Genomic DNA, 57,257 nt, shown 5'->3' on the forward strand with positions numbered 1-57,257 from the left:
GGCCTGGTACTCGCTGCCACTCATCCAGTATTCGCGGGTGGTGGGGGTGAGTACGCGCAGGGCGATGCCGCTGGCGGTCATGCCCACCACGATGCGCCGGCCGTGCAGCAGCGAGGCATCGACCTGGCCATCGAGCACGTCAGCATAGGACACCTGCGGCAGGCGTTCGGGCGGGCCGACGTAGCGCACGCGCACGTAATCATCGCGACGCCACTGGTAGGGCGAATCCAGCTCGGGATCCGGGTCGGGCAGGCCATGCACGCGCTCGGGCGAGACGCCGGCCAGGGCCATGCCCAGCGCCGGCCAGTGCGCCTGGCCGATGCCGGCGCGCAGGTACACGCCGCGCGCCACGCCATCGCCGTCCACTTCCACATCGCTGTGACCGATGGCGGCGGCGCTGGCGGCAATCAGCGGAATCGGCAGCAGTTCTTCGGCCATGCGGTCGCCTGCGGCCGGCGCCGCCAGCACCGGCAGCACCACGCGGCCGTTGCGGCGGATTGCCGCTGCAAGTTCCGCGTCCTGGCGCGCGTCGCGGCGGTCCGGCTCGGACAGCATCAGGTCCAGCGCCACGCGTTCGGCGCCGGCATCGGTCAGCCGGTCCAGCAGGCGCGCGTGCACCGAACGCGGCCACGGCCACTGGCCGATGCGCTGCAGGCTGCCTTCATCGATGGCCACGATCAGCACGCTGGGGTCGGGACGGTAGTCCCAGTCGCCCACCATCAGGTCGTAGGCGGCTTCATCCTGCCGCCACAGCCACTGGCCATGGCTGGCCACGACCGTGCCGATGCCGGCCAGCAGGGCCAGCAGGATCCGTTGCGACCAGGGCAGGGGCGAGCGCCTCACAGCAGCAGCCAGAGCAGCAGGGCGCCACCGCCGGCGCCGTAGCACAGGCGGCAGGGCAGCTTGACCTGCTGGGCCGGCGAGAACGGGCCGGCGTGGCCGTCGTCATCGATGTACTGCACGCGGATGTGCAGGGTGCCGCTCCAGGGCCGCTTGAAGCTCACCTGCGGCTGGTCCAGCGTTTCATCGACCAGTGGAGCGCTGAAATCGCCGCGGCGGTCGACCTGCACGCGGTAACGCTGGCCAGCGCTGCCGGCCTGCCAGCGCAGGGTCAGTTCACCGTCGGCGGCTTCGGGCGGCAGCAGGGCCGGGTCGACCGGTTCGTCGGTCAGCTGCAGCGGCAGTGCTTGGCCATAAGGGCCCTGGTGGCCCTGGCCATCGCGCGAGGCCACGCGCCAGAAGTACTGGCCGGGCGGCAACGGCGTGGCCAGGCGCAGGTCGGTGCCGGTGGCGGCCTGTTCCTGCAGCGGCTGCAGGAACATCGGTTCATCGGCGATCTGCAGCACGCTGCTGCTGGCCCCCGGGGCCTGGCTCCAGCGGAACCGCGGGCGGTCGCTGTTGACCGCCTGGGCGTGCAGGGGCGAGACGGTCAGCGGCGGCGGGGGCTGGTCGCTCAACAGGAAATCGGCGCTGGCATCCAGGCCCTCCACGCCCTGCGCATCGACCGCGCGCAGCAGCAGGCGCAGGGCGCCGGCCGGCAGGTCGCCAATGGTCAGCCGGGTGTCGGCGGTAGTGGCAGCAAACAGCAGGATTTCCGGCGTGGCCGCCTGCACCACTTCAATCCGGTAATGGTCTGCACCGGCGACCGGCTCCCAGGCCAGCATCGACGGCAGCGGTGCCAGCCGGCTGGCATCGGCCAGCAGCCGCGGGGCCGGCAACAGGGTGGACGCCGCTTCGGGCGCTGCATCGGCGGTGCTGCTGCGGCTGGCCTGGCCCGGGCGCACCAGGCGCTGGCCATGCGTGTTGCCAACCTGCACCTTGCCTTCCAGTACTTCGGTGGCGCCGATCTGCGGGCTCCCACCCTGGGTGCTGCCGCCGGCACTTACCCGGAACACCGTGCCGCGCACGCTGCTGGTGGCCGAGGGCGCATCGATGATGTAACGCGAGGCGGGGCCGCGCGCCGGCGTGACACGGTTGCTGGCGCGGCCCTGCTGCAGGCGCATGCGGGTGTCGACCATGCCGGTATGGCCGTATCGGCTCAGCTGGTCCAGGCGCAGGCGCGAGTGCTCGCGCAGCTGCAGGCGCGAGGCATCGGCGAATTCGAGCGTGGCGCTGGCATCACCGGCGGTCTGCACGGTATCGCCGATGTGCAGCTGTTCACCGGCCTGCAGGGCGCGGTTGGCGCTGCCGTCAGCGGCGGCCAGTTCGACCTTGCCGCGTACCGCCAGTACCCGGGCCGGGGCCGGCTCCACCCGCAGCCAGCTGATCGGGAAACGCAGCAGCTGGCCGGGCGGCAGGCGGTAGGGGTTGTCGATGCGGTTGTGCTGCTGCAGCTGCTGCCACGGCACATCGGCTTTCAGGTACACCCCGCCCAGGTCCCACAGGGTGTCGCCGGGGCGGACCCGGTAGTTCCAGTCCTGCGAGGCGGCCACGCCCGGCAGCAGGGCCAGGGCGCACAGCAGTGCTGCGAAGAAGCGTGCGATGAAAGACGGTGAACGGCCTACGGTCACGGAATGCGGTCCCGGCTATGCGGGGGTGCAGCTGCAAGACCCCATGGCCCCGACCTCATCCCCCCGAACGGATCGTGGCGGCCGCACGGCCGCCACCGGGCGCATTATTGCCCGCGTTCAGTGCAGGGTTTCTGAACGAGTGCCGGTCACGTTCAGAACAGCAGCGAGGCCATCCTGCGGCGGTAGCGACCGACCAGGTCCTCGTCGGTGATGACGTTGAAGGCATCGATCAGCACTTTGCGCGGCAGCCCTTCGGCGAAGGTGCGGTCGATCCGCAGCATCTCCAGGAACTGTTCCAGCGCGGCCTCGTCGTGGCCGCCCAGCAGCAGCTGCACGCCGCGCAGGTGGCGGGCCTGCAGGTCTTTGCCATCGGCCGCGATGCGCGCGTCCAGGGCGTCAGCCGAGGGCGCATCCTTCAGCGCGGTGGCGAAGGCCAGGCGGGCGCGGGCGCGCACGGCGCGGTCATCGGTGGCCAGGTTGGCGGGCAGGGCGTCGATCAGCGTGCCGGCCTCGTCCACGCCACCCACCTGCAGCAGGGCCAGGGCCAGGTCCAGCTTCAGCTCGTCCTTGTCCGGCTCGGCGGCAATCTGCGCACGCAGCACGTCCACCTGCGCCTGCGGGTCCAGCGGCGCTTCGTCTTCGGCCACCGTGTCGCCGATGTCGGCCGGCACGATGCCGTGCTGGGCCAGGAACTCACGCAGCTGGCCTTCGGGGATGGCACCGGGGAAACCGTCCACCAGCTGGCCGCCCTTGACCAGGAACACGGTGGGCACCGAGCGGATCTGGAAGGCGGCGGCGATCTGCTGCTCGGCGTCGACATCGACCTTGGCCAGCTCGAAGGCGCCGTTGTACTCGGCCGCCAGCTTTTCCAGCATCGGGCCCAGGGTCTTGCACGGGCCGCACCAGGTTGCCCAGAAATCCACCAGCACCGGGGTCTGCAGCGACTTCTGCAGGACTTCGGCTTCGAAGGTCGCGGTGGTGGCGTCGAATACGTGTGTCGTCGTTTCGGTCATGGGGGAGGTATCGCCTGGAAACTGGAGACCGATTCTATGGTGTCGATCCGTGTCGGTCTCAACCCTGCGCTCACACCCGGCGGCCGTGTGCGCTGCGGGTTGGCGGCCCGCCTGCGGGGCGGCGACAATGCGCAGGTCATTCATTACAGGTGGAACGGCGCGATGTCCGTGCTCTGGCTTGATCGTTGGTTGGGGCTGCTGGCCGCCTTGCTGTTCGTGCTGGCCGTGGCCGGCTTCGGGGCCGGGCTGGACGGCTATGCGCAGGCCCGCCATCCGGTGGCCCTGCTGGGCGCGCAGGGCGTGCCGCATGCGCTGGCCTTCAACCTGCTGGGGCTGGTGCTGCCGGGGCTGCTGGCGGCCATCGTGGCCGAGCGCCTGCGCCGGCACCTGCCGGTGGGCGCGGGCTGGCCGGCACGGGTTGGCAGCCAGATGCTGGTGCTGGCGGGCCTGGCCTTTGCGGCCATGGGCCTGCTGCCGCTGGACGTGGACGACCTGCATGGGCGTGCCAGCCAGCTGCACGCCAGCGCCTGGATGATCTGGGTGCTGGGCTTCGTGGTCGGCACGCTGATGCTGGCGGCCGGCCGTCTGCGCGCGCCGCAGGGGCGGGCGCTGGGTGGGCTGGCCCTGGCCTGTGGCGTGCTGGCCGGCCTGGCCGCGTTCGTCCTGCAGGGCGCGCTGCCCGCGCCGACGGCGCAGCGGCTGGCCTTTGCCTGCTGGGCGGTCTGGCTGGCGGGCGTCCTGCCGCTGTCGCGCGCGCGCTGAGACCGGCGCCCGGCGACCGTCGTACGGGGCTTTGCGGGGCAGGATTGGAGACGTTTGCCGCACTGCGGTACGCTGTACCGCTTTGCCGCCGCATCCGCGTGTTCCATGACCAGCGCTGAACCCATCGCCTACGACCCGCAGCAGGTTGAATCCGCCGCCCAGAGCTTCTGGGACGCCACCCGTGCCTTCGAGGTCGACGAAACCTCGGACAAGCCGAAGTACTACTGCCTGTCGATGCTTCCGTACCCGTCCGGTGCGCTGCACATGGGCCACGTGCGCAACTACACGATCGGCGACGTGATCAGCCGCTACAAGCGCATGACCGGCCACAACGTGCTGCAGCCGATGGGCTGGGACGCGTTCGGGCTGCCGGCGGAAAACGCCGCGATCAAGAACAAGACCGCGCCGGCGGCGTGGACCTACAAGAACATCGACCACATGCGCACCCAGCTGAAGTCGCTGGGCTACGCCATCGACTGGTCGCGCGAGTTCGCCACCTGCCGCCCGGACTACTACGTCCACGAGCAGCGCATGTTCACCCGCTTGATGCGCAAGGGCCTGGCCTACCGCCGCAATGCGGTGGTGAACTGGGACCCGGTCGACCAGACCGTGCTGGCCAACGAGCAGGTGATCGACGGCCGCGGCTGGCGTTCCGGCGCGCTGGTGGAAAAGCGCGAGATCCCGCAGTGGTTCCTGCGCATCACCGATTACGCCCAGGAACTGCTGGACGGCCTGGACGAGCTGGACGGCTGGCCGGAATCGGTCAAGACCATGCAGCGCAACTGGATCGGCCGTTCCGAAGGCCTGGAAATCCAGTTCGACGTGCGTGACGTCGATGGCGGCGCGCTGGATCCGCTGCGCGTGTTCACCACCCGCCCGGACACGGTGATGGGCGTGACCTTCGTATCGATTGCCGCCGAGCACCCGCTGGCGCTGCACGCGGCGAAGAACAACCCGGAACTGGCTGCACTGCTGGCCGACCTGAAGCAGGGCGGCGTGTCCGAAGCCGAACTGGAAACCCAGGAAAAGCGCGGCATGGATACCGGCCTGCGCGCCATCCATCCGGTCACCGGCGAACAGGTGCCGGTGTGGGTCGCCAACTTCGTGCTGATGGGCTACGGCACCGGCGCGGTGATGGCCGTTCCCGGCCACGACCAGCGCGACAACGAGGTGGCCAACAAGTACGGTCTGCCGATCGTGCAGGTCATCGCCCTGAAGGATGCGCGCAACGACGATGAGCGCAGCTGGGACGCCACCCGCTGGCAGGACTGGTACAGCGACAAGAGCCGCCAGACCGAACTGGTCAACTCGGCCGAATTCGATGGCCTGGATTTCCAGGGCGCCTTCGAAGCGCTGGCCGAACGCTTCGAGCGCAAGGCCCAGGGCCAGCGCCGCGTGAACTACCGCCTGCGCGACTGGGGCGTGAGCCGCCAGCGTTACTGGGGCTGCCCGATTCCGGTGATCTACTGCGCCAAGTGCGGCGCGGTGCCGGTGCCGGAAGAACAGCTGCCGGTGGTGCTGCCGGAGGACGTGGCGTTCTCGGGCACCGGTTCGCCGATCAAGACCGACCCGGAATGGCGCAAGACCACCTGCCCGGACTGCGGCGGCGCGGCCGAGCGCGAGACCGACACCTTCGACACCTTCATGGAGTCGAGCTGGTACTACGCCCGCTACACCTCGCCGGGTGCCCGTGATGCCGTCGACAAGCGCGGCAACTACTGGCTGCCGGTGGACCAGTACATCGGTGGCATCGAGCACGCGATCCTGCACCTGATGTATTTCCGCTTCTACCACAAGCTGCTGCGTGACGCGCGGATGGTGGACAGCAACGAACCGGCGCGCAACCTGCTGTGCCAGGGCATGGTGATCGCCGAAACCTACTATCGCCCGAACCCGGATGGCTCGAAGGACTGGATCAACCCGGCCGACGTGGACGTGCAGCGCGACGAGCGCGGCCGCATCACCGGCGCCACGTTGATCGCCGACGGCCAGCCGGTGGTGGTCGGTGGCACCGAGAAGATGTCCAAGTCGAAGAACAACGGCGTGGACCCGCAGGCGATGGTCGGCAAGTACGGCGCCGACACCGTGCGCCTGTTCTCGATGTTCGCCGCGCCGCCGGAACAGTCGCTGGAGTGGAACGAAGCCGGCGTCGAAGGCATGGCCCGGTTCCTGCGCCGCCTGTGGGCACAGGTGCACAAGCACGCCGCTGAAGGTGTGGCCCCGGCGCTGGACGTATCCGCGCTGGACGCCAACCAGAAGGCGCTGCGCCGCAAGACCCACGAGACCATCGGCAAGGTGGGCGACGACTACGGCCGCCGCCACAGCTTCAACACCGCCATTGCCGCGGTGATGGAACTGATGAACGCGCTGGCCAAGTTCGACGATGCCAGCGAGCAGGGTCGTGCGGTGCGCCAGGAAGCGCTGCAGGCCGTGGTGCTGCTGCTCAACCCGATCACCCCGCACGCCAGCCACACCCTGTGGCAGGTGCTGGGCCATGGCCAGACCCTGCTGGAAGACCAGCCGTTCCCGCAGGCCGACAGCGGCGCGCTGGTGCGTGATGCGCTGACCCTGGCCGTGCAGGTCAACGGCAAGCTGCGTGGCACGATCGAGGTGGCTGCCGATGCCCCGCGCGAACAGGTCGAGGCACTGGCCCTGGCCGAGCCGAACACCGCCAAGTTCCTGGAAGGCCTGACGGTGCGCAAGATCATCATCGTCCCCGGCAAGATCGTGAACATCGTCGCTGCCTGATGCACCCGGCACCGGCCGCCGCCCTGGCGGCCGGTGCGTTGTCGCCATGCCACGGCCACGTGCCGATGGCCCTGCGTTCACGCGTCCTCGGGCACGCTGTCTGTTGCCGTGATCGCCCGGCTCCGCCAGACTGTTCCCATGACCCGAATTCTGCTTGCCCTCGTTCTTGTCCTCGGCCTTGCCGGCTGTGGCTTCCACCTGCGCAACAAGTTGATGCTGCCGACCGACACCGCGCCGGTGAAGGTGGTGTCCACCGCGCCCTACAGCGAGCTGGTCAAACTGTTGAACCGCAGCCTGCTGGCGTCCGGTGCGAAGCTGGCCGATGAGGACAGCAAGGACCCGGCAGCACAGCTGCAGGTGCTGTCCGAGCGCTGGGGTGACCTGCCCATCGCCATCGATGCACAGGGCCGTGCGCAGGAATACAGCCTGCGCTATGCGGTCATCTTCATCTTCCGCCGCGAAGACGGCAGCGAGCTGGTGCCGCAGCAGGTGATCGAACTGTCGCGCGACTACGTGTCGCCGCCGACCGACGCCACCGGTACCACCACCGAACGCGAGATCCTGGCCAACGAACTGCGCCGGGAAATGTCCGCCTCGATCATCCGCCGCATCGACAGCGTGGTGCGTGCCGAGCTGGAGCGGGGCGGCAGCCTGTCCGCGCCGAAGCCGGCCCAGCCGGTGGATGGCGAGCCGGCGGCCGTGCCGGCACCGGTCAAGCCCTGAGCTGCCGTAGACGATGGAACTGCGACCGGAGCAGCTGGCCAGCCAGAGCGGTGACACCGCGCTGGCGCCGGTATACCTGATCGCCGGCCCGGAAACCCTGCGCGTGCTGGAGGCCGCCGATGCGGTGCGCGCCCGCGCCCGCGCCGCCGGCATCGACGAACGCGAGGTTTTCGACGCCGACGGCCGTGATTTCGACTGGAACCAGCTCGACGCCAGCTTCAACGCGCCCAGCCTGTTCAGTGCGCGGCGCCTGGTGGAAGTGCGCCTGCCCAACGGCAAGCCAGGCAAGGAAGGGGCCGAGGTGATCAGCCAGTTCTGCGCCAATCCGGCGCCGGACGTGATCCTGATGATCACCGCCAACGAATGGAGCAAGGCACACCAGGGCAAGTGGGCCGAGGCGGTGAACCGCGTCGGCGTGCTGTCGGTGGCCTGGGCGATCAAGCCGCACGAACTGCCGGACTGGATCGAGCGCCGCCTGCGCAGCAAGGGCCTGCGTGCCGATGGCGCAGCGGTGCAGCGCCTGGCCGAACGCGTGGAAGGCAACCTGCTGGCCGCGGCCCAGGAGATCGACAAGCTGGCGCTGCTGGCCGATGGCCAGGCGCTGGATGTGGAGCGCATGGAGTCGCTGGTGGCGGACGCCGCGCGCTACGACGTGTTCCGTCTGGTCGAGGCGACCTTCTCCGGCCAGCCCCAGGCCGTGCTGCGCATGCTGGCCGGCCTGCGCGGCGAAGGCGAGGCCGTGGCCGCGCTGATGCCGATCGTGATCCGCGAGCTGCTGGCCGGTGCCGCCTTGGCGCGGGTACAGGCCCGGGGGGGCAATCTGGCCGCCGAGATGAAATCGCGCGGCATCTGGGAATCGCGGCAGGCGCCTTACAAGCGCGCGCTGCAGCGGCACCCGGAAGGCAAGCGCTGGGAACGTTTCGTGGCCGAGGCCGGTCTGGTCGACCGCATCGCCAAGGGGCGCGCCGACGGTGACGCCTGGCTGGCCCTGGAACGCCTGCTGGTGGCCGTGGCTGAAGCCCGTGCCGTGCGCCTGCTCGCGCGGGCCTGAGTGATGAGCCTGCGGATCTACTACGGGGGCACCTTCGATCCGGTGCACCTGGGCCATCTGGCCATCGCGCGTGCCGCACGCGACGAACTGCAGGTGGCCGTGCGCATGCTGCCGGCGGCCGATCCGCCGCATCGTGCTGCCCCCGGCGCCACTGCCGAGCAGCGCTGCCGCATGCTGTCGCTGGCCATTGGTGACGAGCCGGGCCTGCTGCTGGACCGGCGCGAGCTGGATCGCGCCGCCCGCCATCCCGGCCGCCCGTCCTACACCGTCGATACCCTGCGCGAACTGCGTGGCGAACTGGGGCCGAGCCGGCCGCTGGCCTGGCTGGTCGGCGCCGACAGCCTGCTGGCCCTGTCCAGCTGGCATGAATGGCAGGCGCTGTTCGGGCTGGCCCACTTCATCGTGGCCGAGCGCCCCGGCAGCCCCCTGCGGGCGGCGGTCGCGGGCGAGCTGGGCCAGGCCCTGGAAGGGCGCTGGGCCGACAGCGAGCAGGCCCTGTTCGCCGCGCCCGCAGGACGTGTCCTGCGCCTGCACCACCCGCTGCGCGAGGAATCGGCCAGTGCCGTGCGCAGCCAGATTGCCGCCGCCGGGCCATGGCGGGCCATGCTGCCACCGGCCGTGGCCGACTACGTGGCCGGGCAGGGCCTGTACCGCCCCGGTACACCGTGAATGGCGCAAGCGCGCCCAGCCCGTATAATCGCCCCTACGTTTATCGAGTCGATCCACTTTGAGCAACCAGACCCAGCCCCAGACCATCAAGGTCGATCTGCCCAGCCCGCCGCCCTCCGTGCCGCAGCTGCTGGCCAGCGTCCGCCAAGCCACCGAAGACCTGAAGGCCAAGGACCTGGTCGAGATCGACGTGCGCGGCCGGTCCAGCGTTGCCGACTACATGATCGTCGTTTCGGGCACCTCGACCCGCCACGTCAAGTCGATCGCCGATGAAGTCGTGCGCTTCGCCAAGAACATCGACGTGATGCCGCTGGGCGTGGAAGGCGAGCGCGAAGCCGAGTGGGTGCTGGTCGACCTGGGCGACATCATCGTCCACGTCATGCTGCCGCGCGTGCGCGAGTTCTACGCCCTCGAGCGCCTGTGGACGGTCGGCGACCAGCCGCCGCCCAGCGACGACGAAGTGGCCTGAGCCACGCGTTGATGCACCCCTTCGACGGCGCCGATGGCGCCGTCGACGTTTTGGAGAACCGTTGATGAAAGCCCGCCTGATCGCCACCGGTGAACGCGCACCCAGCTGGGTCGCGCAGGGCTTCGCCGAATACCAGAAGCGGCTGTCGCATTGGCTGCCGTTCGAACTGGTGGAAATCGAACCTGGCCTGCGCGGCAAGGGCCGCGATGCGCGCCGTGCCACCGAGGACGAAGGCAAGCGGGTGATCGCTGCGCTGCCGAAGAATGCCTATGTCGTCGCGCTGGATGTGCCGGGCCGCCAGCTCAGCTCCGAACAGCTGGCCCAGCGCCTGGAACACTGGCGCGGGCAGGGCAGGGACCTGGCATTCCTGATCGGCGGCCCGGAAGGGCATTCGCCGGAAGTGTCCGCGCTGGCGGACGAGAAGTGGTCGATCGGCCCGTTGACCCTGCCGCACATGCTGGTGCGGTTGGTGGTGGCCGAGCAGCTGTATCGCGCTGCGGCAATGATTGCCAATCACCCCTACCATCGCGCGTGAAGAGTGGTTATACTGGTCGTCTGCCCGAATAGCTCAGCCGGTTAGAGCACTTGACTGTTAATCAGGGGGTCGTTGGTTCGAGTCCAACTTCGGGCGCCACCTTGAAAAACCTGCATCGCGAGATGCAGGTTTTTTTTTGCGTTGCGTGCGGCGATGATCATGGCCTGGCCCACGGCATGGAATGCCCGATGCAAAGCCTTCGTGTGTTGTTGATGGCGTGGGTTGCCTGTGCAGCCTTGTCTGGCTGTGAGCAAGTCACGTCTTCGCCGTCCTGCCGCGCCGCGCGTGGCCACAGCGATGGAGACGGCGGCACTGCTGCAGGGGGTGATCGCACAGGGCAGGCTGGCCACGCGCGGCACAGGGGGCGGCAGGCCGGCGCCGGTGGTCCTGCTGGACCGTACCGCCTGCAACGCGGCCAGCACCTGTGATTACCGCATCGATACGGATGTGGGAGCCGCGGCGTTCGATGCGTTCGCACCCGCATCGCTGCGGCGCGCATTGCATGACCACAACGCGGTCGCCGCTGAGCTGGAACTGCCTGCGCTTGCGGGTGTGGTGCCGGTATCCAGCGCGACCCTCGCCCAGGTGTCCGACTGGCCGGACTGGGCAGGCTTCCATCGCACCTACCCGCACAGTGCTGGCCTGATGTGGATCGCGCAGCCGGTGGTATCGGTCGATGGCCGCCAGGCACTGATGTTCGTCGCCTTCGCGCAAGGCGCGCGTCACGGCAGGCACAGCCTGTACCTTCTGCTGCGCACGCGGTCTGGATGGCAGGTGACCGGCGAGCGGGTGCTGGTCGAAAGCTGAGGGTGCATGCAGCCGGGCAGGCCCGGCTCTACACTCCACGTCCATCAATACGGAGGTTGGACATGCGTGCGTTTGCCGTGGCGGTTCCGATGGTGCTTGCGTTGCTTCCCTTCGCTGCAATGGCGGCACCGGCCACGTGGCAGCCGCCGCAGGGCACCACGGAAATGCCACTGTGGCCGGATGGCAAGGTGATGGCACCGCCGAAACTGAAAGGCCCCGAACAGGTCCGCGACGCAACGTCCAAAGGCAGCGGCGAACGCTGGGCGATGCTGCAGAACGTGGCACTGCCGACGTTGACCGTGTTTCCCGCGAAGGACGGCGGCAACGGTGCCGCGGTGATGGTCGTGCCCGGCGGAGGCTACCGTGTGTTGGCGATGGACCTGGAGGGCAGCGAGATCTGTGACTGGTTGACCGCGCAGGGCATTACCTGCGCGCTGCTGAAGTACCGCGTACCGGCATCCGGACCCAACTGGGACCCGGACTGCAACTGCCGCGATATTCCTGCCGTGCCGATGGCGCTGCAGGATGCTCAGCGCGCGATGGGCCTGCTGCGTTCGCAGGCCGGGCGCTGGGGCATCAATCCGAAGCGGGTGGGGGTGATCGGTTTTTCGGCCGGCGGCCATGTGGTCGCCGGACTGAGCACGCACGCACAGCGCAGCTACAGTCCGGTCGATGCTGCGGATGCGCAGCCGAGCCGCCCGGATTTCGCGATGGTGATGTATTCCGGGCATCTGTGGGCGGGGCATGCACACGGCCTGTCCCTGGTCGATGACATTGCCGTGGATGACGCAGTGCCGCCGACGTTCATCGTGCAGGCTACCGATGACGCCACCGATGACGTGCGCGAATCACTGGCCTACTACCGCGCGCTGATCGACGCGCGGGTACCGGTGGAGATGCACCTGTTCGCGCGTGGTGGCCATGCCTTCGGCCTGCGGGTGAAGGACGCGCCGGTGGCGGAATGGCCACACCTGGCCGAACGGTGGATGCGCGATATCGGCATGTTGCCCGCGCCTTTGTAGGGCCGAACCCATGTTCGGCGGCGGTGGACGACCCGCCGCGCGCAGGCTCGACTCTACCGTTCCAGCAAAAGCAAAGGCCCGGGCGGATGCCCGGGCCTTTGCAGGTGCAGAACCTTCGTGGATCAGTTGAAGGTGTACTTGGCGCCGACGGTGAAGTAACGGCCGATCGCGCCGCTGAAGTGCAGCGGGTTGTAGTTGACCGCGCCGTAGGTGCTCGGGTCGAGCGGGGCGATGCGGTCGAACACGTTCTGCACCGATGCGTTCAGTTCGAAGGCGTCGGTGATGTTCCAGCGGCCGGACAGGTCGAAGGTGGTGAAGGAGGAGATCTTCTTCACCGGCGTACCGTCTTCGTAGAAGGCCAGGTAGTCGCCACCGCGGCGATCCTTGTTCTCCATGCTGTCGATGTAGTTGACCACGCCGCTGACGCTCCACGGCCCCTGCTTCCAGGTGGTGCCGAAGTTGATCTTGTCCTGCGGGGTGCCGATGCAGTTGGTCACATCGCAGTTGCCGTGGGTACCGACGTAGTCGACGGTGGTGTCACCCTCGGTACGCTCGAACTTCAGGATGTGGCTCCACTGCAGGTCCATCTCCAGCTGGCCCGGACCCAGGTCGAAGGTCTGGCGCACGTCGGTGTCGATACCGCGGACACGCGAGGAGTTGGCGTTCACGTACGCGGTGTTGACCGCCAGGATGGTGCCGCTGTTGGCCACGCCGCCGATGTTGTTGGCATCACGCAGCACGTTGCCGGCGGCGATCGCGTCAGCGGTGCTGCCCTGGGCGATTTCGTTGGTGCGCTTGATTTCCCAGGCGTCAACGGTCAGCGAGGTGGTGGAGGTCGGCTGCAGCACGATACCCACCGAGTAGCTCTTGGACTCTTCCGGCTTCAGGTCCTTGTTCGGGCGGGTGATGATCGCCACCGAGCGCGCGGTGCACTCGTTGGCCGGATCGATGGCGCAGCGCACCGGATCGCGGGCGTTGGAGAAGGCAGCCAGGCCACCGTCACCGTTTTCGGCCGGGTTCGGCGCGCGGAAGCCTTCGGCGTAACTGGCGCGCAGGGCGATCCAGTCGGCCGGGGTCCACTTCACGCCCAGCTTCGGCGTGGCCTTGCCTTCACCGCTTTCGTACTTGTCGTAACGCACGGCGCCGGACAGTTCCAACGATTCCAGCACCGGCGCGGACAGTTCGGCGTAGCCGGCGTACACGTTCTGGGTGCCGTCATAGGCCGAGTAGCCCAGACCGATGATCTGGCCGACGTCGGTGAAGGTCTGCGGGGTCAGGCTGTTGCTGGTCTTGCGCCACTCGGTACCGAACGCCAGGCCCAGCGGGCCGCCCTTCAGGTCCATCAGGCTGCGCGAGATGGTGAAGTCGAACATGTCCAGGCTGGACTTGGCGCGGGCGCTGATGGTCGGGCTGATCGCGTCGTACACCGACTGCGGCGTCTGCGACGCGTTGTCGCCGATGCGCCAGGTGCCGTACGGGCAGGCCGGGTTGCCCAGCACGCAGCGCACGGCGTCGTAGTTCAGGAAGCCGGTACGCTTGTTGACCAGGTCGGTGCCCGAATGCAGGTAGGCGGTGTCGTAGCTCCACTCACCCCAGTTGCCCTTCACGCCCACCAGGAAGCGGTTGAACTCGTTGGTGTTGTTGGTCACGCGCGGGCCCACGTCCCAGGCGCTGTAGCGCAGGCGCGCAGCGTAGGGCAGCGGGTTGTCCGGGTGGCCGGCATACAGCTGGGTGGCACCCGGGCCGCTGTTGGCGTTGACCGGGCCGCCGGGGTAGCCCCAGCCGCCGGACACGCCGGACGGGGTGTTGCTGAAGATGGTTTCCTTCTTCGAGTAGCCGATCTCGGTGTAGACCTCGCCGCCTTCACCGAAGGCGAAGCTGGCACGGCCGAACACGTTGACGTACTTCTCTTCCGGGCTCAGGTCGCGGTACTGCTGCGCCGGATCCCACAGGCAACCCTGCGCCTGCGCGGTGGCATCGGTCTGCCCCGGAATGGTACTCACGCCGGCACAGCCCGGCAGGGCGACCAGGTGGCCGGTGTTGTCGAACACCGAACCGTTCGGGCCGGTGCCGCCGGCGGTGCCGCCGGACAGGTAGGCGCCGCCCAGGAACTGCGCATCCGCAGCGTCGTAGCCCCAGCGACGGATATCGCCGGTGCCGATCCACTTGCGGTTCTTGCGGTCGCTGATCTTGATGGCGTCGGACTTGCCGACGTCCAGGCTGAAGAACGCGTTCCAGCCATCGCTGGCCAGGTCGCCGGTACCGGCGGTCAGCGTGGCCTTCTTGGCATCGCCATCACCATCACCGGACACGCCGTAGGAACCACGCAGGATCGCGCCCTGGAAGTCGCTGCGCAGGATGATGTTGACCACGCCGGCGATGGCGTCGGAGCCGTAGATGGCCGAGGCGCCGTCCTTCAGCACTTCCACGCGTTCGACGGCGTCGAGCGGAATGGTGCTGAGGTCGGTGAACACCTTCTGGCCGTCATCGGCCAGGCCGTAGGTCGCCATGCGGCGGCCGTTCAACAGCACCAGGGTCGAACCGGCACCGAGGCCGCGCAGCGAAATGCCCGCGCCGCCACCGGCGAAGCCGTTGCCGAAGGTCTTGGGAATGGAGCCGGCGCCGTCGGCGGTCAGCGTCTGCAGGTATTCGGCCACCGTGGTCTTGCCGGTGCGATCGATTTCCTGGCGGGTCACCACCTGCACCGGCGACGGCGTTTCGGTGTTGGTGCGCGGAATGTTCGAACCGGTAACGGTGATCCGGTCAAGGTTGGTGGCCTGTTCCTGTGCGAACGCAGAGGAGGAAGCCACGGCGCCGACCAGCAGCATGGCGCTGCCGGCGAGGATATGGGTGATGGACGTTGCCAGGTGGTTTTGGCGGCGGCTGGCGGGCCGTTGGATCGGGTGTTTCACAGCTTCTCTCCTGACTGGAAAACTCGAGCATTGAGGGCGGTCACCGGTGTGTCCCGGGACGCGTCAATCTAGGTTTCTGGCAGGTGACGGAGGCGTGAAGATTTACTTAATTCGTAACGAAATTTGGACTGGGGCGAAAGGTTTTGGCGTGAACGGCCTTGACCTGACCCCTCCAGCAGGGGCCGGCCCGGCATGGCACCGGGCCGGCGGGGGGCTCAATCGGGCAGGGAGAACTGCACCGGCACCATGCCGATGGCCGGCACGGCGGTGCCGTCACGCTCGGCCGGGACGAAGCGCCAGTGCCGCAGGACCTGCTGGCGGGCGGCTTGGTCCAGGCTGCGCGAGCCGCTGCTGCGCTCGATGCTGACGTTCACCGGCTGGCCGCTGGGGTCGACCTCCACCCGCAGCAGGACGGTGCCCTGCTCGTGGTTGCGCAGGGCCGGTACCGGGTAGGCCGGCGGCGGGGCGCTGCGGTACTGCAGCTGCGCGCCGGTGACCGGCGTGCCGGGCTCCAGGGCCGGGGTGGCCTGCACCGCGGTGGGTTCGGCCGCCGGCAGGATGATGCCCTGGGCCTCTTCCAGCGTAGCGGTGGGGGTGGGCAGCGGCGGGACGACCATCGGCGTGGTCTTCGGCTTGGGGTCGACCTTCACCTGGACCAGCTCCGGCGGCACCGGGGTCGGCTCCGGCGGTTTCGGTTCCTCCTTGGGGATCAGCCTTACTTCGGTGTTGTCGCGGGGCAGTGCGGTAACGGCCTGGTAGGTTGCCGGGATCAGCAGCAACAGGAAGGCCAGCAGGTGCAGGGCGATGGCCGCGCTCCAGGCGGCAACGCGGGCGGGATCGAACTGCAGCGGTACAACGGGATACGTACGAACCATGGTCCACCTCCATGCCAGTGACGAAGTCCTCAACGCACCAGGGCCGCCATCGGGGTTGCCGCACGCGGCTGGCAGTCAATCATTAGCGCCGGGCCCCGGCCACTGCCTAGAGGCAGGGGCCATGCCGTTGGGCTGGGCTTCATCTGCACGGCCCAGCCGGCTGCCCGCAAATGAAAACGGCGCCCCAGGGGGCGCCGCGTTCAGGGGCGGGCAGCGCCCGCGGTCAGTGGCCCAGTTCGAACACCACGTCCAGGTTGACCGAGACGGTCGATTCACCCGGGGCGACCGGGGTGGCCTTGTCCATCGCCGCGCCGGCGGCCATGGCCCGCATCATCGGCATCGGGCGGAAGCCGCCGTTGCTGTTCTCGGAAATGCTGACGATGCGGCGCACCTGCAGCCCCAGCGACTTCGCATAGGTCTGGGCACGGGCCTGGGCCTTCTTCAGGGCGGCCAGGCGGGCTTCGTCATAGACCGGTTCGGGCTGGTCGATCTCGAACTGTGGGCCGTTGATCTGGTTGGCGCCCTGCGCGGCCAGCGCATCGAGCACCTTGCCGAGCTTGGCGATGTCGCGCACCTTCAGGCTGACCGTGTTGCTGGCCTGGTAGCCGGTGATCTTCGGCGCTTCGTTGTCGGCGTAGCGGTATTGCGGGTTGAGGCTGACCCCGCTGGTCTGCACGTCGCGCTCGGCAATGCCGGCGGCCTTGATCGCGGCCAGCACCTTGTCCATCTGCTGGGCGTTCTGGCGCATGGCGCTGTTGCCATCGGCGGCCTGGGTGACCACGCCGGCCGACAGGGTGGCCACGTCCGGCACGCGGGTGGCTTCGGCATTGGCCGAGATGTTCAGCAGGGTGCCTTCGGCCGGGGCGGCGATCGACGGCGACGACGGGGCGGCGTGGGCGGTCATCGAGGCTCCAAGAGCGAGGGACAGGGCAAGCAGCAGCGGGGGGGCGGTGCGGCGCATGGGATCTCCTTGTTGTGCCGTGAGGGTGGTGTCGTAGCGATGAACGCGCTGTGAGTCCATTCGGGGTTGCAGACCTTCGGGAACGGGTTGCCGACGATTCAGGCAGCGGCCTCAGGTTATGCTGTGCCGATGCTCTATCTCGCTTCCCGCTCCCCCCGACGCAACCAGCTGCTGGCCCGACTCGGACGCCCCTTCCAGGCCCTCGACCTGGAGGTGCCCGAGCAGCGTGCGGCCGCCGAAAGCGCCGAACAGTATGTCCGCCGGGTCGCTGCCGACAAGGCGCGCGCCGGGCTGTCCCGGGTCCTGGCCGACGACCCGCAGGCGCGGGTACTGGGCTCGGATACCGAGGTCGTGCTCGATGGCGAAGTGTTCGGCAAGCCGGCCGACGCGGCCGACGCGCGGGCCATGCTCGCCCGCCTGGCCGGGCGCACCCACCAGGTGATGACCGCCGTGGTGGTGGTGGGCGCTGAGGGGCTGGACAGCGAGCTGGTCGTTTCCGAGGTCACCTTTGCCGCGATCAGCGCGGCCGACATCGCCGCCTACGTGGCCAGCGGCGAGCCGCTGGACAAGGCCGGGGCGTACGCCATCCAGGGCGGGGCCGAGCGCTGGATCGAACACCTTTCCGGCAGCTACTCCGGCGTGATGGGGTTGCCGCTGCTTCACACCGATCGTCTGCTGGCGCGCTGCGGCGTGCCGGCCCCCATTGCCGATGCCGCCAGGGAGGCTGCCGATGTCTGAGGAAATCCTGGTCAATGTGACCCCGCGCGAGACCCGGGTCGCGGTGATCGAGAACGGCATGCTGCAGGAACTGCACATCGAGCGCGGCTGGCGCCGCGGTGTGGTCGGCAACATCTACAAGGGCAAGGTGCAGCGGGTCATGCCCGGCATGCAGGCGGCCTTCGTCGAGGTCGGCCTGGAACGCGCCGCGTTCCTGCATGCCAACGACGTGGTGCGGCCGGCCCCGGTGGCCAGCGCCGATACCGAGAACACCACCCTGCCGCCGCCGTCCAGCGTGCCCATCGTCGAGCTGCTGCGGGATGGCCAGGACATCGTGGTGCAGGTGGTGAAGGACCCGATCGGGACCAAGGGCGCGCGCCTGACCACCCAGATCAGCATTCCCTCGCGTTACATGGTGCTGCTGCCGCAGTCCAAGGTGGTGGGCGTGTCGGCCCGCATCGAGGATGAGGGCGAGCGTGCCCGGCTGAAGGCGCTGGTGACCGAGCTGTCGGCCCAGCATGGCGGCTACGGCTACATCGTGCGCACCAATGCCGAAGGGCAGCCGGCCGAGGCCATCGCCGAGGACGTGGCCTACCTGTCGCGGGTCTGGAACGTGGTCGAGCGCCGCGGCCGCGAGGCACCCTCGTGCAGCAACATCTATGAAGACCTGAGCCTGCCGCTGCGCTCGGTGCGCGACCTGATCCGCAAGGACGTGGACAAGGTGAAGGTCGATTCGAAGGAAACCTTTGCCCAGCTGCAGGCTTTCGTGGCCAAGTACATGCCGGTGCTGGCCGAGAAGCTGGAGCTGTATTCGGGCGACCGCCCCATCTTCGACATGTTCGGGGTGGAGGACGAGATCGGCCGTGCGCTGGACAAGCAGGTGCCGCTGAAGTCCGGTGGCTACCTGGTCATCGACCAGACCGAGGCGATGACCACCATCGATGTGAACACCGGTTCGTTCCTCGGCCAGCGCAATCTGGAAGAGACCGTGTTCCGCACCAACCTGGAGGCCGCGCAGGCGGTGGCCCGGCAGCTGCGCCTGCGCAACCTGGGCGGCATCATCATCATCGACTTCATCGACATGGATGATGCCGAGCACCGCCGCCAGGTACTGCGCACGCTGGAAAAGGCGTTGGCCCGCGACCATGCCAAGACCACGGTGTACGACTTCTCGCCGCTGGGCCTGGTGGAAATGACCCGCAAGCGCACCGTCGAAAGCCTGGAACGGCAGCTGTCGGAAACCTGCCCGCAGTGCAGCGGGCGTGGTTCGATCAAGACCACCGAAACGGTGACCTACGAGATCTTCCGCGAGATCACCCGCGCGGTGCGCCAGTTCGAAGCGGCGCGCCTGCTGGTGATCGCCTCGACCAAGGTCGTGGCGCGCATCACCGACGAGGAATCGGCGGCGGTGGCCGAGCTGGAAGAGTTCCTAGGCAAGAGCATCCGCTTCCAGGCCGATGAGCAGTACCTGCAGGAACAGTTCGATGTCGTTCTGCTCTGATCCACGCCGGCAGTACGCCGGCCGAGGCCGATGAGCGCGCCGCCGCGCCTGCGACTGCGAAGGATCCGCCGTCATTTCATCGCCGTGTGCGCGGTCGGGCTGGTTGTACTGGCCGTGCTGGTGGGCACGCTCAGCCAGCTGCTGCCGCTGGCCGAACGCCACCCCGAGGCCATCGCGGCGTGGCTGAGCGAACGCGCCGGCCAGCCGGTGCGCTTTGATCGCCTGGATACCGCCTGGACCCGGCGTGGCCCGCTGCTGCAGCTCAAGGGCCTGCGCATCGGCGCCGGCCAGGGCCTGGCCATCGGCGAGGCTGAAGTACTGGTGTCGATGTACAGCGGGCTGCTGCCCGGCCGGTCGTTGACCGAACTGCGCCTGCGCGGCCTGGCGCTGGACCTGGAACAGGGCCCTGATGGCCGCTGGACGGTGCGTGGGCTGCCGCAGTCCAGCAGCGGCGGTGATCCGCTGGATGCGCTGCGCCGGCTGGGCGAACTGCAGGTGATCGGTGGCCGCCTGAGCGTGCGTGCACCAGCCCTGGGCGTGGACGCCACGCTGCCACGCATCGACCTGCGCCTGCGCGTGGATGGCGACCGCCTGCGGGTGGGCGTGCGTGCCTGGGCAAAAACCGATGCACTGCCGCTGACCGCGGTGCTGGACCTGGACCGCCGGCGCGGCAACGGCCAGGCCTGGCTGGGCGCCGATCCGGTCGATTTCCAGGCCTGGTCGCCGCTGCTGGCGGCCGGTGGCATGCGCCTGCGCGAGGGCAAGGGCGAGCTCAATCTGTGGCTGACCCTGCGTGATTTCGCGCCGGTGGCCCTGACCACCGATTCGGATCTTCGGCAGGTGCGCATCGAGGGGGCGCCGATGCCGGGTGTGGCCACGCCGAATCTGCAGCTGCAGCGCCTGCAGGCGCGCCTGCGCTGGCAGCGGCAGGGCGACGGCTGGGCCTTGCAGGTGCCGCGGCTGCGGCTGCAGGGCGAGGCCGGCGAGCAGCAGATGGATGGCCTGCAGGTGCAGGTCGGCAAACAGCTGAGGATCAGCAGTGGCACGGTCCAGGCCGGCACCGCGCTGCGCGCGCTGGCGTTGAGCGATCGCCTGGATGCAGGCCTGCGCCGCTGGCTGTACCTGTCCAAGCCGCAGCTGGACGTGCAGGCGCTACAGGTGCGCGGCGAGCGCGATGGCCCGCTGTGGGCGCAGGGCGAACTGCAGTCGCTGGGCTTTGCCAGCGTGGGCGATGCGCCGGGCATGCGCGGCCTGGCCGGCCGTTTCGAAGGCGATGCCAATGGCTTCAGTCTGCAGTTGCAGGCGCAGCGCGAGCTGCAGTTCGACTGGCCGACCGGCTTCGGCGTGCGTCACGACCTGCACCTGGCCGGGCAGGTGGTGGGCTGGCGCGACGAAGGTGGCGGCTGGCGCATCGGCACCCCGGCCATGCGCGTGGAAGGTACCGATTACGCGGCCGACGTGCGCGGCACGGCCTGGTTCCAGGGCGATGGCACCCGGCCCTGGCTGCAGCTGGCGGCCAAGCTGGACGATGTGCCGATGACCGCCGCCAAGCGCTTCTGGATCCATTCCAAGATGAGCAAGGGCGCCACCGACTGGCTGGACATGGCCTTGGCCGGCGGCGAGGTGCGTGGCGGCATCGGCCTGGTCAGCGGCGACCTGGACGACTGGCCCTTCGACAACAACGATGGCCGCTTCGAGGCCACCGGCCACATCAGCAATGGCGATATCCGCTTCCAGCACGACTGGCCGCTGATGAGTCAGGTGGATGCCGATGTCGCCTTCATCGGCCCCGGTTTCCACATGCAGGGCCGGGGTGACCTGGCCGGCGTGGCGGTGCAGAAGTTCGAGGCCGGCATTCCCGATTTCGGCCAGCAGCCGCTGTACGTGCGCGCCGACAGCCAGAGCGAGGCGGGGCGCCTGCTGGCGATGCTGCGGCAGAGCAGCCTGCACAAGGAATACGGCGAAACCCTGGACAACCTGGTGGCCAGTGGGCCGGCCAACGTGCATTTCGACCTGCTGCAACCGCTGCACCACGACGAAGGGGGCGGCCACCTGCAGGGCACGGTGGACCTGGCCGGGGTGAAGCTGGTGGAAAAGCGCTTCCAGCTGGAATTCGATGCCATGCGCGGGCAGGCGCGCTACAGCAACGGCGGCTTCGCGGCCGAAGATCTGGCCGTGCGCCACCTGGGCCAGGACGGCCGGCTGAGCCTGCGCGCCGGCGGCGATGTACGTGACCCCAAGCTGGCCTTCGAATCGGAGCTGGCCGCCAGCCTGGATGCCGGCGTGCTGCTGGACCGCGCTCCGGAAATGGCCTGGCTCAAACCCTATATCCACGGCACGTCGGCCTGGACCATCGCGGTGAACCTGCCCAAGGTGGCGCCCGGCGCACCGGCCCCGCCCAGCGAGCTGCGCCTGCGTTCGGATCTGGTCGGTACCCGCCTGGACCTGCCGGCGCCGCTGGACAAGCCGGCCAGCGATCCGCTGGCGACCACGGTGGCCGCGCAGCTGCCGATGGGCGATGGGCGCATCGATGTGGCGTTCGGCCAGCGGCTGGCGCTGGCCGCGCGCAGCCACAACAACCAGACCGGCGTGCAGGTGACCCTGGGCAGTGATCGCGTCGACCGCGAGCCACCGCCCAATGGCCTGGCCGTCAACGGCCGCAGCCCGACCCTGGACGCGCTGGAATGGATCGGCCTGGCCCGTGGCGCGGGCGGCGATGGCGACCCGATGCCGCTGCGCACGGTGGATGTGCAGGTCGACAGGCTGATGCTGATCGGTGGCATCTTCGAAAAGACCCGGTTGCAGCTGCACCCGGGGCCGCAGGCCTTGGACGTGCGCATGGACGGCCCGTCGCTGGCCGGCCGCCTGAGCGTGCCCAACGCCGATGGCGGCACCATCAGTGGCCAGCTCGACCGCGTGCACTGGCAATCGTCAGCGCCGGCCGCGGGCACGGCGGCCGCACCTGCAGCCGCCCGGCCGCAGACCGGGGCCAATGACATGGACCCGGCCAAGCTGCCGCCGTTCGCACTGGACATCGCCGACCTGAAGTTCGGCAAGGTGGTGCTGGGCCAGGCCGTGCTGCGCACGCGACCGCTGGGCAACGGCCTGAACGTGGACGAGCTGCGGTTCCGTGCGCCGGACCAGGAGATCGACATCACCGGCCGCTGGCTGGGCAAGGGCGCGGGCGCACGCACCGAACTGACCGCGCAGGTGCGCAGCGAAGACCTGGGCGGGCTGATGCAGAACCTGGATTACGCCGGCCAGCTGCGCGGCGGCTCCGGCCAGGCGCAGCTGCAGGCGGCCTGGGCCGGCGGACCGTCGGATTTCCAGCTGGGCAACCTGCAGGGCACGCTGGACATCGATGCGCGCAACGGCCAGCTGTTGGAACTGGATCCCGGCGCGGGTCGCGTGCTCGGCCTGCTCAGCGTGGCCCAGCTGCCGCGACGGCTGATGTTCGATTTCCGCGATTTCTTCTCCAAGGGCTTCGCCTTCAACCATATCGAAGGCGGCATGCAGTTCGCCGATGGCATGGCGCGCACCGACAAGGTGCTGATCGAAGGCCCGGCGGCGAACATCACCATCCGCGGCCAGACCGACCTGCGTCAGCAGCAGTTCGACCAGACCATCGACGTGAACCCGCGCGCGGGCAACCTGCTGACGGTGGTCGGTGCGGTGGCCGGTGGCCCGGTGGGCGCTGCCCTGGGCGCGGCCACCAATGCGGTATTGTCCAAGCCGCTGGGCGAGATCGGCGCGCGTACCTACCGGGTGACCGGCCCGTGGAAAGAGCCCAAGGTGGAAGTGATCGAGCGCAGCCGCGACCGTGCCCCGGCGCCGCCGCGCGCGCCGGCCCCGGCCCCGGGCGTGCCGCCCACCGTCACCGACCTGCCGCGCCCGCGTTGAGCGTCGCGGCCCCTGTTCATCAGGCGGCCTTGCCTGGCCGCCTCCAGACCCCCAGATCAAGACCATGACTGATAACGCACTGACGCTTGCCCAGGACCGCCTGCTGCGCCCCGGTGGCCTGGACACCGCCGGCCTGGAGCGCACCTTCGGCCAGCTGCTTGGCCCCGGCGTGGACTTCGGCGACCTGTACTTCCAGCATGCCCGGCGCGAAAGCTGGAGCGTGGAGGACGGCATCGTCAAGGACGGCGCCCATTCCATCGAACAAGGCGTGGGCGTGCGCGCGATCGCCGGCGAGAAGACCGGCTTCGCCTATTCCGATGACATCCATGCCGACGCGCTGCTGACCGCCGCGCAGTCGGCCCGCGCCATCTCGCGCGAGGGCGGCGCCCAGGCCGGGCGCTCGCTGCTGCGTGGCAACGCGCGCGCGCTGTACCCGACCCTGGACCCGATCGACAGCCTGGGCAACGAGGCCAAGGTCGAAGTACTCAAGCGCCTGGACGGCTACCTGCGTGCGGCCGACCCGCGCGTGAAGCAGGTGATGGTCAGCCTGTCCGGCGGCGTGGACACCGTGCTGGTGGCCCGCACCGACGGCGTGCTGGGTGCCGATGTGCGCCCGCTGGTGCGCTTGAACGTGCAGGTGATCGTCGAGCAGAACGGCCGCCGTGAATCGGGCTATGCCGGCGGCGGTGGCCGCTATGGCTATGCCGAACTGTTCGCCGATGGCCGCCCTGAAGCCTTCGCCCGCGAGGCGCTGCGCCAGGCACTGGTGAACCTGGACGCCGTACCGGCGCCGGCCGGCGTGATGCCGGTGGTGCTCGGCCCGGGCTGGCCCGGCGTGCTGCTGCATGAAGCGGTGGGCCACGGCCTGGAAGGCGACTTCAACCGCAAGGGCACCAGCGTGTATGCCGGCCGCATCGGCGAGCGCGTGGCCGCCCCCGGCGTGACCATCGTCGATGACGGCACCCTGGACGGCCGCCGTGGCTCGCTCAACATCGATGACGAGGGCCACCCGAGCCAGTGCACCACGCTGATCGAGGACGGCATCCTGGTCGGCTACATGCAGGATTCGCTCAACGCGCGGCTGATGGGCGTGGCGCCGACCGGCAATGGCCGCCGCGAATCGTTCGCGCACATGACCATGCCGCGCATGACCAACACCTACATGCGTGCCGGCCAGCACGACCCGCAGGAAATGATCCGTTCGGTGAAGAAGGGCCTGTACGCGGTCAACTTCGGCGGCGGCCAGGTCGACATCACCAGTGGCAAGTATGTGTTCTCGGCCACCGAGGCCTACCTGATCGAGGATGGCCGGATCACCGCGCCGGTGAAGGGCGCGACCCTGATCGGCAATGGCCCGGAAACCATGCAGAAGGTACGCATGGTCGGCAACGACCTGGCCCTGGACGAGGGCGTGGGCATCTGCGGCAAGGATGGCCAGAGCGTTCCGGTGGGCGTGGGCCAGCCGTCGCTGCTGATCGAGGGCATCACCGTCGGCGGTACCCAGGCCTGAGCCGGGCGATGGCCAGCGCCACCGCCCGGGCCGGCGGGGACTCAGTCCTCGTCGGCTTCGTCGGTCTGGACGTCGTCGGCCTCATCGGCCGCGGCCTTCAGGCCCAGCGCGGCCGGCAGCATCAGCGTGCGCAGCACCTGGAAGATCTCGCGGTAGGCGCGCGGCGGCTTGTTCTTCGCCTTCTCGGCCTGCGCGTTGCGCACCAGGGTGCGCAGCTGCTGGCGGTCGGCCTGCGGGTAGTCATCCAGCAGGGCAGCCAGCGCCTTGTCACCGTCGGTCAGCAGGCGCTCGCGCCAGTCTTCGGCGCGGTGCATCATCGCCACCTCGCGGCGGCCGGTTTCACTGTTGGCGTCCAGCGCATCGCGGATCGCGTCCAGCGTGGCGTCTTCCTCGCGGCGCATGTGCTTGGCCAGGAACGCCAGCTGCCGCTTGTGGGCGATGTGGGCGGTGATCCGCTTGCACTCGGCGATATGCGGCAGCAGGTCTTCCGGGACAGGCAGGCGCGCCAGCTGGGCCGGGGTCAGCGACACCAGCTTTTCGCCCAGGGCCAGCACGTCGAGCGCGTCGCGCCGGTTCTGGCTGCGGCTCTTGTCGTGGAATTCACCGGTTTCTTCGTCGCGTCCGCGCATCGTCCCTACCTGATTTCAAAAAAAGTCGCCCGGCGTGATGCCGGGCCCAACCCGCACAGGATAAAGCATTGAACGTGATCGCCCCTGAAGTGGCTTCCGGCGACGACAGCCCGGCCCGCCTGGAACGCCTGGCCGACCTTTCCCAGCAGCTGCTGGAGCGCGCCCGCGCGCTGGGTGCCAGCCAGGCCGAAGTCAGCTGCAGCGAGGACCGTGGCCTGGAGGTCAATGTCCGCCTCGGCGAAGTGGAGACCGTACAGTCCACCCGCGACCGCGGCATTGCGGTGACCGTGTACTTCGGCCAGCGCAAGGGCAGTGCCAGTACCGCCGACCTGAACGAGGCGAGCTTGGCGGCCACCGTCGAGCAGGCCTGCGCGATCGCCCGCCATACCGAGGATGACCCGGCCGCCGGCCTGGCCGAGGCCGCGCTGATGGCCCGTGACTTCCCGGACCTGGACAGCTGGCACCCCTGGGCGCTGCAGGCCGACGAGGCGGTGGACCTGGCCCTGGCCTGCGAGGCTGCGGGCCGGCAAGCCGATGCACAGATTCGCAATTCCGACGGCGCCTCCGTGTCGAGCATGCAGAGCGTGTCGGTGTATGCCAACTCGCATGGTTTCATCGGCCGTGAGCGCGGTACCCATCATTCGATCGGCTGCGCTCTGATCGCCGGCAGCGGCGACGGCATGCAGCGCGACGGCTGGTACACCAGCGCCCTGGCCAGGCAGGACCTGGAAGCAGCCGACAGCGTCGGCCGCCGCGCGGCCGAGCGCACCGTGGCCCGCCTGCAGCCGCGTTCGCTGCCCACTTCCAGCATGCCGGTGCTGTTCGCCCCGGAAGTGGCACGCAGCCTGGTCGGTCACCTGCTGTCGGCGGTGTCCGGCGGCGCCCTGTACCGCCAGGCCAGTTTCCTGCTGGACAGCGTTGGCCAGCGCCTATTCCCGGATTGGATGCAGATCGAGGAGCTGCCGCACCTGCGCCGTGGCCTGCGTTCGGCGGCCTTCGATGGCGACGGCGTGGCGACCCGCGCCTCGGCGCTGGTCCGTGACGGCGTGCTGCAGCGCTACGTGCTGGGCAGCTATTCGGCACGCAGGCTGGGCCTGCAGACCACCGCCAATGCCGGTGGCGTGCACAACCTGCAGCTGGCCGCCAACGCGGGCTCCCTGCAGGAGATCGCGGGGCAGATGGGCGATGGCCTGCTGGTGACCGAGCTGATGGGGCAGGGCGTGAACGGGGTGACCGGCGACTATTCGCGCGGGGCCGGCGGCTTCCGGGTGGAGAACGGGGAAATCCAGTACCCGGTGGACGGCATCACCATCGCCGGCAACCTGCGGGAGATGTTCAGCGCCATCGAAGCGGTGGGCAACGACGTCGACCCCCGCTCGCATATCCGCACCGGTTCGATCCTGGTGGGGCGGATGACCATCGCCGGTAATGATTGATGCCATTGATGGCGTAAGCTATGCGCGCCTGACGCGGCCGGCCCGGAGCCGGTCGGTCCAGACCACCCAAAAAAAAGGAGTTTTGTCGTGAGCGATTTCGAAAACGTGCCGGCAGCGGCCAACGTGCCGTCCGACCAGCGCACCATGGCGCTGGCTGCGCACCTGCTGGGCATCTTCACCGGTTTCATCGGTGCACTGATCATCTGGCTGATCAACAAGGACGACGCAGGCAAGGCCTTCGTCACCGACCAGGCCAAGGAAGCCCTGAACTTCCAGATCACCATCAGCATCGCCATGCTGATCTGCATCATCCTGACCATCGTGGTGATCGGTGCGATCCTGGCCCCGGTTGTCGGCCTGGTCAGCCTGGTCTTCAGCATCATCGCTGCAGTGAAGGCCAACAACGGCGAAGCCTACCGCTACCCGTTCGCCCTGCGCCTGATCAAGTAAGCGGCAACGATCAACGACGCAGAAAGAAACGCCCGGCATTGCCGGGCGTTTCCATTTGCGGCGTACGGAAGCGCCGGGCATTGCCCGGCAGGCGCGATCAGTGATCGCGCTCCACCGCCAGCGTCGCCAGCGCGCGCAGCGCGTCGGCCTCTTCGCCATACCCGGCCAGCGCCGCCTGCATGCGCGCCGCCAGTTCCCCGAGGTGGGCCTTGGCGCCGTCCATGCCCAGCAGGGCGGGGAAGGTGCTCTTGTCCTGGGCCTGGTCCTTGCCGGCGGTCTTGCCCAGCTGTTCGGAGCTGGCTTCCACATCGAGGATGTCATCGCGCACCTGGAAGGCCAGGCCGAGTGCATCGGCGAAGGCGTCCAGCTGGGCCAGCTGCGGTTCGTGGGCCTGGCCGCACAGCGCGCCCATGCGCACCGCCGCGCGGATCAGCGCGCCGGTCTTCATGGCATGCATGCGGCTCAGCGCTGCCAGCGACTGCTGCTGGCCGGTGGCATCGATGTCCAGGGCCTGGCCGCCACACATGCCGGCGGCACCGGAGGCGTGGGCCAGGGTCTGCAGGCAGGCCACGCGCAGGCCGGCCGGCAGCGGTGCATCGGCCAGCAGGCCGAAGGCACGGGTCTGCAGGGCATCGCCGGCGAGGATCGCGGTGGCTTCGTCGAAGGCGATATGGGTGGTGGGCTTGCCACGACGCAGGGCGTCGTCGTCCATCGCCGGCAGGTCGTCATGCACCAGCGAGTAGGCATGGATCATTTCCACGGCCATCGCCGCGGCATCGAGCTGGTCCAGCGGCGCGCCGAACACCTGGCCGCTGGCATAGACCAGCAGCGGGCGCATGCGCTTGCCGCCCCCCAGCACCGAATAGCGCATCGCCTGGTGCAGGCGCTGCGGTGCGTCCGCCGGCGAGGGCAGGGCGGCGTCGAGCTGGCTTTCGATACGGTCGCGCCAGCGCGCGAACTGCGACTCAGCCGTCATGGCTGGGCGGATCGAAGGGTTCGGCGGTGTCGGGCTGGGCGGGATCGCTGAGCAGTCGCACGCGCAGTTCGGCCTGCTCCAGCGCCTGCTGGCACTGGCGGTACAGACCGACGCCACGTTCGTAAGCACTGAGCGAGGCTTCCAGGCTCAGCTCGCCGGTTTCCATCTGCTCCACCAGCTGTTCCAGCGATTCGAGCGAATGTTCGAACTGGGCAACGGGGGAGGCGTTTTCGGGGGACTTCTTGGCCATGCGACAAGTGTGGACGGCAGGCGCGCGGGGGTCAATTCACCAGCCGCCCGGGCGCCACTGCAACTGCGCATGGTGGGCCTGCAGCCAGGCCTGCAGCGGCGCGGACAGCACCACGTCGGCGGCGGCCATCAGCTGCCCGTCCTGGAACAGCAGCGGTAACTGCGCACGCCGCCACGGCGCCAGATGTTCGCGCTGCAGGCAGTCCTTCAACGCATGTGAATGGTTGCGGCCCGGCAGCAGGATGCGTTCCCCCCCCTGCCGCGCACGCACCTGCAGCGGCGGGGTGAAACCTGCCCCGCCCAGCAGCCGCAGCTGGCCACCGTCGGGCAGCGCCAGCGGTGCACGTCCATCCCAGTCCACCTGCCAATTGCCTGGCAGCGCGGGCAGTACGGCGGGCAGCAGGTAGGCATGGTCGCGCCACTGCTGGATGGCGTGGTCGTGCCAGCGCACCCGCGCCTGGCGGTCGCTGGCCGCGCCCAGCAGTTCCTGCTGCAGCTGCTGCAGCACAGTGGCCGGCAGCGGTGCGGCGCCGTGCGCGCGCACCCAGGCACGCAGCACACGCGCAGCGCGCGCCGGCGACACCTGGCGCAGCAGTTCCAGCGACAGCACGCGCGGGGCGACTTCCAGATGCGCGATCAGTTCAGCATCCTCCTCGTCCAGCAGCGCCCGGGTCTGCGCGCAGTGCCCGGCACTGCCGGCCAGCGCCGCCGCCGCGTGCGGCCAGCGCTGGCGCAGCAGCGGCAGGACGTGCAGGCGCAGGAAATTGCGGTCGGCATCGTCGCTGTGGTTGCTGGGGTCTTCGATCCAGCGCAGCGCTTGCGCACGCGCGTAGTCGTGCAGCGCACCGCGTGCGGTGTGCAGCAGCGGCCGCCACAGGCGATGGCCGTGCAGCGCGCTGTCATCGCTCATTGCCGCCAGGCCATCAATGCCCGACGCACGCAGCGCGCGCAGCAGGAAGGTTTCGGCCTGGTCGTCCTGATGCTGGGCCAGGGCCAGGGTTTCGCCCTCGCGCAGTTCAGCGCTGAACGCCGCCCGCCGCGCCTGTCGCGCCGCGGCTTCCAGGCCCAGGCCCGCGCCGGTATCGACCTGCACGCGATGCACGGCCAGTTCGATGCCCAGCGCATCGCACTGCTGCTGGCAGTGCTGCACCCAGGCATCGGCGCTGGCCTGCAGGCCGTGGTGCACATGCACCGCGCGCAGCGGCGTGCCGGTGGCCTGCGTGCAGCGCCACAGCCAGTGCAGCAGCACGGTTGAATCCAAGCCGCCGCTGTAGGCGACCAGCAGCGGGGTTTGCAGCGCGACCAGAGAGGGGAAGGTACTCACGGCGGGAAGTATAGGGTTGCCCGGCAGGGCTGCGCCCTGCACCCGCGGTAGTGCCGGCCGCTGGCCGGCAACGTCAACGTCAACGTCAAAAGCTGGCATTCCGTGGGATGGCGGGGTGGGTCCGGTTGAGGGGGACGCTGCAAGTACGTCCCTGTAAGCTCGGTCGCCGCATCCATGCGGCTCACGCCCCCTCAACCGGACCCACTCCGCCTTCGACAGATTGCCGCGATCTGTCGGAAGGGCGTTCTGCCTTGGTGGGTGTCGACCTTGGTCGACACAGTAGAGCCACGCCATGCGTGGATGAATTCATTCGAAATCTGACAGATTTCATCCACGCATGGCGTGGATCTACTGGCCACCGGGAATCTGTCGGGGGTGGGGCGGTGTGGGTGGGCAGGACCGCAGGCGCCATGGATGGCGCCTACGAGCCCCCAGGGATGGGTTTACGGCGTGTCCTGCCCACCCACACCGCCCCGCCCAACACACAGAAAACCAGAGCCGCTTTTGATTGTGCTCCGGCTTCTGCAGGTGCAGGGCGCAGCCCTGCCGAAAAAACCTACTTCACCCGACGACCCGAGCGGTCGATCCGGAACCACTCTCCGCCTTCCATCGGCGTATGCCCATCGTCATCGGGCGTGCCACGCCGGCAGCCATTGCAGACTTCCGCCACACCCTCCTGGAACGGCCACGCGAAATCGAACGTCGCCGCAATCACCCGCCGGAACTTCAGGTCGAAATAACCCACCCGATCACCCACCCGGCCACGCAGCAGGCCTTCCTGCGGCGTCTCCGGACCGTTGTCCCACGTCAGCACCGGCAGGCTGCGGCCCCTGCGGTCCACGTAATGGAAACCCTGGTCGGCATACACCACGGCCAGCCCGTGGTCGTCGTAGTTCAGGTCCCTCAGCGTGTCGGCGCTGATCTGCGGCCGGTGGTCGACCACCTCGCAGCCGGGCAGGGGCCACAGCCCGTGTTCGTCGGTCAGCAGCTTGCAGGCCGGTGCCTGCGCCAGCGCAGGACCACCGGCCAGCAGGCCGCACAACACCAGCGACCGCGCAAGGCGGCCGCTGGCCGAACGCAGGCCTGCGGACCGTGCGGTCACTTGGCCTGGACCTGGCGTTCGAACGCAGTCGGCGCCGGCAGCTGCACCGGCACGCCCTTGTCGTCGCAGGTGCCGGCCTGGCACAGGCGCTCGCGCAGGGCCGGGGTGGCCTGCACGATCATGTGGTAGATCGCGTTCTGTTCCAGCGTGCCGCGGATCGCCTTGCTGCCCGGGCCGCGTGCCCAGATGCCCACGTCCTCGCCACCGTGCGATTCGGACTTCATCGGCACCAGCGCTTCCTGCATGTAATCGGGGTGCTCGGTGTCCACGTCGTGCAGGTTCGGGCGGCCGTTGGCCGGCTCGAAGCTGCTCGGGTTGTGCGGGTAGCGCTTGGGGCCGGCCGGCTGCTGGTTGCTGGTGCCGGTGTGGCCCGGGCCGTTGGCGTAGCTCAGGGTGGTGTAGGGCTGGCCGTTGCCGTCCAGTGCGTAATCCAGCTTGCCGGCGCCGTCTTCGCCGCCCTTGTCCTTCACCTTGCCCAGGATCGGGTTGCCGCGTGCCGGGTAGCCGACGAAGTTCAGCGTATGCGAATGGTCGGCGGTGACGATGATCAGGGTGTCGTCGGCCGAGGTCAGTTCATTGGCCACGCGCACCGCGTCGGACAGGGCGACGGTTTCGGTCAGGGCACGGTAGGCGTTGCCGCTGTGGTTGGCGTGGTCGATGCGCGCGCCTTCGATCATCAGCACGTAGCCTTCCTGGTGCTGGGACAGGTTCTTGATCGCGGCAGCGGTCAGCTCGGCCAGGCTCGGCTCGCCGGCCGGGTCCTGCGGGCGCTCGTATTCGTAACGCATGTGGTCCGGCTCGAACAGGCCAAGAATGGCCGGTGCGCTGGCGGCCGCGGCCAGCTGCTTGCTGTTCCACACATAGGCACCCTGCGGGTGCGCCTGCTGCCATTCCTGCACCAGGCTGCGCCCGTCCAGGCGCTGGCCGACCTTGTCGTCGTACTCGGGGTCGCGCTCTTCCACGGTGGTGAATTCACCGCGGCCGCCGCCAAGGGCGACCAGCGGGCCACGGCCGTAGCGCGAGGTCGACAGCAGCTGCTGGGCGATGTCCTTGCAGCCGGCGGCCTTGGCCGCGTCGGTCAGGTCGGTGTCGTTTTCCCAATTGCGCTCGGGCGAATGCGCGTAGGTGGCGGCCGGGGTGGCGTGGGTCAGGCGCGCGGTGGACACGATGCCGGTGGCCAGGCCGGCGCTGTCGGCCAGCTGCAGCCAGGTCAGCAGGCCCTTGGACAGGCTGTCGGCGCAGTCGGTACGGGTACCTGCGCTGACGCCGATCGCACCCATGTGGGTCTTCACGCCGGTGGTGATGGCGGTCATGGTGCCGGCCGAATCCGGGGTCTGCGAATCGGTGTTGTAGGTCTTGCTGAACGCCGTGGCCGGGAAGCGTTCCCAGGACAGCAGGTTCTCTTCGCCCGAATCGCCCTTCTGCTGGCCTTCGTAGATGCGCGAGGCGGCCACGGTGGTCAGGCTCATGCCGTCGCCGAGGAACAGGATGACGTTTTTCGCCTTGCCGGCCATCGCGCCGTTGGCGGCCGCCTGGGCGGCGCCGCTGCGGTACCACCACTGCGGGGTCTCGCCGGCCGGGTGGGCGACGGGATCAACGGCAACCTTCAGGCCGGCCGGGGCGGAAGTGGGAGCAGTGCTGGCGCAGGCGCCCAGCAGCAGGGTGGTGGCGCAGGCGGCCAACAGGGAGACGGAACGACGCATGGACGCTGGGATCTCACAAAGTGTAACGGGGCGTTCATTATGCCCAACCCTGCAATGCACGCCGATGACACACAGTTTGCCGGTGGGGCGGTCGTACCGCCGGTCCGCTTGGGCTATCGTGCCAGCATCCCTTCCTTCCCCCTCTGGATTGCCTATGAAACTGGTCTCTGCCTGGCTGCGGATTCCATTCTGGCAGCGCGTGGTCGGTGGCTTCGTGCTCGGCGCGCTGGCCGGCTGGGCGCTTGGCCCGGCCGCTGAAACCTGGTTCGGCCCGCTCGGTGAGCTGTACGTCACCCTCATCAAGATGATCGCCGTACCGCTGGTGTTCTTCGCGGTCATCAACGCGATCTCCTCGCTGCACGGCCAGAAGTCGGTGGCCGCCCTCAGCGGCCGTACCTTCCTGTGGTTCGTGATCACCGCTGCGCTGGCGGTATGCGTGGGCCTGGGCGTGGGTACCGTGCTGCAGCCCGGCGCCGGTGGCCTGCAGCTGTCGATGGCCAACAACTACGTGCCGCGCGAAGTGCCCAGCGTGGTGCAGGTGCTGCTGGACGTGGTGCCCTCCAACGTGTTCTACGCGTTGTCGGGCATCGGCACCAAGGTCAATGCGGCCGGCGAGACCGTGCTGGCGGCGGGCCGTGGCTCCATCCTGCCGGTCATCTTCTTCGCCGGCCTGGTGGGCTTTGCCATCGTCAAGCTGGGCGAAAAGGTGACCGAGGCGCGCAAGCTGGTCGGCCAGATGAGCGACATCATGATTCAGGTGACCCGCTTCGTGCTGGAAGTCACCCCGATCGGTACGTTCGGCCTGATCGCCGGCCTGGTTGGCAGCTACGGCTTCGAAAAGCTGCTGCCGCTGGGCCACTTCGTGCTGGCCCTGTACGTGGCCTGCGCGCTGCACATCGTGGTGGTCTACAGTGCGCTGCTGCTGTCGCATGGCCTGAACCCGCTGAAGTTCTTCCGCGGCGCCGCACCGGGCATGCAGGTGGCGTTCGTCAGCTCGTCCAGCTTCGCCGCGATGCCGGTCGCGCTGCGCTCGATCACCCACAACCTGGGCGTGAACAAGGACTACGGTTCGTTTGCGGTGCCGCTGGGCGCCAGCATCAAGATGGACGGCTGTGGTGCGATCTATCCGGCGCTGTGCGCGGTGTTCATCGCCCAGTACAGCGGCGTGCCGCTCACCCCGGAACAGTACGTGGTGGTGCTGATCGCCTCGGTGCTGGGCAGCTTCGGTACCGCGGGCGTGCCGGGCACCGCGGTGATCATGGCCACGGTGGTGCTGAGCGCGGCCAACCTGCCGCTGGAAACCATCGGTTACCTGTACGCGATCGACCGCATCCTGGACATGATGCGCACGATGACGAACGTGACCGGGCAGATGCTGGTGCCGGTGCTGGTGGCCAAGGAGACCGGCCTGCTCGACCAGGCGGTGTATGACAACCCGTCCACCAACGTGGGCCTGGACGATCCCGATCCGACCCCGCCGCGTAGCTGAAGCGGCACTGCAACGGGCTGTATCAGCACCTGTAACACTGCTGATACAGCGCCCGCGCGGCGTTGTGCCACGTTGTTTTCTGCACGTTAAGGCAAACGGAATCCGCACGCGGCTGTAACACCCCGGCAGCAGCCGGGCACACTGAATCGCCCGCAAACGCTTGTTGCGCCGTCTTCCGGAAGTTGGCACGGAAGCTGCTCTGTCCCTGCGCATACGCAACGGGAGAGCGGCATGGACAGCAGCACCACCCATCTCGGTTCGTCGGTCCGGCAGCTGGCGCTGCTGCTGGCCCTGGGTTGCCCCATGCTCGCCGCCGCGTCCGGCGCGCGGCAGGGGGTGAAGCCGCAGCCGGGCGAAATCGTCCTGCTGCGTGATGTGGCCGCGCGCCCGGCCTATCGCATGGCGCCGCCCGGCATGGCGTTGATCGCCGATCCGAAACCGCAGCGCGAGATCGCCACTGCCCTCGGCAGCGGTGGCGGCTCCAGTGGCATGGACGAACTGAGCGATGACGACTATGCCGGGCTTGGCGCGGGGCAGACCGCACATGTGGCCGGGCCCGGTGGCACCACCGTTGAACGGGTCACCCAGCAGGCGCTGGGTGGCACCCTGGGCCGCTCCAGCGATGGGGCGATCGGCGGCAACGGCCTGGGTGGCGCGATGAGTGGCCCGCTGGGCGCGGTCGGCAACACCACCCGTGGCATCGGCGATACGGTACGCGGCGCGCTGGCGCAGTTCCCGCTGGGCGCGCCGGCGCAGGCAGGTGGCAAGTGAAGCGCGCACTGCGTGGCCCGTTGTTGCTGGTGGTGCTGGCTGCGGCGCCGGCACTGGCCTGGGCCGACGACTACAGCGGCATGCTTGCCTACCTGGATGTGGCCCGCATCGGCGACCGCGCGCTGTCCGGCGCCAGCGGTGCCATCGCCATCAACCAGGCGGCTGGCGACCTGAACATCCAGGCCAACCTGCAGGGCATGGCCACCGGCGACCAGGCCAACGTGGCCATCGCTGCACGCCAGCAGCGCCGCGGCGATGTGGTGCTGTCCGGGCCACTGCAGGCCAGCGCGCATATCGAAGGCCAGGCGCTGTCCGGCGCCAGTGGCATCGCATCGATCAACCAGACCAGCGGCATCGCCAACACGACGCTCAACGTCGTCAGCGCGACGCTGGCCCGGCAAGGCATACGCGAGTCGGACGACGCGGCATTGGCGTCGTCGGACATCGCGTCAGCAGGGGGGCAGGGCGACGCCGGCGACGGTGTTGCGGCGGGTATTCGCAGTGTCGGCGTTTCCGCCACGGCACTGCGGGGCTTCGACGGTGTCCTGCAACTCAATCAGATCGCGGGAGCCCGCAACGACACGGCCAATGTGCTGGGCCTGGTCGTACAGGGCAACCCGTGAGTACCACCCACCACCCGATGTATCACTGATGAGAGAGAGGGCACCATGAAAGCGACCGTGAAAAAGACCTTGCTCGCCATGGCAATCGCCACTGCCTCGACCGCTGCCGCGGCCAATGGCTGGGACAACCAGAATGCCAACGCGAACATCAACCACAACCATGTCGTGACCGAGACCCGCAACGACACCCACAACAACACCGTGAACGACGCGCGCAACTGGACCCGCACGCACACCACGGTACGCAACAACACCGACAGCTCCAACGTGACCCGCACCCGCACGGTCAACGTCAACGAGCAGGTACAGAAGAACAGCAACATCCAGGCCGACGAGCGCAAGGAAAAGAACAACCACGGCGTCGACGTGAACCTGGAAAAGGACCTGCGCCTGAGCAGTGACGTGAACTTCTCCGGCGATCCGACCATCACCGGCAACATCGACCTGGATTCGGCGGCCATCGCGGTCATCGACAACCGCCAGTCGATCAGTCACAACACCGCCGCCAACAGCCTGGTCACCAACAGCGCCTCGATCGCCGACGACGTCGGTTCCGGTGCCTCCGGCAACCTCGGCTTCAACGTCGTGGCCGGCGACAACAACGCGCAGGACAACGCGGCATCGCTGTCCGCCGCCGACGCCTCCTTCAGCTTCGGCATGGCCGACGCCGAGGTGTTCGTCAACCAGTCCGGCATGGGCAACACCACCATGAACTCGGGCGTGACCAACGCCGCCGGCCTGGGTGGCAATGCCTTCAGCGGCGCATCGGGCAACATCGGCGTGAACATCGCCTCGGGCAACAACAACGAGCAGAAGAACGCGCTCGCTGCATCGGTGGCCACCAGCGCGATGGCCCAGTCCAGCATCAGCTCCAACCAGGTGTCCAGCGGCAACACCGTCGCCAACGCCGGCTACGTGAAGTCCTACACCGACACGGTGCAGGTCGGAATGAGCGGCGAAGTCAGCGGCCTGACCCTGGCGGCCGGTGCTGGCACCTACCGTGGCAGTGGCAACGCCTACCAGATGGCCAACTACTATCTCGATACCTGGGATGGTGACCTGCCGCACCCGGATGGCAACAGCACCGGCCACATCGATCTGGACAACCAGATCCAGAACGCAACGATGAACCCGAACCGCCCGGGAGTGGGTGGCCTTGGCTTCGATACACGTGAAAGCGGCACCAGCCAGTTCGTCGAGCTGGGCATTGCCGACCTGTACGCCAGCCTGAGCGGCACGGTCACCACCACCCGCTGGGTGAACGTGGATGCGACCAACACCTCGGCGCTGTCGGGCAGTGCGTTCTCCGGCGCCTCGGGCAACATCGGCGTGAACGTGGCCTCCGGCACCGGCAACCTGCAGGCCAACAGCCTGGCCTTGGCCGTGGCACAGCCGAGCACCGGTGGCGGTGGCGGCACCGGCGGCGGCGAGTAACTCCTGGCGTGACCGCTTTCGCAGCGATGCTGCGTTGAGTGCAACAAGCCCGGCCATCCGCCAATGGCCGGGTTCCCCCGGGAGCCCCTGCTCCTCCTCCCCCTTGGGGCAGGGGCTCCTTCCTTCCGCTGGAGGGCACCATGGCCGCACACCGCTGCTGGATCCGCCTGCTGTCCTGCCTGCTGTTGCTGGGCAGTGCCCACGCATGGGCGGGCGACGTCGCCTTCACTGGCGTGCTGCCCAACGGCGCGCTGATGCAGCAGAAGGTGGAAAGCATGCAGGAGCGGCGCTACCGCAACCTGGTGCGGCAACACACCGATTACAGCTGCGGCGCGGCCGCACTGGCCACGATCCTGCGTTACGCCTACCACCTGGACACCAACGAAGCGACGGTGATCGAGGGAATGATGGGCGTATCCGACCCGCAACTGGTGAAGGAACGCGGCTTCTCGCTGCTGGACATCAAGCGCTATGTCGAATCACTGGGCATGCGCGGGCGCGGCTACCGCATCGATGAAACCCGGCTTCGCACGTTGCGCGTGCCCGGGCTGGTGCTGATGGACGTGCGTGGCTTCCGTCATTTCGTGGTGCTCAAGCAGGTCCGTGGCGGCATCGTCGAAGTGGCCGACCCCATCCTCGGCAACCGCAGCCTGTCGCTGGCCGAGTTCACCGAAGCGTGGCCGTCCCGTGCTGTTTTCGTCGTGATCGGCACCGACTTCGATCGCAACACCGTACTTCTGCAACCCAGCGAACGGCCCAGTGCGCGCGCCCTGTATGCGCGGCAGGGCCCGATCACCGATGCCGAACTGGTCGACTTCGGCTTCAGCCATGCCGACCTGTTCTGAAGGAGGTTCGATCATGCTGTACCGACGCTTGTTGATCGCCACGCTGCTGCTGTTGCCGGTGCTGCCCGCCTGGGCGGCCGAGGGCGCGCCGGGGCGTGGACTGAAGGAAATACCCGATCCCGAACTGAACCAGATGCGTGGCCGCTACACCGTGGGCGGCAACAACGTGGCGTGGTTCGGGGTGACCATGATCTCGCAGTGGCAGGGCGCCAACGGCAGCGCCGTGCAGGGCGCACTCACCCTGGGCATGGACTTCCGCCAGGGGGGCTCGCCACGGCTCACCTTCCAGCCGCACGTGCAGGTCACCACGGCCGATGCACCGTTGCCCACCACCAGCGGGCGCAGCATCGACAGCAGCGGCCTGGCCAATGCCACCGGCCTGGTGCAGGCGGTGCAGGTGGCCGGTGATGGCAACACCGCACGCAACGTGACCACGCTGACCGTGCGTGATGGCGCGGTGCCCACCGCCACCGACGATGGCAACCGCATCGCCCAGATGCAGCAGGGCGGCGCCAGCGCCAGCGTGGTGCTCGATGGCAACCAGGCACGCCTGCTGCTGCAGGTCGATGGGCAGGGCATGGTCCAGCAATGGATCCGCAATGGCAGCGTCGGCCAGGGCATCGCCCTGTCCGGTGATGGCCAGATCGCCAGCAACCGGCTGCAGCTGGAACTGGTACGCAGCACCGTGGCGAGCAACGCCCCCCTGAGCCAGAACGTGGCCCAGGCGATCGCGCTGAACCGCGGCATGGGCCCGGGCCAGTAACACGGCCCGGTCAAGGGGGATGGAACGACAACGCAGGCCAATGACATGCACACCTATTTGCGGCTGACCCCGCTGGCGCTGGCGGCGCTGGCGGCCAACGCCTTCGCCCAGGAACCGGCAGCGCAGGCCAAGGACGGTGCCGACGTCCAGGCACTGATCACCCAGCTCGAACAGCTGAAGGCCAACTACGCACAGGAAGTACGCCGCCTGCGCGAGCTCGACATGCAGGTGCAGGCCATGCAGGCGCGGCTGAGCGGACGCGCCGGCGGCAGTACCGCGCCGGCGGCACCGCTGGCACCGGCTGCTGCGGCGGCCGTGCCACCCAGTAGTGAGGGGTATGCCAGCACGGCCGCCGAAGCCCAGCAGGCCAAGCAGGAAGCGCGGCGCAGCGTGGACGATGTGAAGCAGCAGCAGGCCGCGCTGTTCTCGCGCAGGTTCACCCTGGAAAACAGCCTCACCTACGCCCGCTACGACCGCAAGCAGCTCACCCTCAACGGCTTCCTGGCGCTGGACGCGATCTTCCTTGGCAACATCGCCATCGAGAACGTCGAATCCGATTCACTTACCTACAACCTGGCCGCGCGCTGGGGTGTCAGCCCGAACCTGACGCTGAACATGGACGTGCCTTACCTGGCACGGCGCACGGTCTACCAGAAGGGCGGCGCCGGCGGTGCTGCGGCGGCCATCGCCCAGGAAGAGACCAACGGCAACGGTCTGGGCGATGTCAGCCTGAGCGCCAATTACCGCCTCTTCGGCGAACGCGGCTGGCGCCCGGAAACGGTGCTGACCGGCGGCGTCACCGCACCCACCGGCCGCGCGCCCTATGGCCTGGACTGGAAGGTGATCGAGCGCGATGACGACGACTACATCCGCTTCGCCGTGCCGCGCGAACAGCCCACCGGCAACGGCGTGTGGCAGGCCAACCTGGGCGTGTCGATGGTCAAGACCGCCGACCCGGCGATCCTGTTCGCCAATGCCGGTTACATCCATTCCTTCCCGCGTGGCTTCGACGATATCGACAGCAATCCGGACACGGTCAACCCGGGTGACGTGAAGCTGGGAGGGTCGGTGTACTTCGGCGCGGGCGTGGCGTTCGCATTCAACGAGCGCACCAGCCTGAGCATTTCCTTCAGCGACAAGATCAGCGCCCGCGCATCCACCCGCTTCCAGGGCGGGCAATGGGTGAAGGTGATCGGCAGTGATGCCAACGCGGCGTCGTTGAACCTGGGTGTGACGTATGCGTTGAACCAGCACGCGACGATGGTGACGCTGCTGGGGATCGGGCTGACCCCGGACGCGCCGGACTTCACGCTGTCGTTCAAGGTGCCATACATGTTGTAGCCGATTGCGATGATCATGCATCGGTGGCGCCGGGTCATGCCCGGCGTTCTTTTTTGCGGTGGTGCTCCGGCAGGGGAGTGCCGGGCGCTGCCCGGCGGCCGTTTTCCGCGACCGCGGAGGGGTGTCACTTTCTTTGCGCGCAAAGAAAGTAACCAAAGAAACGCTCCGCCATCCGCGAGCCGGCGCTGCGCGCCGGTACCCTGCGCTCCTGGGTACGTCGAGGGACGGCGCGGAACTCGCTGCGCTCAGACACCCGCGCCTCTTTGCCCTCGCCGGACCTCCGGTGCTCGGCTCGCTACAAGGCGGAAAGATCAAATGCCACAGCCGCCAGTGCCTGCATCGCAGTGATGACAAACAAAGCGCCTGCCGTTGACTTTGACCTGGGTCCGCCTTGAAGCGAGCCGAGCACCGCAGGGGAACCAGGGACGAAGAGGCGCGGGTGTCTGAGCGCAGCGAGCTCCGCGCCGTCCCCTGGTTCACCGAGGAGCGCAGGGCACCGGCGTGCGCAGCACGGCGGCTCGCAGACGGCGGAGTGTTTCTTCAGAACGCGTGCAAAGCAGCGGCAAATCGCGATGACAAACGAAGCACGCGCCTTTGCCGTTGATTTGGGTCCGCCTTGAAGCGAGCCGAGCACCGCAGGGGAGCCGGGGGCGGAGAGGCGCGGGTGTCTGAGCGCAGCGAGTTCCGCGCCGTCCCCCGGTTCGCCGAGCAGCGCAGGGCACCGGCGTGCGCAGCACGGCGGCTCGCAGACGGCGGCGTGTTTCTTTGGTTACTTTCTTTGCACGAGCAAAGAAAGCGACACCCCTCCGCGGTCGCGGAAAACGGCTGCCGGGCAGCGCCCGGCACTACCCGACGTGGGCGCACGTGACCGGCTGCCGGGCAGCGCCCGGCACTACCGCTCCGGTGGCAGCTCCAGATGATGCTTGCGGCACAACCGATACACCGTCACCCGCGACACCTGCATGTGCCGCGCGCACGCCGACACGTTGTAGCCGTTCTGCTTCAACGCCTGCAGCAGCACATCCCGCTCGACCTGGCCGCGTGCATCCTGCAGCAGGGCGCGGGGGGAGGGAAGCGCTGCTTCGGCCAGATCCAGGTCGGTGGCGCTGATCAGCTCGGCTTCGCCAACGATCGCCGCGCGCTGCACCCGGTTCAGCAGCTCGCGCACGTTGCCCGGCCAGTCGAAGCGACGCATGGCCTGGCGGGCGGCGGGATCGAAACCACGGGCGCGGCCGGGATGACGCTGGCGGAAGCTGCGCAGGAAGTGGTCGGCCAGCAGCAGCACATCACTGCCGCGCTCCCGCAACGGGGGCATCGGCAGGCGCAGCACGTTGAGGCGGTAATACAGGTCACGGCGGAAGCGCCCCTGGGCGACGGCCTGTTCCAGGTCGACATGGGTGGCGGCCAGGACGCGCACATCCACCCGCAACGGTTGGTTGCTGCCCACCCGTTCCAGGGTGCCTTCCTGCAGCACGCGCAGCAGGCTGGTCTGGGCGTCGGCGGGCAGGTCGCCCACTTCGTCCAGGAACACCGTACCGCCATGGGCGGCTTCGAACAGGCCCACACGGCGCTGCGCTGCGCCGGTGAAGGCGCCGCGCTCGTGGCCGAACAGTTCGGACTGCACCAGGTTGGCTGGAATGGCGCCGCAGTTGACCGCAAGGAAGGGCCGTCCGGCGCGCCCGGACAGCGCATGCAGCGCCTGCGCGGCCAGTTCCTTGCCGGTGCCGGTTTCGCCGGTGACCAGTACCGGCAGCTCGACCGGGGCGAACTTGTGCAGGGCGGCGCGTACGGTCAGCAGTGCGGGGCTGTCACCGATCAGGGAGGGCAGGCCACCACCATCGCGCACGGCGGCCGGCAACGCCGGTTCGTCGTCGCACTGGCGGTGCATGGCCGTCAGCAGGTCCTGCAGCTCCAACGGCAGGGTGAACTGGTCATGGCAGGCATGCAGCAGTGATGCCCAGCTGGGTGGTGGAGCGCCCAGGCCGACCGGCAGCACCGCCAGCCACGGCAGGTGGTGGTGCTGCTCGATCCACGGCAGCAGCAGGTGCAGGGCGTCCGCGTCCAGATGGCGAAGATCCACCACCGCCACCAGATGGTCGCGGCCGCGCAGGCCGATGGCCATGGCCGGGCAGGGGCTGACGGCGCGCAGCTGCCAGCCAGCGGCGGCCAGCGCATTGCGCTCGGCTGCCAGGGGCTGGCCGAACCAGATCACGCAGCGTGATGGAACCTGCAGGCTCGCCGCCATGCCTTCCCCCAAGCATCCGGGCAACGCGGGCGGAATCAGGTCGGGCATCGCCCGCGTGCCGCCCCACGCCGGGATGCCATGGCCGCACGCAGCGGCCGGTCGCGGCCGGATCGCACCGTGACATCAAACACCAACGCAGTGGGCGACCGGCAGCGGCCACGCCCAACGACGCACAACAAAAAAGCCGCTGCAGGGCAGCGGCTTTCCAGTGCGGTCGCGGGGGGCTGGAATCAGAGCTCGACCCGGCGCGCCTGCATGAACTTGTTGCCCCAGTAACCGGTCAGCAGGGTATCCACGCGGACATCCTTGCCGGTGCTCGGCGCATGCAGGAAGCGGCCTTCACCCACGTAGATGCCAACGTGGTCGACGCGGCCCTTGCGGCCGAAGAAGACCAGATCGCCCGCGGCCAGCGCCGCGCGGTCGTTGATCAGTTCGGCGTTGTCATCGTGGGCCATTTCGCGCGAGACGCGTGGCAGCTCGATGCCCAGGGCCGAACGGAACACGTAGCCGACCAGGCCGCTGCAGTCGAAACCGCTGTCCGGGTTGCTGCCACCCCACCGGTAGGGGGTGCCCAGCAGGGTCATCGCGCGGCGCAGCAGGGACTGCACCTTGCCGTTGTCGGCGGCATTGCCGACGGCGCTGCCGTTGGCGACGCTGCTGGTGTCGTAGTTGGCAAGCAGGCGGCTGAGATCGCCGGCGACCATGGCCGAGCGGTCCATCAGCGGAATGGTGTCGTTGGCGGCCAGATGCGGCAGCAGGGCGGCCAGGGTGGCGCTGGCGGCGGCATCGGCGCGGCTGCGCTGCGGAGCGGCAGCTTCGGCCTTGGCGGCCGGCTTGACGGCGGTCTCGGCCACCGGGGCCGGGGGTGCGTCGGATCGGGCGGGAGCACTCTGCGACCAGGCCGGCAGGCTGGTGAGGCACAGCGCCAGGCCGAGCAGCAGCGGGCGGACACTACGTGAAGAAGCGGCGGTCTGGCCTTGGCCTTGCAGGTCGTCAGTCGTCACGCGTCGGTCACAGGAAAAAAACGATGGGGCATCATGCCCTGTAAAAGCGTCAATAAGTTAAAAATTCCGTTAATAATCCGTTATTTCAGCAGTGACGCCAATCACAGTTTTGAACATATCGCCTGTTCATCTTAGCGAAGAACACGTTTCGCTCCTGTGTAGTGGTCTTTCCAGTACGGCCCGCTGAGCGAATCCAGGCGCACGGTGCCACCGGTGCTCGGCGCATGAACAAAACGCCCTTCGCCGACATAGATGCCGACATGGGTGACGCTGCCGCGGCTGCCGAAGAACACCAGATCGCCGGTGGCCAGACGCTGCGGATCGATCTTCGGGCCCTGCACCGCTGCCAGGTCGCGCGAGGTGCGCGGCAGCTTCAGGTCCAGCATTTCGCGGTAGACGTAGGCGACCAGGCCGCTGCAGTCGAAGCCGGAATCGGGCGTGTTGCCGCCGTAGCGGTACGGGGTGCCGACCAGGCTGATGGCGCGCATCAGCACCGAATTGGCGGCTTCGGGGTTGTCCGGCACCGTGCTGGGCCAGCTCGCCGTCGGCGGCGGGGGCGCAGGCCGGGTGGCCTTGCCGCCCCCACAGGCGGTCAGCAGCAGGGGCAGGGCCAGCAGCAGGGCGGGCGCGAGGAACCGGCGCAGGCCGGACGAAACTGGCGTGATGTGCATGATCTCCGGATAATGCGCCACCTTGGATAGGCCGTCATGATGGCGGCGTCCCCGCCGGGCGACAACCCGCCCCAACCCGCCTGCCTCCGGCAGATCCAGACAGAGTTGCGCATGAAGATCGAAAAAGACCGCGTTGTCCGCTTCCACTACACCGTCTCCGAGGTCGGCCAGGAGCCGATCGAATCGTCCAAGGACCGCGGCGAGCCGCTGGCGATCCTGATCGGCCACGGCAACATCATTCCGGGTCTGGAAAACGCCATGATGGACAAGGAAGCCGGCGCGACCTTCAGCGTCGACGTCTCGGCGGCCGATGCCTACGGCGAGCGTCGCGAGGGCCTGTCCCAGCGCGTGCCGAAGAAGCACTTCGGCAACACCAAGCTGGTCCCGGGCCAGCAGGTCGTGCTGCAGACCAACTTCGGCCCGCGCGCGGTCACCGTGCAGAAGGTCGGCATGAGCGTGGTCGACGTTGACCTGAACCACCCGATGGCCGGCAAGGACCTGCACTTCGACGTGGAAATCGTCGACGTGCGTGAAGCCGGCCAGGAAGAGATCGATCACGGCCACGTCCACGGCGACGGTGGTCACCACCACTGATCGCAACGCGATCGTGATGGCAGCAACGGCCCGCTTCGGTGGGCCGTTGCGTTTGTGGAACACGGCGCGGCCGCGCATGGCGTCTGGCCCGGCGGCATAATGACGGACCTGCCTGCCGGATGCCCCGTGAACGCCGCTTCTCCTTCCCTGCAGCCGGTGGCTTCCGGCGAACGCATCGCCGTGCTGGACGTGCTGCGCGGGTTCGCCCTGCTGGGCATCCTGCTGATGAACATCGAAGCGCTGAGCGGGCCGCTGGACCTGGCTTTCACTGGCATCGACGTGCGCTGGCAGGGGCTGGACTACTGGGCCGACGCCTTCGTCTATGTCTTCGTGCAGGGCAAGTTCTTCACCCTGTTCTCGCTGCTGTTCGGCGCCGGCTTCGCGGTGATGGCGCAGCGCGCCGAGGCGGCCCGGCGTGACTTCACCCCGTTCTACCTGCGCCGCAGTGCCGGCCTGGCGCTGATCGGCCTGTGCCATGCGCTGCTGGTCTGGTCCGGCGACATCCTGGTGATGTACGCGCTGGTGTCGCTGCTCCTGCTGGCCTGCCGGGATGCCCCCCGCAGCTGGCTGCCGTGGATGGGCGGCAGCGTCTACGTGACCGGCGTGATGATGATGCTGCTGATCGGCGCGATGGTGTCCCTGGCCGCGCCAGCGGACCTGCAGCAGATGCTGGCCGATGCACAGCAGGCCATTGCCCAGCAGCGCCAGGTGTACGGGCAGGGCACCTGGACGCAGGGCAACCTCCAGCGCCTGCACGAATTCGGCTCATCGCTGGGCGCGGTGGTGATCACCGGCCCTGAAGTGCTGGGCATGTTCCTGATCGGCAGCTGGTTCGCCGGCAGCGGTGCGTTGGCCACGCCCGAGCGCTTCCCGCGCCTGTACGCGAGCCTGCGCTGGGTCGCGCTGCCGCTGGGCCTGCTGGTCACCCTGGCCGGCGTGGTCTGGAAGCCCTATCTGGTGCCGGGCATCTACACCCTGCCGACCACTGCAGCGATGGCCCTGGTAACGCTGGGCGCGGTGCCGATGTGCCTGGGCTACCTGGCCTGGGTGGTGCATTGGCGCGCGCGGCTGGGATGGCTGGCACCGGCGGGCCGCATGGCGTTGACCCACTATCTTGCGCAGTCGCTGGTCTGCACGTGGCTGTTCTATCACTACGGGCTGGGCTGGTTCGATGTGCTGCCGCGTGCGTGGCAGCTGCTGCTGGCCCTGCTGCTGTTCACCCTGCAGGTGTGGGTCTCGCATCTGTGGCTGCGGCGTTTCCGCTTTGGCCCGATGGAGTGGCTGTGGCGGGCGATGACCTACCGGCAATGGCCGCCCATGCGCCGCGAGGCGGGGCAGGGCTGAATCCTGCCCCCGCCGCTCACGTTGCGCTGCCTGGCCCCCATGGCATGCTCGCTTGCGGCAGCGGCGCCATCCATGCATGGCGCGGATCTACGTTTCTCCCTTCATTCGAGCGATTCCGATGAGCACTGCATCCTTTGACTACGACCTGATCGTCCTTGGCGGCGGTTCCGCCGGCCTGGCCGGTGCGATCCGCGCTGCGCAGCATGGCAAGCGCGTGGCCCTGCTGGAGCCGGGGGAACTGGGCGGCACCTGCGTCAATGTCGGTTGTGTGCCGAAGAAGGCGATGTGGCTGGCGGCCGATCTGCACGAGCGCATCGGCCTGGCCAGCGCGATGGGGTTCGATGTTCCGGCGCGCCCGGCGCTGTCATGGAAGGAACTGGTGATCCACCGCCAGGCCTACATCAGCAACATCCACACCAGCTACACCAAGCGCCTGGATGAAACCGGCGTGGTGCGCATTCCTGCGCGCGGCCATCTGCTCGATGCCCATACCGTGGCCTGCAGCGATGGCGTGCGTTACAGCGCCGAGCACATCCTCATCGCCACCGGTGCGCACCCGCAGCGCCCGGACATTCCCGGCGCCGAGCTGGGCCTGGTCTCCGATGATTTCTTCGACCTGCGCGCGGCCCCGGCCGAAGTGGCGATCATCGGCGGCGGCTACATCGCCGTGGAACTGGCCGGCCTGCTGCAGTCGCTGGGCAGCAAGGTGCGCCTGCTGGTGCGCGGCAAGCGCCTGCTGGACCGCTTCGATTACGAGTTGACCGGGCAGTTGGCCGAAAACCTGCGCCAGCAGGGCGTACGCATCCATTTCGACTACCGCCTGCGCGAACTGCAGCGCGATGGCGGACACGTGCGCGCCTTCGGCCACGATGGCCCGCTGGACAGCGTGTTCGACGCGGTGTTCTTCGCCACCGGCCGCCGTGGCAACAGCCGCGACCTGGGCCTGGAGGCGCTGGGTATCGGCATTGGCGAACACCAACAGGTGCAGGTGGATGAGTGGCAGACCACGGCGGTGCCCAGCGTGCACGCGGTGGGAGACATCGCCGGCAAAGTGGGCCTGACGCCGGTGGCCGTGGCGGCAGCGCGGCGCCTGATGGACCGGCTGTTTGGTGGCCGGCCGGACGCGAAGATGGATTACAGCAACGTGGCCAGCGTGGTGTTCTCGCACCCGCCGCTGGGCGCCGTGGGCATGAGCGAAGAGGATGCCCGCGCCTGCTTCGACCAGGTGACGGTCTACCACAGCCGTTTCCGCCCGATGCTGCAGGCGTTGGCCAACGGTACCCAGCGCAGCCTGTTCAAGATGGTGTGCGCGGGAGCGGAAGAGCGCGTGGTGGGCATCCACCTGCTCGGCGAGGCGGCCGATGAGATCCTGCAGGGGTTCGCGGTGGTGGTGAAGATGGGCGCGACCAAGGCCCAGTTCGATGACACCGTGGCCATCCACCCGACCTCGGCCGAGGAAGTGGTGCTGATGCGCTGACCTGCGCTTTTTGTAGAGTCGAGCCATGCTCGACTGCGTCTGTCTGTAGAGCCGAGCCCATGCTCGGCTGTCTCCGCCCCGGCACCGCGAAGCCGAGCGTCGGCTCGGCTCTACAGGGGCCGGCCGCCCCCGCATGCGACAATGGGCGTCCCCACATACCCCGTGGCCGCCATGCGCGGCCCGCCGTCGTCATGATGTCCAGCCCCTCCCACCGCATCGCCACTGCTTCCCCTCGCATCGCCCTGGGGGGTATCGGCCTGGCTGCCGTCGGCGCCATCGCGGCGTCCGGCAAGGCCATCATCGTCAAGCTGGGCCTGCGCCATGGCGTGGATGCCACCACGCTGCTGGCCCTGCGCATGGTGATGGCGCTGCCGCTGTTCGTACTGATGGCGATATGGGCCGCGCGGCGTGCCGAACCGCTGTCCTGGGCCGACCGCGCCCGCGTGCTGTGGCTGGGCTTCACCGGTTACTACCTGTCCAGCCTGCTCGATTTCCAGGGCCTGCAGTACATCAGCGTGACCCTGGAACGGCTGATCCTGTATTTGAACCCGACCCTGGTGCTGCTGATCAACGTGCTGCTGGCGCGGCAGCGGCCGGGCCGCTGGCAGATCGGCGCGCTGGTGCTGAGCTACCTGGGCGTGCTGCTGGCCTTCGGCCATGACCTGCAGCGCGAAGGCGGGCAGATCATCATCGGCAGCCTGCTGGTACTGGGCAGCGCGCTCAGCTACGCGCTGTACCTGTTCGGCAGTGGCCAGGTGGTGGCCCGCATCGGCGCGGTGCGGCTCACCGCCTACGCCAGTTGCGTGGCCAGCGTGCTGGTGCTGCTGCATTTCAGCGTCACCCATCCGCTGCCGCTGCTGTGGCAGGCGCCGGCACCGGTGCAATGGCTGTCGCTGGTCAACGCCACCGTGTGCACCGTGCTGCCGGTGCTGGCGATCATGCTGGCGGTGCAGCGTGTCGGCTCGTCGCTGGCCGCGCAGGTGGGTATGCTGGGTCCGGTTTCCACCATCGTGATGAGTCTATGGTTGCTCGACGAGCCGATGGGGCCGGCGCAGGTCGCCGGCACCGTGCTGGTGCTGATCGGCGTACTGCTGGTGACCCGCCTGCGGCGCTGACGCCGGAACAGGCGCGGTCGCGCATCCTGGCGGTGATCCGCGCCATCCCACCGGGGCAGGTCCTGGGTTATGGCCAGGTGGCCATGCGCGCCGGCCTGCCCGGGCGTGCGCGGCTGACCGCGCGCATCCTGGGCCAGAACGACGATCCTGACCTGCCCTGGCACCGCGTGCTGCGTTCGGACGGGCGCATCGCCATGGCCGAGGGCTCTGCCGGCTGGCGCGAGCAGTCGCAGCGGCTGCGCGCCGAAGGGGTGGTAGTGGAAAACGGCCGGGTGCGCATGCCCGCCATCGATCCGGCCGCTGCCTTGGATGCGGCGGTCTGGGGCCCGGGCTGATCACTGCCAGCGACTGAACGGGCGGGGCCCGGTGGTCGCTTCCCTGTCGCGGTGCTGCGGCTATGATGGAGGCCGTTCCATGCCGGTATTCCCATGTTCCCGCGACTGCCAACCGTCACCAAGGCCCTGCTGATCGCCAACGCGGTCCTGTTCCTGCTGCAGCAGCCTTTCCTGCTGGGCATGCAGACCTTCGAACCGTTCATGCTGCAGCCGTGGCAGCCGGGCTTCGATGCGTTCTCGCCCGGTGGCAACTTCCAGCCGTGGCAGCTGCTCACCTACGGCTTCCTGCATGGCAGCTTCGGCCACCTGTTCTTCAACATGCTGGCCGTCTTCATGTTCGGCGCGCCGCTGGAGCAGACCTGGGGCGAGAAGCGTTTCCTGTTGTACTACCTGGTGTGCGTGGCCGGTGCCGGTGTCTGCCAGTTGCTGGTGGGCACGCTGCTGGAAAACCCGGCCACGGTGCTGGGCGCGTCCGGTGGTGTGTTCGGCCTGCTGCTGGCCTACGGCATGCTGTTCCCGAACCAGCGGGTGATGCTGCTGTTCCCGCCCATTCCGATGAAGGCGCGTACGTTCGTGATCCTGTTCGGCGTGGGTGAACTGGTGCTGGGCATGACCGGCTGGCAGCCGGGCGTGGCCCACTTCGCACATCTGGGCGGCATGCTGTTCGGCTGGCTGCTGATCCGCTACTGGCGCGGGCAGTCGCCGTTCAATAAGCGCCGCCCGCCCGGCCCGCCGAAGCGCCCGAACCACCTGCGCAGCGTGAAGTGAGGCGCGCTGCGCGCATCCACGCACAGCGTGGATCTACAGATCCTGCAGCACCACCTGCGCTGCATTGTGTCCCGGTGCACCGGTCACGCCACCGCCGGGATGGGTCCCCGAACCACACAGGTACAGCCCCGGCAGCGCACCCCGATAACCGGCCTGGCCCATCATCGGCCGGGCCGAGAACAACTGGTTGGCACTGAGCGCGCCGTGGAAGATGTCGCCGCCGATGAGGCCGAAGGTGCGCTCCAGGTCCAGCGGTGACAGCACCTGGCGGCCGAGCACGCTGGCGCTGAAGCCCGGCGCATGCCGCTCGACCGTGGCGATCATCAGGTCGGCCACTGTCTCCCGATGATCATCCCAGTGGCGGCCCTCGGGCAGCACCGGGGCCACGTGCTGGCAGAACAGGCTGGCCACGTGTTGTCCGGGCGGCGCCAGTGAATCGTCCAGCGTGCTGGGAATCAGCATTTCCACGATCGGTTCGCGCGACCAGCCATCGCGTCGCGCATCCAGCCAGGCGCGATCCATGTAGTCCAGGCTGGGCGCCATGATGATGCCGGCACTGAGGTGATCGCCGGGGCCGGGCAGGGCGCGGAACGCCGGCAGCCGCGACAGCGCCACGTTCATCCGGAAGGTACCCGAGCCGCAGCGCCACTGCGCCATGCGTTCGCGCGTGGGGGCGGGCACCTGCGCCGGTTCCAGCAGCTGCTCGTACAGCAGCTTCGGATTGACGTTGGCGATCACCGCACGCGCGCGCAGGGTCTGCCCATCGCCCAGCACCACGCCCACCGCGCGTCCGTCTTCGATCTGCAGCCGTTGCACCGGCGCATCTACACGCAGTTCTGCACCGGCCTGGCGTGCGGCCGAGGCGATGGCCTGGCTGATCGCACCCATGCCACCGATCGCATGGCCCCAGGCGCCCTTCACCCCGTTGCACTGGCCGAACACGTGGTGCAGCAGTACGTAGGCACTGCCCGGTGTATAGGGACTGGCGTAGTTGCCGACAATGCCGTCGAAACCGAACAGCGCCTTGATCGGTGCGCTCTCGAACCAGCGGTCCAGGTATTCGGCGGCCGACAGGGTGAACAGGTCCAGCAGCTCCTGCCGCAGCGAAGCATCCAGCGTGGCCAGTTCGCGGCCGAGCTTCCCCATCTGCCACAGCGCAGGCAGGGCACGCCAACCACAGGCCACGCCCAGGTCCGGCGGTGCGCGCAACGCCCATGCGCGCAGCACGTCAGCGAAGATCTCCAGGCGCGCTTCGTATTCGGGCAGCCGCTGCGCATCACGCGCGGAAAACTTCGCAACCTCGGCCTGGGTGCGACCCGGTGCGGACAGCAGGTAGCGACCATCGTCCAGCGGCAGGAAGTTGTTGGCCGGGCGGTTGACGATGCGCAGCCCGTGCGCGTGCAGCTGCAGGTCCTCGATCACCTTCGGCTGCAGCAGGGACACGGTGTAGGAGGCGACCGAGTTGCGGAAGCCGGGATGGAATTCCTCGGTGACCGCCGCGCCGCCCAGCACGCCGCGCCGTTCCAGCACCAGCACCCTGCGGCCGGCCCGGGCCAGGTACGCGGCGCAGACCAGGCCGTTGTGGCCGCCGCCCACGATGATCGCGTCCCAGTCGCTCATGCGCGGGCGATCGCCGCTTCGATGGTGGCGATGTCGATCTTCTTCATCGGCATCATCGCCTTGAAGGCGCGGCTGGCCAGTGCCTTGTCCTTGCTGGTCACCGCTTCGATCAACATGCGTGGGCTGATCTGCCAGGACACGCCCCAACGGTCCTTGCACCAGCCGCAGTCGCTTTCCTGCCCGCCGTTGCCGACGATGGCATTCCACAGGCGGTCGGTCTCGGCCTGGTCTTCGGTCTGGATCTGGAAGGAAAACGCTTCGTTGTGCTTGAACGCCGGCCCGCCGTTGAGGCCGACGCAGGCAACGCCGCAGACGGTGAACTCGACGGTCAGCACGGCGCCTTCCTTGCCCGCCGGGTAATCGCCAGGGGCATGGTGGACAGCGGTCACCGCGCTGTCGGGAAAGGTGTTGGCGTAGAAGGTGGCAGCCTCCAGTGCATCCTTGTCGTACCACACGCAGATGGTGTTCTTGTGGGCCATGGCCAGGCTCCGCAGCGGACGAAGGCGCAGCGATAGCACGGGCGGTGTTAATGCGGCATCGTGCTGCAGCGCAGGGGCGCGCTACGATGGCAGGTACAGGGGGAAAGCAGTTCCCGACAACGGCAGCACGACAAGGACGAAGCGTGAAGATCCTGATCCTGGGTGGATATGGGGTGTTTGGTGGGCGGCTGATCCGCCTGTTGGCGGACCTGCCGGAGCTGGAGCTGCTGGTGGCCGGGCGTACCCTGGCATCGGCGCAGGCGTTCTGTAACGGCTACCGTGGCCAGTCCACGCTGCGGCCGTTGCAGCTGGACCGGCAGCAGCTGGCGCCGGCGCTGCAGGCCGAGCGGCCCGACCTGGTGGTCGATGCGTCCGGACCGTTCCAGGAATACGGCGCGGACGGCTATGCCGCGATCGAAGCCTGCATCGCGGCCGGCATTGATTACCTGGATTTCGCCGATGGTGCTGACTTCGTGTTCGGCGTATCGCAGTACGACGCGCAGGCCAAGGCGGCCGGCATCTATGTGCTGTCCGGGGTCAGCAGCTTCCCGGTGCTCACCGGCGCGGTCCTGCGGGCCATGGCGGCACGCATGGACATCGTCACGATTGAAGGCGGCATCGCGCCGTCGCCCTTCGCGGGCATTGGCTTGAACGTGATGCGGGCAGTGGTCGGCTATGCCGGGGCGCCGGTCAGGCTGCGCCGCGGTGGGCGCGATGGCCATGGCATCGGCCTGGCCGAAAGCCGGCGCTTCACCGTGGCCGTGCCAGGCCGTATTCCGCTGCGCAACCTGCATTTTTCGCTGGTGGATGTGCCCGACCTGCGGGTGCTGCCGCGCGAACACCCGACCCTGACCGATATCTGGATGGGGGCCGGCCCGGTGCCGGAGCTCCTGCACCGCATCCTCAACCTGCTGGCCAAGGCGCGCCAGCACCTGCGCCTGCCATCGCTGGAGCCGCTCTCGCGCCTGTTCTACACCGTGCTGAACCTGATGAAGTTCGGTGAACACCGTGGGGGCATGATCGTGCGTGCCACCGGCCTGCGCGATGGCGTGCCGATGCAGCAGAGCTGGCATCTGCTGGCCGAGGCCGATGATGGCCCGTACATTCCGTCGATGGCGATCGAGGGCCTGATCCGCAAGCAGCTGGCCGGTGAACGCCCGGCACCCGGTGCGCGGCCGGCCACGCATGCGCTGGAGCTGAGCGACTACGACCGCCTGTTCGAAGGCCGCACCATCCACACCGGTTTCCGCCGTGACATGCCCGGCGCCAGTCTGTACCAGCGCGTGCTGGGGGATGCCTATGCGCAGCTGCCCGCCAGCCTGCAGGCCCTGCATGCACCGGGGGCGGCACGGCGTTGGCAGGGGCGCGCGCGGGTGGAGCGGGGCACCGGCCTGCTGTCGCGGCTGTTGGGCAGGCTGTTCGGCTTCCCGGCGGCGGCCGATGATGTGCCGGTCAGCGTGGAGTTCAGCGCCGAGGCCGGCGGTGAACGCTGGACGCGCAGCTTCGGTGGCCACCGCTTTTCATCACTGCAGACCGAGGGCCGTGGTCGTGATGAGGCGCTGCTGGTCGAGCGGTTTGGCGCGGTCTCGGTCGGCCTTGCGCTGGTGGTGGGCGGCGGGCGCCTGCAGTTGATGCCACGGCGCTGGTCGGTGCTGGGCATTCCGCTGCCACGCGCGCTGCTGCCTGGCGACAACAGCTTTGAGTACGACGTGGACGGGCAGTTCGTGTTCGATGTGGAAATCGGCGCGCCGCTGGTCGGGCGCATCGTGCATTACCGGGGCACGCTGCAGCCGGCGTGACGTCCGTCGCCGCGTGCCTGCAGCGGGCATGTCGGAATCGGAATGGTGCGCTGTCGCTTCAGACACTACCCGCTGCGCGTCGCCGATTCCTGGGTGACGTATTTCACCTGTCGTGAGGCGGTCTGGGCAGCGATGCGAGTGGCCGCATGACCTGCTGAATCCTAAGGATTTTCAAGCGCATGGCGTAGGGTCTGGTCTACGCCGGACATTGCATAGTGACGTATTCCGCCAGATTCATCACCGGTTGCAGCACTGCCTCGCACGCCTGAGCCGTGCCTATAACCCTCCGGCAGTCCCATCACCGGAGAGAGCTTCATGGCATTTGCATCCGCCCATCGTGTGCTGAAGCGCAGCGCGCTTTCAGCAGTATTGTTTTCCATCATCGGCAGCGTCGCTGCGCAGAGCACCACCGGCACGCTGCATGGCGCCGCCGCCGGTTCCGAAGGCGCGACCGTCGTCGCCCAGAGCGACAGCGGCCTGAAGCGGACGGTCGCCGTCGATGCGCAGGGACGCTACAGCTTCGGCGCGCTGCCGGTGGGTCGCTACAGCATCAGCCTGCAGCGCGACGGGCGCATCCTCGAACAGCGCGATGACGTACAGCTGCGCGTGGGCAGCGGTACCGAAGTGAGCTTCGCTGCACATGGCCCGGCCACAACCCTGGAAGCAGTCAATGTCACCGCGGCGAACCTGCCGAAGATCGATCTGAGCCACACCGTCTCCAAGTCGGTCATCACCTCCGAGCAGCTGGACGTGCTGCCGCTGGGGCGCAGCGCTGAGTCCATCGCGCTGCTGGCACCAGGCGTGGTGGCCGGCAGCGGCGCCTTCTCCAACGGGTCCCGCTCGGTCCTCTCGTTCGGCGGCTCCAGCGTCACCGAGAACGCGTACTACCTCAATGGCTTCAACGTCACCAATCCACTCAACTACTTGGGTGGCATCAGTCTGCCGTACGGCTCCATCGACCAGCAGGAAACCTTCACCGGCGGCTATGGCGCGGCGTATGGCCGTTCCACCGGTGGCGTCATCAACCAGGTCGGCAAGCGTGGCACCAACGCGTGGCGGTTCGGCGCGCAGGTCACCTGGTCGCCGGCCGGGCTGGCCGAGTCACCGGCATCGGTGAACTACCCGGACATGACCCTGCCGGAGGGGTATGCCTACGAGAACGAGGGCAAGCCGGGCACGCTGTATCGCTACCGGCGCGGTGACAAGTCCACCACGACTACCTATAGCGGCTATGTCAGTGGCCCGTTGATTGAGGACAGGCTGTTCATCCACCTTGCCGCCGAGTCGAACCGTCGCGAGGGGGTTGCAACCGCCAACGAGGCCGCCGCGCAGCAGGTGCGCAACCACTACCGCGCGGATACGCCGAAGTTCTACGGCAAGATCGACTGGAACATCAACGACAACAATACGCTGGAATACACGCGCTTCCAGGACACGGATCGTACCGGCGGCTACTACCGGGAGTTCGACTACCAGACATTGGCCGAGGGGGATCGCACCGGCACCTTCCCCAACATCAGCAAATCGACCACCGACGTCGACATCTTCAAGTACACCGGTTACCTCAACGACGCGCTGACCTTCAGTACCGTGTGGGGGCGCGCCCGCACCAGCAACCTTGAGTTCAATCCGCTGAACTCGGGCAACCCCTACATCAGTGGCGCCGGCAACCAGGATCCCGCGTTGAATGGCGGTAGGCCGATCCGCAACGACCAGCCGGATCTCTACAGCAAGGCACCTGATGCTGGCAGCACGACGCATGGGCTGCGCATGGACCTGCAGTACCGCGTCGGCAACCACGAGTTGACCGCTGGCGTCGATAACATGACCTATCGGGCCAACAACGAGGGCCAATCCATGACCGGCCCCGGCCATGCCTGGATCTATTCCCGCGGCAATCCCGGCGCGTCGCCCAGCCCGGGCTTCGGCATTGCACCGCCGGGAGGAAATGGCTATTTCGTGCAGAAGTACATTTTCTCCACCACCACCAGCATGTCGGTCAAGCAGCGGGCCTACTACCTGGAGGATCGCTGGCAGCTGACGCCCGACTGGCTGCTGACCCTCGGCCTGCGCAACGACCGCTTCACCAACTTCAACAGCGATGGCCGCGCTTACGTGGAGAGCGGCGACCAGTGGGCGCCACGCTTGGGCGCCAGCTGGGATGTATTCGGTAACGCCTCGTTGAAGCTGTTCGCCAACCTGGGCCGCTACTATCTGGCACTGCCCAACAGTGTGGCCATCCGTGGTGCTTCCGCATCGACGTACACGCGTGAGTACTTCACCTATACCGGCATCGATGCCAACGGCAATCCGACCGGTTTGACGCCGCTGGGGCCGGGTCCGGTGTCGGCCAATGGCGAATACGGGCAGGCACCCGATCCGCTGGCGGTGGCGCCGACCGACCTGAAATCGCAGTACCAGGACGAGCTGATCCTGGGCTTAGAGAAAACCCTGGGCAGCCGCTGGAACAGTGGTGCCAAGGTCACCTACCGCAAGCTGCAGTCGGCCATTGACGATACCTGCGATGCCGACCGTTTCGTCGACCGACTGGCAGGCATGGGGCTGGATGCCGACACCTTCGATCTGCCCGGTTGCGTGATCTTCAATCCGGGCGGGACCAACACGTTCCAGCTGCGGCACCGTGATGGCTCCGGCTACACGCCGGTCAGCATGAGTTCGACGGATTGGGGCTACGACGGCAAGAAGGCGAAGCGTCAGTATGTCGCGCTGGATGTTTTCATCGAGCATCCGATGTCCGACGGCTGGTACGGCCGCCTGGACTACACCTGGTCGCGCAGCTTCGGCAACACCGAAGGGCAGGTGAGGTCGGATATCGGCCAGAGCGATGTGTCGAAGACCCAGGACTGGGATGCGGCGGCGTTGATGGAGTACGCCGGTGGCTACCTGGCCAACGATCGGCGGCACCAGATCAAGGCGTTCGGCGCCTACCAGATCAATGACGGATGGACCGCGTCTGCGACGGTGCGGGTGATGTCGGGCATGCCGAAAAACTGCCTGGGCTACTACGGCAGTGACCAGAGCGATCCTCTCAATGGTTACGGCTCGGCCTACCACTACTGCAACGGCAAGCCTTCGCGTCCCGGCGACGCGGGCCGGCAGCCGTGGACGGCGCAGCTGGACATGGGCGTGATGTACCGCCCCGGGTTTGCTGACAATCGGCTGGGCCTGGGCCTGAACGTCTTCAACGTGCTCAACCAGCGGCGCCAGCTGCAGTCGACGGCCAAGTACCAGACCGGACCGGACACCGTCTCCAACCTTTACGGCATGGGCAGCTACTTCACACCACCGCGGACGGTGCGCCTGAGTGCGTCGTACGACTTCTGACCTGCGCGAACAGCGGCTCTCTCTCTCCGCACGGGTTTGCTTGGCCCTGATCCGTCAGGGCCCTTTTTTCCAGCGCTCCAGCAGAAGCAGCCGACGTGAGGGGCATCGATCTCGATGCAGTAGAGCCACGCCATGCGTGGATGACGCATCAGGAAGCAGAGAGGGCGCCCGAAGGCGCCCTCTCATCAAACCAGGATCATCAGACCTCAGCGCCAGACCTTGATCTGCTCGGCGTCGGTGCGCTGCATCGGCTGGCCGGCCTTGCAGCTGAAGGTCGCACCGAAGGCCGGCAGGTTGGACAGCGGCCCATTGGTGCGCCAGCGGCCCGGCGCACGGATGTCGGCGGTCAGGCGGCGTGCGGCCTCGTTCGGCGACAGCTGCTGCGGCCACAGGGCCGCCCAGGCGCGGAAGAAGCCCTGCTGCTGTGCCGGCTTGGCCTTCGGCTCCTGTGCGGTGTAGGCCGCCCAGGCCAGTTCCAGGCCGGCGATGTCGGCCAGGTTCTCTTCCTGGGTCAGGGTACCGTTGACCTTGGCACCCTTCACGCCCGGGAACTCGTAGGCGCCGTACTGGGTGGCCACGCGGGTGCCGAGCAGGGTCCAGGCGGTCTTGTCGGCCGGGGTCCACCAGCTGCGCAGTTCGCC

General features: G+C 68.3%; 48 protein-coding genes and 1 tRNA gene (2 of these 49 cut by a window edge). 31 read left to right on the forward strand and 18 right to left on the reverse strand.

Going from position 1 to position 57,257, the window contains the following annotated elements:
• The 3 genes from ACM2ZB_RS21145 to trxA all read right to left on the reverse strand — a co-directional run.
• On the reverse strand, positions 1-843 hold the 5' portion of the coding sequence (locus ACM2ZB_RS21145; RefSeq protein WP_416056865.1) for a CHASE2 domain-containing protein. The gene continues 789 nt to the left of window position 1, outside the view; only the first 843 of its 1,632 coding nucleotides appear in the window; its start codon is at positions 841-843; its stop codon lies beyond the left edge, outside the window.
• Entirely contained in the window at positions 840-2,510 is a 1,671-nt protein-coding gene (locus ACM2ZB_RS21150) for a FecR domain-containing protein (protein ID WP_416056866.1), read from the reverse strand. The genes ACM2ZB_RS21145 and ACM2ZB_RS21150 overlap by 4 nt, the downstream gene beginning before the upstream one ends.
• A gap of 152 nt (positions 2,511-2,662) precedes the next feature.
• Entirely contained in the window at positions 2,663-3,523 is an 861-nt protein-coding gene (gene trxA, locus ACM2ZB_RS21155) for a thioredoxin (RefSeq protein ID WP_313442600.1), read from the reverse strand.
• Between the two features lie 162 nt (positions 3,524-3,685).
• Here trxA and ACM2ZB_RS21160 point away from each other — a divergent pair, with 162 nt between their 5' ends.
• The 10 genes from ACM2ZB_RS21160 to ACM2ZB_RS21205 all read left to right on the forward strand — a co-directional run bounded on the left by ACM2ZB_RS21160 (position 3,686) and on the right by ACM2ZB_RS21205 (position 12,309).
• Positions 3,686-4,285 (forward strand): DUF998 domain-containing protein, encoded by a 600-nt coding sequence (locus ACM2ZB_RS21160; RefSeq protein WP_416056867.1) that lies wholly within the window; start codon positions 3,686-3,688, stop codon positions 4,283-4,285.
• Between the two features lie 105 nt (positions 4,286-4,390).
• On the forward strand, positions 4,391-7,033 hold the full coding sequence (leuS, locus tag ACM2ZB_RS21165) for a leucine--tRNA ligase (protein WP_416056868.1): 2,643 nt from the start codon (positions 4,391-4,393) through the stop codon (positions 7,031-7,033).
• 138 nt (positions 7,034-7,171) lie between these two features.
• Positions 7,172-7,756 (forward strand): LPS assembly lipoprotein LptE, encoded by a 585-nt coding sequence (lptE, locus tag ACM2ZB_RS21170; RefSeq protein WP_416056869.1) that lies wholly within the window; start codon positions 7,172-7,174, stop codon positions 7,754-7,756.
• A 13-nt stretch (positions 7,757-7,769) separates the two neighbouring features.
• Positions 7,770-8,807 (forward strand): DNA polymerase III subunit delta, encoded by a 1,038-nt coding sequence (holA, locus tag ACM2ZB_RS21175; protein WP_416056870.1) that lies wholly within the window; start codon positions 7,770-7,772, stop codon positions 8,805-8,807.
• 3 nt (positions 8,808-8,810) lie between these two features.
• Entirely contained in the window at positions 8,811-9,476 is a 666-nt protein-coding gene (nadD, locus tag ACM2ZB_RS21180; protein WP_416056871.1) for a nicotinate-nucleotide adenylyltransferase, read from the forward strand.
• Between the two features lie 58 nt (positions 9,477-9,534).
• A complete protein-coding gene (gene rsfS, locus ACM2ZB_RS21185) occupies positions 9,535-9,945 on the forward strand; it encodes a ribosome silencing factor (protein WP_313442587.1) in 411 nt (136 codons plus the stop codon).
• A 64-nt stretch (positions 9,946-10,009) separates the two neighbouring features.
• Positions 10,010-10,480, forward strand: coding sequence for a 23S rRNA (pseudouridine(1915)-N(3))-methyltransferase RlmH (rlmH, locus tag ACM2ZB_RS21190; RefSeq protein ID WP_079222687.1), 471 nt, complete (start codon positions 10,010-10,012; stop codon positions 10,478-10,480).
• A gap of 22 nt (positions 10,481-10,502) precedes the next feature.
• Positions 10,503-10,579 (forward strand) — tRNA-Asn (locus ACM2ZB_RS21195).
• Positions 10,580-10,726: 147 nt separating this feature from the next.
• Positions 10,727-11,287, forward strand: a complete 561-nt coding sequence (locus ACM2ZB_RS21200) for a hypothetical protein (protein ID WP_416056872.1) — start codon at positions 10,727-10,729, stop codon at positions 11,285-11,287.
• A gap of 62 nt (positions 11,288-11,349) precedes the next feature.
• Complete coding sequence (locus tag ACM2ZB_RS21205) at positions 11,350-12,309, forward strand: alpha/beta hydrolase (RefSeq protein ID WP_416056874.1); 960 nt, start codon at positions 11,350-11,352, stop codon at positions 12,307-12,309.
• 122 nt (positions 12,310-12,431) lie between these two features.
• On the opposite strand, the gene ACM2ZB_RS21210 is transcribed toward ACM2ZB_RS21205, so the two are convergent.
• The 3 genes from ACM2ZB_RS21210 to ACM2ZB_RS21220 form a co-directional block, all read right to left on the reverse strand.
• A complete protein-coding gene (locus ACM2ZB_RS21210) occupies positions 12,432-15,221 on the reverse strand; it encodes a TonB-dependent receptor (protein WP_313442582.1) in 2,790 nt (929 codons plus the stop codon).
• A 215-nt stretch (positions 15,222-15,436) separates the two neighbouring features.
• Positions 15,437-16,096, reverse strand: a complete 660-nt coding sequence (locus tag ACM2ZB_RS21215) for an energy transducer TonB (protein WP_416056875.1) — start codon at positions 16,094-16,096, stop codon at positions 15,437-15,439.
• A 223-nt stretch (positions 16,097-16,319) separates the two neighbouring features.
• Positions 16,320-17,057: an SIMPL domain-containing protein gene (locus tag ACM2ZB_RS21220; RefSeq protein ID WP_416056876.1), complete on the reverse strand. Its 738-nt coding sequence runs from the start codon at positions 17,055-17,057 to the stop codon at positions 16,320-16,322.
• Between the two features lie 129 nt (positions 17,058-17,186).
• Between ACM2ZB_RS21220 and ACM2ZB_RS21225 the strand changes: the two genes are divergently transcribed.
• The 4 genes from ACM2ZB_RS21225 to tldD all read left to right on the forward strand — a co-directional run bounded on the left by ACM2ZB_RS21225 (position 17,187) and on the right by tldD (position 24,685).
• A complete protein-coding gene (locus ACM2ZB_RS21225; protein ID WP_313442576.1) occupies positions 17,187-17,795 on the forward strand; it encodes a Maf family nucleotide pyrophosphatase in 609 nt (202 codons plus the stop codon).
• Positions 17,788-19,275: a ribonuclease G gene (gene rng / locus ACM2ZB_RS21230; RefSeq protein ID WP_313442574.1), complete on the forward strand. Its 1,488-nt coding sequence runs from the start codon at positions 17,788-17,790 to the stop codon at positions 19,273-19,275. Before ACM2ZB_RS21225 ends, rng begins: the two co-directional genes overlap by 8 nt.
• Positions 19,276-19,305: 30 nt before the next feature.
• Positions 19,306-23,175, forward strand: coding sequence for a YhdP family protein (locus tag ACM2ZB_RS21235; RefSeq protein WP_416056877.1), 3,870 nt, complete (start codon positions 19,306-19,308; stop codon positions 23,173-23,175).
• A gap of 64 nt (positions 23,176-23,239) precedes the next feature.
• Positions 23,240-24,685, forward strand: a complete 1,446-nt coding sequence (gene tldD / locus ACM2ZB_RS21240; RefSeq protein ID WP_416056878.1) for a metalloprotease TldD — start codon at positions 23,240-23,242, stop codon at positions 24,683-24,685.
• A gap of 41 nt (positions 24,686-24,726) precedes the next feature.
• Here tldD and yjgA read toward each other — a convergent pair whose 3' ends face one another.
• Positions 24,727-25,314, reverse strand: coding sequence for a ribosome biogenesis factor YjgA (yjgA, locus tag ACM2ZB_RS21245; RefSeq protein ID WP_416056879.1), 588 nt, complete (start codon positions 25,312-25,314; stop codon positions 24,727-24,729).
• Between the two features lie 68 nt (positions 25,315-25,382).
• Here yjgA and pmbA point away from each other — a divergent pair, with 68 nt between their 5' ends.
• On the forward strand, positions 25,383-26,750 hold the full coding sequence (gene pmbA, locus ACM2ZB_RS21250; RefSeq protein ID WP_416056880.1) for a metalloprotease PmbA: 1,368 nt from the start codon (positions 25,383-25,385) through the stop codon (positions 26,748-26,750).
• 87 nt (positions 26,751-26,837) lie between these two features.
• Positions 26,838-27,200 carry a DUF4870 domain-containing protein gene (locus tag ACM2ZB_RS21255; protein ID WP_313442561.1) on the forward strand — a complete coding sequence of 121 codons (363 nt, stop codon included), beginning with the start codon at positions 26,838-26,840 and terminating at the stop codon, positions 27,198-27,200.
• A gap of 97 nt (positions 27,201-27,297) precedes the next feature.
• On the opposite strand, the gene ACM2ZB_RS21260 is transcribed toward ACM2ZB_RS21255, so the two are convergent.
• The 5 genes from ACM2ZB_RS21260 to ACM2ZB_RS21280 all read right to left on the reverse strand — a co-directional run bounded on the left by ACM2ZB_RS21260 (position 27,298) and on the right by ACM2ZB_RS21280 (position 32,554).
• Positions 27,298-28,176, reverse strand: a complete 879-nt coding sequence (locus ACM2ZB_RS21260) for a polyprenyl synthetase family protein (RefSeq protein ID WP_416056881.1) — start codon at positions 28,174-28,176, stop codon at positions 27,298-27,300.
• Positions 28,166-28,426 carry an exodeoxyribonuclease VII small subunit gene (locus tag ACM2ZB_RS21265; protein ID WP_313442557.1) on the reverse strand — a complete coding sequence of 87 codons (261 nt, stop codon included), beginning with the start codon at positions 28,424-28,426 and terminating at the stop codon, positions 28,166-28,168. The genes ACM2ZB_RS21260 and ACM2ZB_RS21265 overlap by 11 nt, the downstream gene beginning before the upstream one ends.
• A gap of 36 nt (positions 28,427-28,462) precedes the next feature.
• Positions 28,463-29,749 carry a tRNA lysidine(34) synthetase TilS gene (gene tilS, locus ACM2ZB_RS21270; RefSeq protein WP_416056882.1) on the reverse strand — a complete coding sequence of 429 codons (1,287 nt, stop codon included), beginning with the start codon at positions 29,747-29,749 and terminating at the stop codon, positions 28,463-28,465.
• Between the two features lie 556 nt (positions 29,750-30,305).
• Positions 30,306-30,851: a WG repeat-containing protein gene (locus ACM2ZB_RS21275; RefSeq protein ID WP_416056883.1), complete on the reverse strand. Its 546-nt coding sequence runs from the start codon at positions 30,849-30,851 to the stop codon at positions 30,306-30,308.
• On the reverse strand, positions 30,848-32,554 hold the full coding sequence (locus ACM2ZB_RS21280) for an alkaline phosphatase (RefSeq protein WP_416056884.1): 1,707 nt from the start codon (positions 32,552-32,554) through the stop codon (positions 30,848-30,850). Before ACM2ZB_RS21280 ends, ACM2ZB_RS21275 begins: the two co-directional genes overlap by 4 nt.
• Positions 32,555-32,708: 154 nt before the next feature.
• Here ACM2ZB_RS21280 and ACM2ZB_RS21285 point away from each other — a divergent pair, with 154 nt between their 5' ends.
• The 7 genes from ACM2ZB_RS21285 (at position 32,709) to ACM2ZB_RS21315 (ending at position 39,820) form a co-directional block, all read left to right on the forward strand.
• Complete coding sequence (locus ACM2ZB_RS21285) at positions 32,709-34,043, forward strand: dicarboxylate/amino acid:cation symporter (protein ID WP_079222671.1); 1,335 nt, start codon at positions 32,709-32,711, stop codon at positions 34,041-34,043.
• A gap of 231 nt (positions 34,044-34,274) precedes the next feature.
• On the forward strand, positions 34,275-34,814 hold the full coding sequence (locus ACM2ZB_RS21290) for a hypothetical protein (RefSeq protein WP_313442549.1): 540 nt from the start codon (positions 34,275-34,277) through the stop codon (positions 34,812-34,814).
• Positions 34,811-35,437, forward strand: a complete 627-nt coding sequence (locus ACM2ZB_RS21295; RefSeq protein ID WP_313442547.1) for a hypothetical protein — start codon at positions 34,811-34,813, stop codon at positions 35,435-35,437. The genes ACM2ZB_RS21290 and ACM2ZB_RS21295 overlap by 4 nt, the downstream gene beginning before the upstream one ends.
• A gap of 45 nt (positions 35,438-35,482) precedes the next feature.
• Positions 35,483-36,871, forward strand: a complete 1,389-nt coding sequence (locus ACM2ZB_RS21300; protein WP_416056885.1) for an adhesin — start codon at positions 35,483-35,485, stop codon at positions 36,869-36,871.
• 140 nt (positions 36,872-37,011) lie between these two features.
• The gene (locus ACM2ZB_RS21305) at positions 37,012-37,716 is read left to right on the forward strand and encodes a C39 family peptidase (RefSeq protein ID WP_416056886.1); all 705 of its coding nucleotides are present in this window, start codon (positions 37,012-37,014) and stop codon (positions 37,714-37,716) included.
• Between the two features lie 13 nt (positions 37,717-37,729).
• On the forward strand, positions 37,730-38,479 hold the full coding sequence (locus ACM2ZB_RS21310) for a hypothetical protein (protein ID WP_416056887.1): 750 nt from the start codon (positions 37,730-37,732) through the stop codon (positions 38,477-38,479).
• A 45-nt stretch (positions 38,480-38,524) separates the two neighbouring features.
• Positions 38,525-39,820 (forward strand): transporter, encoded by a 1,296-nt coding sequence (locus ACM2ZB_RS21315; RefSeq protein WP_313442540.1) that lies wholly within the window; start codon positions 38,525-38,527, stop codon positions 39,818-39,820.
• A gap of 892 nt (positions 39,821-40,712) precedes the next feature.
• Here ACM2ZB_RS21315 and ACM2ZB_RS21320 read toward each other — a convergent pair.
• The 3 genes from ACM2ZB_RS21320 to ACM2ZB_RS21330 all read right to left on the reverse strand — a co-directional run bounded on the left by ACM2ZB_RS21320 (position 40,713) and on the right by ACM2ZB_RS21330 (position 43,740).
• Positions 40,713-42,065 (reverse strand): sigma-54 interaction domain-containing protein, encoded by a 1,353-nt coding sequence (locus tag ACM2ZB_RS21320; protein ID WP_416056888.1) that lies wholly within the window; start codon positions 42,063-42,065, stop codon positions 40,713-40,715.
• Between the two features lie 230 nt (positions 42,066-42,295).
• Positions 42,296-43,069 carry a C40 family peptidase gene (locus tag ACM2ZB_RS21325; RefSeq protein WP_416056889.1) on the reverse strand — a complete coding sequence of 258 codons (774 nt, stop codon included), beginning with the start codon at positions 43,067-43,069 and terminating at the stop codon, positions 42,296-42,298.
• A 131-nt stretch (positions 43,070-43,200) separates the two neighbouring features.
• Positions 43,201-43,740, reverse strand: a complete 540-nt coding sequence (locus tag ACM2ZB_RS21330) for a C40 family peptidase (RefSeq protein WP_313441191.1) — start codon at positions 43,738-43,740, stop codon at positions 43,201-43,203.
• A 111-nt stretch (positions 43,741-43,851) separates the two neighbouring features.
• On the opposite strand from ACM2ZB_RS21330, the gene ACM2ZB_RS21335 reads away from it, so the two are divergent.
• From ACM2ZB_RS21335 to ACM2ZB_RS21360, 6 genes are all read left to right on the forward strand, one after another.
• Positions 43,852-44,334, forward strand: a complete 483-nt coding sequence (locus tag ACM2ZB_RS21335) for a peptidylprolyl isomerase (protein ID WP_313441183.1) — start codon at positions 43,852-43,854, stop codon at positions 44,332-44,334.
• 99 nt (positions 44,335-44,433) lie between these two features.
• A complete protein-coding gene (locus ACM2ZB_RS21340) occupies positions 44,434-45,678 on the forward strand; it encodes a DUF418 domain-containing protein (protein WP_416056890.1) in 1,245 nt (414 codons plus the stop codon).
• Positions 45,679-45,796: 118 nt separating this feature from the next.
• Positions 45,797-47,155, forward strand: a complete 1,359-nt coding sequence (gene gorA / locus ACM2ZB_RS21345; protein ID WP_416056891.1) for a glutathione-disulfide reductase — start codon at positions 45,797-45,799, stop codon at positions 47,153-47,155.
• A 194-nt stretch (positions 47,156-47,349) separates the two neighbouring features.
• Entirely contained in the window at positions 47,350-48,270 is a 921-nt protein-coding gene (locus ACM2ZB_RS21350; protein ID WP_313441177.1) for a DMT family transporter, read from the forward strand.
• Positions 48,267-48,605 carry an MGMT family protein gene (locus ACM2ZB_RS21355; RefSeq protein ID WP_416058594.1) on the forward strand — a complete coding sequence of 113 codons (339 nt, stop codon included), beginning with the start codon at positions 48,267-48,269 and terminating at the stop codon, positions 48,603-48,605. Before ACM2ZB_RS21350 ends, ACM2ZB_RS21355 begins: the two co-directional genes overlap by 4 nt.
• A gap of 93 nt (positions 48,606-48,698) precedes the next feature.
• On the forward strand, positions 48,699-49,373 hold the full coding sequence (locus ACM2ZB_RS21360; RefSeq protein ID WP_313441176.1) for a rhomboid family intramembrane serine protease: 675 nt from the start codon (positions 48,699-48,701) through the stop codon (positions 49,371-49,373).
• Between the two features lie 33 nt (positions 49,374-49,406).
• Here ACM2ZB_RS21360 and ACM2ZB_RS21365 read toward each other — a convergent pair whose 3' ends face one another.
• Both ACM2ZB_RS21365 and ACM2ZB_RS21370 read right to left on the reverse strand, forming a co-directional pair.
• Complete coding sequence (locus tag ACM2ZB_RS21365) at positions 49,407-50,993, reverse strand: phytoene desaturase family protein (RefSeq protein ID WP_416056892.1); 1,587 nt, start codon at positions 50,991-50,993, stop codon at positions 49,407-49,409.
• On the reverse strand, positions 50,990-51,472 hold the full coding sequence (locus ACM2ZB_RS21370) for a VOC family protein (protein ID WP_416056893.1): 483 nt from the start codon (positions 51,470-51,472) through the stop codon (positions 50,990-50,992). Before ACM2ZB_RS21370 ends, ACM2ZB_RS21365 begins: the two co-directional genes overlap by 4 nt.
• A gap of 143 nt (positions 51,473-51,615) precedes the next feature.
• Here ACM2ZB_RS21370 and ACM2ZB_RS21375 point away from each other — a divergent pair, with 143 nt between their 5' ends.
• Both ACM2ZB_RS21375 and ACM2ZB_RS21380 read left to right on the forward strand, forming a co-directional pair.
• Positions 51,616-53,271, forward strand: a complete 1,656-nt coding sequence (locus ACM2ZB_RS21375) for a DUF4166 domain-containing protein (RefSeq protein WP_416056894.1) — start codon at positions 51,616-51,618, stop codon at positions 53,269-53,271.
• A 315-nt stretch (positions 53,272-53,586) separates the two neighbouring features.
• Positions 53,587-56,616, forward strand: a complete 3,030-nt coding sequence (locus tag ACM2ZB_RS21380; RefSeq protein WP_416056895.1) for a TonB-dependent receptor — start codon at positions 53,587-53,589, stop codon at positions 56,614-56,616.
• A 206-nt stretch (positions 56,617-56,822) separates the two neighbouring features.
• Here ACM2ZB_RS21380 and ACM2ZB_RS21385 read toward each other — a convergent pair whose 3' ends face one another.
• Positions 56,823-57,257, reverse strand: partial view of a M13 family metallopeptidase gene (locus ACM2ZB_RS21385; protein WP_416056896.1) — the 3' end only. The gene runs 1,575 nt beyond the window's last position; 435 of the gene's 2,010 nt are visible here — the last part of the coding sequence; its start codon lies beyond the right edge, outside the window; the stop codon is at positions 56,823-56,825.

Origin of the sequence: Stenotrophomonas maltophilia, from assembly GCF_047782825.1 — a bacterium.
Lineage (GTDB): Bacteria > Pseudomonadota > Gammaproteobacteria > Xanthomonadales > Xanthomonadaceae > Stenotrophomonas.

Excerpts from the sequence above, each read along its gene's own strand:
- ACM2ZB_RS21340 (WP_416056890.1), top strand. The coding sequence starts at position 44,434 with ATGACGGACCTGCCTGCCGGATGCCCCGTGAACGCCGCTTCTCCTTCC.
- tldD (WP_416056878.1), top strand. The coding sequence starts at position 23,240 with ATGACTGATAACGCACTGACGCTTGCCCAGGACCGCCTGCTGCGCCCC.
- ACM2ZB_RS21320 (WP_416056888.1), bottom strand. The coding sequence starts at position 42,065 with ATGGCGGCGAGCCTGCAGGTTCCATCACGCTGCGTGATCTGGTTCGGC.
- ACM2ZB_RS21235 (WP_416056877.1), top strand. The coding sequence starts at position 19,306 with ATGAGCGCGCCGCCGCGCCTGCGACTGCGAAGGATCCGCCGTCATTTC.
- nadD (WP_416056871.1), top strand. The coding sequence starts at position 8,811 with ATGAGCCTGCGGATCTACTACGGGGGCACCTTCGATCCGGTGCACCTG.
- ACM2ZB_RS21330 (WP_313441191.1), bottom strand. The coding sequence starts at position 43,740 with ATGCACATCACGCCAGTTTCGTCCGGCCTGCGCCGGTTCCTCGCGCCC.
- lptE (WP_416056869.1), top strand. The coding sequence starts at position 7,172 with ATGACCCGAATTCTGCTTGCCCTCGTTCTTGTCCTCGGCCTTGCCGGC.
- yjgA (WP_416056879.1), bottom strand. The coding sequence starts at position 25,314 with ATGCGCGGACGCGACGAAGAAACCGGTGAATTCCACGACAAGAGCCGC.
- ACM2ZB_RS21205 (WP_416056874.1), top strand. The coding sequence starts at position 11,350 with ATGCGTGCGTTTGCCGTGGCGGTTCCGATGGTGCTTGCGTTGCTTCCC.
- ACM2ZB_RS21310 (WP_416056887.1), top strand. The coding sequence starts at position 37,730 with ATGCTGTACCGACGCTTGTTGATCGCCACGCTGCTGCTGTTGCCGGTG.
- ACM2ZB_RS21365 (WP_416056892.1), bottom strand. The coding sequence starts at position 50,993 with ATGAGCGACTGGGACGCGATCATCGTGGGCGGCGGCCACAACGGCCTG.
- holA (WP_416056870.1), top strand. The coding sequence starts at position 7,770 with ATGGAACTGCGACCGGAGCAGCTGGCCAGCCAGAGCGGTGACACCGCG.
- ACM2ZB_RS21315 (WP_313442540.1), top strand. The coding sequence starts at position 38,525 with ATGCACACCTATTTGCGGCTGACCCCGCTGGCGCTGGCGGCGCTGGCG.
- trxA (WP_313442600.1), bottom strand. The coding sequence starts at position 3,523 with ATGACCGAAACGACGACACACGTATTCGACGCCACCACCGCGACCTTC.
- ACM2ZB_RS21285 (WP_079222671.1), top strand. The coding sequence starts at position 32,709 with ATGAAACTGGTCTCTGCCTGGCTGCGGATTCCATTCTGGCAGCGCGTG.
- ACM2ZB_RS21360 (WP_313441176.1), top strand. The coding sequence starts at position 48,699 with ATGTTCCCGCGACTGCCAACCGTCACCAAGGCCCTGCTGATCGCCAAC.
- ACM2ZB_RS21350 (WP_313441177.1), top strand. The coding sequence starts at position 47,350 with ATGTCCAGCCCCTCCCACCGCATCGCCACTGCTTCCCCTCGCATCGCC.
- ACM2ZB_RS21380 (WP_416056895.1), top strand. The coding sequence starts at position 53,587 with ATGGCATTTGCATCCGCCCATCGTGTGCTGAAGCGCAGCGCGCTTTCA.
- ACM2ZB_RS21260 (WP_416056881.1), bottom strand. The coding sequence starts at position 28,176 with ATGACGGCTGAGTCGCAGTTCGCGCGCTGGCGCGACCGTATCGAAAGC.
- rng (WP_313442574.1), top strand. The coding sequence starts at position 17,788 with ATGTCTGAGGAAATCCTGGTCAATGTGACCCCGCGCGAGACCCGGGTC.
- ACM2ZB_RS21225 (WP_313442576.1), top strand. The coding sequence starts at position 17,187 with ATGCTCTATCTCGCTTCCCGCTCCCCCCGACGCAACCAGCTGCTGGCC.
- ACM2ZB_RS21280 (WP_416056884.1), bottom strand. The coding sequence starts at position 32,554 with ATGCGTCGTTCCGTCTCCCTGTTGGCCGCCTGCGCCACCACCCTGCTG.
- ACM2ZB_RS21265 (WP_313442557.1), bottom strand. The coding sequence starts at position 28,426 with ATGGCCAAGAAGTCCCCCGAAAACGCCTCCCCCGTTGCCCAGTTCGAA.
- ACM2ZB_RS21335 (WP_313441183.1), top strand. The coding sequence starts at position 43,852 with ATGAAGATCGAAAAAGACCGCGTTGTCCGCTTCCACTACACCGTCTCC.
- ACM2ZB_RS21160 (WP_416056867.1), top strand. The coding sequence starts at position 3,686 with ATGTCCGTGCTCTGGCTTGATCGTTGGTTGGGGCTGCTGGCCGCCTTG.
- ACM2ZB_RS21220 (WP_416056876.1), bottom strand. The coding sequence starts at position 17,057 with ATGCGCCGCACCGCCCCCCCGCTGCTGCTTGCCCTGTCCCTCGCTCTT.
- rlmH (WP_079222687.1), top strand. The coding sequence starts at position 10,010 with ATGAAAGCCCGCCTGATCGCCACCGGTGAACGCGCACCCAGCTGGGTC.
- ACM2ZB_RS21370 (WP_416056893.1), bottom strand. The coding sequence starts at position 51,472 with ATGGCCCACAAGAACACCATCTGCGTGTGGTACGACAAGGATGCACTG.
- ACM2ZB_RS21305 (WP_416056886.1), top strand. The coding sequence starts at position 37,012 with ATGGCCGCACACCGCTGCTGGATCCGCCTGCTGTCCTGCCTGCTGTTG.
- ACM2ZB_RS21300 (WP_416056885.1), top strand. The coding sequence starts at position 35,483 with ATGAAAGCGACCGTGAAAAAGACCTTGCTCGCCATGGCAATCGCCACT.
- ACM2ZB_RS21290 (WP_313442549.1), top strand. The coding sequence starts at position 34,275 with ATGGACAGCAGCACCACCCATCTCGGTTCGTCGGTCCGGCAGCTGGCG.
- leuS (WP_416056868.1), top strand. The coding sequence starts at position 4,391 with ATGACCAGCGCTGAACCCATCGCCTACGACCCGCAGCAGGTTGAATCC.
- gorA (WP_416056891.1), top strand. The coding sequence starts at position 45,797 with ATGAGCACTGCATCCTTTGACTACGACCTGATCGTCCTTGGCGGCGGT.
- ACM2ZB_RS21215 (WP_416056875.1), bottom strand. The coding sequence starts at position 16,096 with ATGGTTCGTACGTATCCCGTTGTACCGCTGCAGTTCGATCCCGCCCGC.